This is a genomic window from Devosia faecipullorum, assembly GCF_015158295.1.
Classification (GTDB): Bacteria; Pseudomonadota; Alphaproteobacteria; order Rhizobiales; family Devosiaceae; genus Devosia; species Devosia faecipullorum.
On record NZ_JACDXV010000002.1, the window covers coordinates 531954 to 589624 of the forward strand.

Below are 57671 nucleotides of genomic sequence, written 5' to 3' on the forward strand. Positions count from 1 at the left end.
GCGAGATTGCGGGCCTCTTCGGCGCGTTTGGAGCGGTCGAGGCGGAAGCGTTCGAGGCGGCGGCCCAGATCGATGTCGTCGCCGCCCAGTCCGCGCTCGCCGATAAGCACGGCCAGTTCGGCGGCAGTGACGGCATCGCCGTCTTCGGCTCCCGCCAGCACCATATGGGCTAGGCGGGGATGCAGCGGCAGGCGCGACAGCGCCTTGCCGGCCGGCGTCAGGCTTCCCGCCGCGTCGATGGCGTCGAGCCGGGTGAGGAGGGCTTTCGCCTCGGCCCAGGCGGGGGCGGGCGGCGCATCGAGAAAAGCCAGCGCCTTGGGATCGCTGACGCCCCAGGCGGCCAGGTCAAGCATCAGCCCGGAAAGGTCGGCAGCAAGGATTTCGGGGGTCTCGAAGGGCGCAAGGGCGGCGCTCTGCCCCTCGTTCCAGAGGCGGATGCAAATGCCCGGCTGAGTGCGCCCGGCCCGGCCCCGGCGCTGATCGGCCCCCGCGCGCGACACGCGGGCGGTGGCGAGAGTGGTGAGCCCGGTGGCCGGCTCATAGACGGGAATGCGCCGGAAGCCGGAATCCACGACGATGCATATGCCCTCGATGGTGAGCGAGGTTTCGGCGATGGAGGTGGCGAGGACGATCTTGCGGCGACCCAGGGCAGCGGGCTGGATGGCGCGGTCCTGTTCGGCCGGGCTCAATTGCCCATAGAGCGGGGCGAGGTCGATATTGGCGGGCAGCTTGTCGCGCAGCCGCTCGGCGGTGCGGATGATTTCGCCCTGACCGGGCAGGAAGACCAGCGCCGAGCCCTCATGCTCGCGCATTGCCCGAAGCGTCGCAATGGCGACCTGATCTTCGAGGCGGACCAGCGGATCGGGTTCGGCATGAAAAGTTTCGACCGGGAAAGTGCGGCCGGGACTGTCGATGACCGGGGCCTGGTCGAGCAGGGCGGCGACGCTGGCCCCGTCGATAGTGGCGGACATGACCAGGATGCGCAGATCGGGGCGCAAGGCGCGGGCATCGAGCGTGAGGGCGAGGCCGAGATCAGCATCGAGGCTGCGCTCGTGAAATTCATCGAACAGCACGGCGGCGACGCCCGCAAGTTCGGGATCGTCGAGGATCATGCGGGTGAAGACGCCTTCGGTGACGACTTCGATGCGGGTCCGGGCCGAAACCTTGGTTTCCATGCGGACGCGATAGCCCACCGTTTGCCCGACCGCTTCGCCAAGCAGTTTCGCCATTTGCCTTGCGGCAGCGCGGGCGGCGAGGCGGCGGGGCTCCAGCACTATGATGCGGCCATCGCCCCGCCATGTTGCATCGAGCAGGGCCAGCGGCACGCGCGTGGTCTTGCCGGCGCCCGGCTGGGCCACCAGCACGGCGCTGGTGCCTCGGGCCAGGGCATCGGCCAGCGCCGGCAGGACGGCATCGATGGGCAAGGGCGGCATGAAAGGCATGGTGAGGCGATAGCCTGCCTTGAGGGAAAGCCGCAAGGCCAATGCGGAGGGAGACGAAATTCAGACCCTGTTCACCGCTGGCGTACTCTGCGGTTCTCAGCCGGTGTGCTAACCGCTAAGCTCTTGGCATTCATGGACCGAAAGCCCGGAGAGGCGCATGCAACTGACCCGCATCGGCAATGGCGAGATCAATGTGGATGTGGCCGCGCTCGGGGCTGAAATGCAGTCGATCCAGACACGCGACGGCCGCCATTGGATGTGGCATGGTGATGCCAGCTTCTGGACTGGGCGGTCGCCGATCCTGTTTCCCATGGTGGGGCGGGCGCCCAATGACAGCGTCACCATAAATGGCAGGCGCTACCAGATGAGCCAGCACGGCTTTGCCCGGCGCAGCAATTTCGCGCTCGTGGTGGAGGAATCGGATCGCTGCGTCTATCGGCTGGAGGCTTCGGAAGCCAGCCGGGCCATGTATCCGTTCAATTTCCGCCTCGATGTCGAGCACCGGGTCGAAGGGCGCGCGGTCACGGTGACGGCGGAAGTCACCAATATGGACGACAAGGTCATGCCCTATGGCATCGGCTTTCATCCAGCATTCGCCTGGCCGCTGCCGGGGAGCGGCACCGCGCCGCACTGGATCATTCTCGACAATGGTGCGGAGCCGGCACGGCACGCCCTGTCCGGTGGCCTGGTGCAGCCCGAGGGGCACCCGTCCCCGTTCCGGAACGGCGAACTGGTGCTCGACCAGAGCCTTTTTGCCGATGACGCCATGGTGTTTCCCACCGGGGCGGGGGAAGGATTGCGCTATGGTCCCAAGAGCGGTCCGGCGATCCGCTTTAGCTGGGACAACCTGCCCAATCTGGCGCTCTGGAGCAAGCCGGGGGCACGTTTCATTTGCATCGAGCCCTGGCGGGGCACGGCGGCGCAGGTCGGGGGTTCCGACGATCTGGCCTCGCGGCCCTATTCTGAACTGCTGGGGCCCGGCGCGACGGCGCGCTACAGCTTCACGGCGGAGTTGCAGGGATAGGCCTATTCGGCCGCGCCGCGTTCGTCGCTGAGCGCGTCGGGGCCATTGGGGTCGCCGGGGGCGGTTTCGACACCGAGATCGGGGAAGGCGACGATGCGTGCTCCGCGGAAATCGGTGCGCAGGACGATGAGGCCGCGTTCCTCGAACCAGGTGAGGAGCCGCCGGGCGCGGCTGGAGGAATGGGTGCCGTAAAGCCGGGCCAGAGTGGCGTCGGATGGGCAGGGGGCGGCGGCCAGCGCTGCCTGCGCGATGACGAGGAACACGCCCTGGACGTCATCGGTCAGGGTTTCGGAGAGGGCCAGGGCCTGCTGCCAGCCGTCGGAGGCAATGGTTTCGGCGTCAGGGGCGACGCGGGCCACGGCCAGAAGCCGCTTGAAGGCGGGCAGAGCCGGCGGTTCGCCCGGCACCCGGCGGATGCGGCAGCGCACCAGGAAATCCTGATAGAGCACGGCATGGGTGCGGAAACCGGCATCGGGATCGCTCAGCAATTCGGCCATGACAGATTGGATCTGCGCCTCGCGCTCGGCCTCGTCGATCTCGGGGAATAGCGAGGCCGGCTCCTCGGGCGCTTCAGCCCGTGCCCGGGCGCGGGCCTCGGCGACCTGGGCCAGAAGCTCATTGGTCGAGGGTGGCGGCGGCGGAGCCGAACGCCGCATGATGGGGCGGCTAAGCTCTTCTGGATCCTGGGTAAAAATCAGATCGGCGGCATCGACAGGAGCATCGGGCAGCGGTGTCAGCTTGGGACTGGTGGAGCGGGCCGAGGTTTCGACCGGCCCGATGGTGACGGGCAGGGGGCGGCGGGAAATGGCCGGGCCGAGGGCAACGAAATGGCCGCGCGCCAGGTCGCGGAATTGCTCGGCCTGACGGCGATCCATGCCCAGAAGATCGGCGGCGCGGGCCATGTCGATGTCAAGAAAAGTGCGGCCCATCAGGAAGTTAGAGGCTTCGGCGGCGACGTTCTTGGCCAGTTTGGCGAGGCGCTGGGTGGCGATGACACCAGCAAGGCCCCTTTTGCGGCCCCGGCACATGAGGTTGGTCATGGCTCCGAGGGATAATTTGCGTGCTTCATCAGAGACTTCGCCGGCGGCGGCGGGGGCGAAGAGCTGGGCTTCATCGACGACGACGAGGACGGGATACCAGTAATCGCGGTCGGCGTCGAAGAGGCCGCCCAGGAAGGCGGCGGCGGCGCGCATCTGCTGCTCGACATCGAGCCCTTCGAGATTGAGCACCACCGAGACCCGGTGCTGGCGGACGCGGGCGGCGATGCGGGTCAATTCGTTTTCGGTGCGGGCGGCGTCGACCACCAGATGGCCGTAACGGTCTGACAGCGTTACGAAATCGCCCTCGGGGTCGATGACGCATTGCTGCACCCAGGGCGCGGATTGTTCCAATAGACGGCGCAAAAGATGGGATTTGCCGGACCCGGAATTGCCCTGCACCAGAAGGCGCGTGGCCAGCAATTCCTCAAGGTCCATGTGGGCGGCGCCGGTTCCCCGGCTCTCTCCCATATCGATGGCGACCTGCATTGCTACTCCAGCGGGACGCGTTCACATCCTTAGGGCAGAAGCGAACGCACAGCGACTAAAACTCCGCCCCTGTTAGCACGAGGACCGACCGATTCGGCCAATTTGCTAACGCATTGCTCACATTTGCGTCCGGCATAATCGGAACTGGCCGATCCGGGTGGTTCATGCGCCGGTCGGCGGCGATGGATTGCCCGGACCAGCCGGGCAATGACGATAGAGGGATAAATCCCGGCAGGCGTTTCAAGGCACGCCCTACAGGTCGCGCAGCAGCCGGGCGGGGCGCGAAGAGGCGGCGCGCAGGATGGTCATGGCGCCGAGCAGGGCAGTGATGAGGATGGCGACGGCGAGGACCAGAGCGATGACATCGGGCCGGTAGGTGAACTCGACTTCGAGCAGCAGCATGGAGACGAAGCGGCCAATGCCCAACCCGATGATCAGGGCAGGGATGGCGGCGAAGAAAGCCAGCAGGCCATATTGCAGGCAGGCGGTGGCGATCAGCTCGAACCTTGTGGCGCCCAGCACCTTGGTGATGATGGCGTCGGCCTCGCGCTGGCGGCGTCCGGTAGCGAGCGAGCCGATGAGCACCAGCAGGCCATTGCCCACGGCAAGACCGCCGACCAGAACGGCGGCAAAGGAGAGCTGGCTCAGCGCGTCGGTCACCTGCTTGAGCGTATCGCCCACCGAGACGAAACGGATGTCGGGCAATTCGCTGGCAAGCAGGCGGGTGACGTTTTCCTCCTGGCCGGGTGCGGCGGTGACGGCGGCAAACAGCGTCGTCGGATAAGCGTCGAGCACGCCGGGGGAGAAGGTGGCGAGAAAGTCGATGCCGCCCTGCCAGGAATAGTCGCGGAAGCTGGCAATGGTCACGGTGACTGCTTCGCCGAAGATGGAGAAGGTGAGGCTGTCGCCCAGATCGACGCCGAGACCGTTGCGCAGGCTCTGATGGAGGCTGACGAGGCCGGGGCCGGAATAATCGGGGGGCCACCATTGGCCCGCGGTGACGCGAGAGGAGGCGGGCAGCAGGGTGCGGAAGGTCAGCGGCACGTCTCCGGAAAGGAGGAAGGTAGCTTCCGGCCCCCTTGTGCGCAGGTTTTCCGCCGCAGTACCGGCGACATTGACCAGCGACCCGCGCAGCATGGGGGTCGAGACGAAGCGGGTCATGCCATGGCCGGCAGTGGCCAGGGCGGTCAGATCCTCGACTTCATCGGGAAAGAGGTCGGAGCCCACCAGGGTCGGCGCATCGAAGGCGGAGGCGCCGAGGAATTCCTGTTGCAGATTGGCCTGCATGACCAGAACGACGATGAGCATGCTCAGCGCCATGCCCGCCGAGACCACGATGGCGGCGGCATTCTGCCCGGCAGCGGCGATATTGCGCAGGGCATGGCGGATGATGCGCGGCCCCGCTTCGGGCAGGTGCGCGAGCCCGGCCTGCACCAGGCGGATGAAAACCTGGAACAGGATGGCCGCGACGGCGCTGGCAAGGCCGAAGCCGGCGACCAAAGCCGCGTCCCCGGTCATCAGCCAGGCGAGGAGGAAGAAGGCGATGACGGCAGCCAGCAGCGGCGCGATCTGCCAGGAGAGCAGCAGCGCGCGCCAATCGACCGGCGGCGCATCGAGCCCCTTGGCGCGGAAGAGCAGGACCGGGCGGATGGTCTGGGCCTGTTGCAGGGGCAGATAGGCGAAGGTGAAGGCGGTGACCAGCCCGGTTCCGGCAGCGATCAGCAAGGGCTGGAGGTGAATGGCGGGGGCCAGCGGAATGCCGACGGCCGAGCCGATGGAGGGGATGATGAGATAGGCGACGGAGCCGCCGATGAGCAGGCCGATGCCGACGCCGACCAAAGCGAGGGCGGCCACCTGGGCAAAGAAATGGATGAAGACGCGGCCACGCCCCGCGCCCATGGAGCGCATGACGGCGATGATGCCGGAGCGTTCGGAGATATAGGCGCGCATGCCGGTCCATACGGATACGCCGCCGATCAGCAACGAGCCGAGCCCGACAATGACGAGGAAGCGCATGAACAGATCATAATAGCGCACCATCTGGCCCAGCCCGTCGCGGGCGGAGCGGATGGACCAGCCTTTGTCGCCGAAGGTCTCGGCGGCGGCGGCGAGGCCGGTTTCGAGATCGGCGCCATCGAGGCTGATCTTGTAGCGATACCAGGTGCCCAGGCCCGGCAGGGGCGAGGAGCGGTCGCTGACCACGGCAAAGCCATCGGCGGTGATGAGCACCGGCAGGCCGAGGCGGAAACCGCGCACCGGAGCGTCGGGCAATTTGCCCAGCGTGCCGCGCACCGAAAAGGTGGTGCCGCCCAGCCCGAACGTGTCGCCGACGCCAATGCCGAGCTGATCGAGCATGACGGCATCGACCAGGGCGCCGGGATTGCCATCCTCTTCGGCGAGGAAAGCGGTGATATCCGCGCCCGCCGGTAATTGCGGGCTCGAAACCTGGCCGAACAGCGGATAGAGCGGCCCGACGGCGCTGACATCGGCAAAGGCCTCGCCGTCCCAGGTCTCGGCGCGCAGATTGGTGTCGATGGTGTTGACCACGCGGCCCAGACGCTGCATGGCGGCGAATTCATCCGCATCGGCAAGACGGTCGGCGCGCGAGAGTTCGAGGTCGCCGCCCATGATTTCGGCGGCGCCGCTCTCGATGGCCCGGGTGATGCTGGCGCCTACCGAATTGACCCCGGCGATCAGGGCGGTGCCGACGGCAAGGCAGGTGACGAGCAAGAGAAAGCGGCGCAGATCGCCGCGCATGTCGAGCAGGCCGATGCGGATGGCGGGCCAGAGCTTGGGCATTAGCGGGCCACCGGCGTTTCGGTCAATTCGCCCTGCATCATGGTGAAGACCCGGTCGGCGCGGGCGGCCAGGGCCGGATCATGGGTGATCAGCACCACGGCGGTCTTGTGGCTGCGGGCGAGATCGAACATCAGATCGACGACCACGGCCCCGGTCTTCTGGTCGAGATTGCCGGTGGGCTCGTCGGCCAGCAGCAGGGGCGGATTGGCCACACTGGCGCGGGCGAGGCCGACGCGCTGCTGCTCGCCCCCCGAGAGGGCCGAGGGCCGATGATGGAGCCGCCCTTCGAGCCCCACGGCGGCGAGCGCCGCGCCGGCCTTTTCGCGGATCTCGGCCATGGAGAGGTCCGGTTCGGCGATTTCGAGCGCGAGGCCGACATTGTCGAGCGCGGTGAGGGAGGGAATGAGATGAAAGCTCTGGAAGACGATGCCCAAAGTGTGGCGGCGGAAGCGGGCCAGTTCGTCCTCGTTCATGGCGCCCAGGTCGCTGCCCTTGACCAGAACCGTGCCGCCGGTGGCCTTTTCGAGTCCCGCCAGCAACATGAGCAGCGAGGTCTTGCCGCTGCCCGAGGGGCCGACAATGGCCACGACTTCTGAAGGGGCGACGCGCAGGGAGACATTGCGCAGGATATGGAGCGGACGGCCGGCGATTTCGAGCGTGTAATCGACGTTGCGAGCGTCGATGATTGCCGCCTCGGACATGAGATGTTTCCCCTTTTCCCCCCGGCGCCATCGTTTCCGCAGAAACGAATCGGCGCGCGCTCCATGTTGCCGTATCGCACTCCCCTGAAAAGGGGTTATTTGTGCTTCGGCTTGCTGGCATAAGTCCTTTGGAGCCGAGAATATTTCGTCATATTGAAGTTTTTTATCAATCAGTGCCGCCAAATCGTAACAAAGCCGTCAACGGCGCAATATTCCCACTGGTCTAGACCGGTCCGGGCTGGCACAGATTGAACAATATCGAGCCCGAGGGGGGAGTGGAACGTGAAGATCTGGTTGCGGGCGTTTGTTGCATGTCTGGCTTTGCAGATGGCGGCAATAGCGCCGGCCGTGGCGCAGGGTGAAATCGCGCTGCTCGAATCCTATATCGGCGACTGGCGCGGCGACAGCGCCCTGGTGGGCGTGGACAAGCACGAACCCTTCCGCTGCCGGCTGGGCGTGTCCAAGGGCAATCTGGGCCGCATCAATTATACCGGGCGCTGCACCCTGGTGAACGCGACGCTCTCGATCAGCGGCACCATCGCCTTCAACGAAAGCGCCCGCCAGTTCGAGGCGGTGATGAGCACCAATGCCGGCTATACCGGGCTGGCCGTGGGCCGCACCGCGGGCGACAGGATCAGTTTCGATCTGCGCGAAAAGCAGAAGGACCGGGCCGGTGGCGATGTGCGCATCGGCGCGCGGATTCTGCTCGTGGGCAATAACAGCATCACCGTGGATTTCGAGGTGGAATTCAACGATTCGGGTGAAGTGCTGACCGCTTCGGTGCCGTTCAGCAGGTAAGGCTTCTGATAGCGGCGCTGGAATTTCCGGACCCAACCTCCCCCTGAAGAAGGGGGAGGGACAGCAGGGGCCGAAGCCTCGGCTGGCGTTGAAGCTGAGTTTTCCCGAAAGCTCGGCTGCCGATTGTTGCCGTTCCATCGTCATTGCCGGGCCCATGGGTCGCTTCGCGCCCGACGATAATCTTGTCCGGTAATCCAGGGGCGGTGGGGCCGGTGCGTGGACCACCGGGACAGGCCCGGCGGTAACGAAAAAGCGGAGAATTCTGGGGCGTCGAGGGGCGATCCCTAAAGCCGCACCAATCCTTTTACATCCACAGGCAATCCGGTGGCGAAGCTCTTGTTGGCGGCGATGCCGGTGAGGATGGAGAGCGCGCCGTCGCGGTGATCGGCGCCATAACCGGGGCGGGGCGTGGCATCGCCGAAGATTTCCTCGAGCATGATCTTGTCGCCGCCGCCATGGCCGCCTTCGCCATGCTGGACCGGCACGACGCGCGGCTCGCCATGGAGCGGGAAGTGGTAGAGCTTCACCCCCTTGGCCGCGCCCTCGGTTTCCGCGCCGGCGCCGGCATTGATGTAGGAATTTTCGTGCACGGTGAGTTCGAGCCGCCCGCCGGTGCCGTTGATGGCGACGTTGAAGCCCTCCCAGGGCGCATAGGCGTAAAGAGAATAGGTCATCACCGCCTTGTTGGCGTAGCGGACCATGACATTCATCGTATCCTCGATGGAAATGCCGTCACCGAAGACGTTCTGGTCGCGCTGATAGCCGTCTTCCTGCTCGGCGTCCCAGTAAAGGCCCTTCTGCACCGGCGTTGCGGTGAGGTCGATGGCGAAGGGATCGTCCTTGGCGGCCGCGATGCCGGTGGTGCGGGTATAGGGGGTGAAGACGCCGCGTTCCTCGGCATTGGCCCGGCCATAGAATTTGAGGTCGCCCATGGCAAAGACCGTGTCGGGCCTGGTGCCGAGCCAGAAATTGACCAGATCGAAATGGTGGGTGGATTTGTGCACCATGAGCCCGCCGGAATTGGCTTTGTCGCGGTGCCAGCGGCGGAAGTAATCGGCGCCGTGGCGGGTATCGAGCAGCCATTCGAAATGTACCGAGGTGACAGTGCCGATGGCGCCTGAGGCGATCAGTTCGCGCAGGGCGGAATTGTGCGGGGCATAGCGGTAATTGAAGGTGACGCGCACCTTGCGGCCGGTGCGTTCGACGGCGTCGAGAATGGCCTGACACTTTTCCGGATCGGTGGTCATCGGCTTTTCGGTGATGACGTCGCAGCCCGCTTCGAGAGCAGCGATGATGTAATGGTGATGGGTGCGGTCGATCGAGGTGACGATGATGGTGTCGGGCTTGTGTTCGGCCAGCATTTTCTGGAAATCGCCGGCCTTGTAGGTGGGGAGCGGCTGGCCGGACAATTCCTCCACGATCACCTTGTTGGTGAAGTCCATGCGCACCTGATTGGTGTCGCAAAGCGCGACGAGACGGGATTGGTCGCGATGCGGACCCAGGATCGCCTCATAGAACATGCGTGCGCGACCGCCGGTTCCCACGAGGGCGTAGGTCTTGGTCATTCGATCATCTCCGGTCTCGATTTCATGGCTTGCCGCATCAGGGGGCGGCGCTGATCCGGTATCTACCATACAAGATTGCGGAGTGGTATAGCTGTTTCCATGATCCCCATGCCGGTGGCGGAAATCGCCGCCGGAGCCGAGATTTCTGTGGAATCCGGCCCGGATGGGGGCGCATTGCGGCCATGGCCGCCCCATGGTCGCATAAAGGGAATCAGTCATGGCCAGCAGCGCGCCGGAAATAAACGAAGAGACCATGGCGATGCGGGTGGTCGCGGCTTTGCGCGACGAGATCGTCACCATGGCGCTCAAGCCGGGCGACGTGATTTCGGAAAGCGATATTGCCGGCCGCTATGGCGTGTCGCGCCAGCCGGTGCGCGAAGCCTTTATTCGTCTGGCGCAACAGGGATTGCTGTTGATCCGGCCCAAGCGGGCCACTGTGGTCAAGAAAATCTCGCCCGACGGGGTGCGCCAGAGCCGGTTCATCCGCGAAAGCATCGAGGTGGAAATCATCCGTCGGGTGGCCGGCGATCCGGGGCCGGAGGCGGCGGAGGTGCTGGCGGGGCTGATCGCCGACCAGGAACTCGCATCCGCCGCCCATGACAGCCGCCGCTTCCACATCCTGGACGAATTGTTCCATCGCAGCCTCGCCCGGCTGGCGGGGGTCGAATATGCGTGGCAATTGATCGACGACCACAAGATGCAACTCGACCGGGTGCGGTATCTGACGCTGGGCGTTTCCTCCAGCCAGCGGGCGATCGCCGAGCACAAGCGGATCGCCGAAGCGGTGGCCAAGGGCGATCCACTGGCGGCCGAAGCGGCCATGCGGGACCATCTGGCGCGGGCCGAAGTGTTGCTCACCCAGACCATCGAGGATTTTCCCGACTATTTCGAATAGGGCGCTCTGCCCGCTACCGACCCTTGTTCTCGAGGGGCGGGGCCAATAGGTTGCGCCCCAACAGCATCGTCCCGCCGGGAGAAGTCAGATGAAAACACGCCGTCTGGGCAAGACCGGATTTGAGGTGAGCGAGATCGGACTGGGCTGCTGGCAGCTCGGGGGCGATTTCGGGCCATTGGGCGATGAGACAGCCAAGGAAATTCTCGACGCGGCGCAGGATGCGGGCATTACCTTCTGGGACAGCGCCGATGTCTATGGAAATGGCCTCAGCGAAAGCCGCATCGGCGCCCATGCCAAGAGGGCGGGGGTCGTGGTCGCCACCAAGCTGGGCCGGTCGGGCGCGCTTTATCCCAATCATTACAGCAAGGATGGGCTGCGCCAGAGTCTGCTCGGCTCGGCGCAGAGGCTGGGCGTTGCGAGCCTCGACCTGGTGCAATTGCATTGCGTGCCGGGCGAAGTGCTGCGCGATGGCGCGATTTTCGGCTGGATGGACGAACTGGCCGCCGAGGGGCTGACGCGCCATTGGGGCGCCAGCGTCGAGACCATCGAGGAAGGACTGCTCTGTCTCGAGCAGCCCGGCTGCGCCAGTTTACAGATCATCTTCAACCTGTTCCGGCAGGACGCCGCCGAAATTTTGCTGCCTCGGGCGGCGGAGAAGGATGTCGGCATCATCGTGCGCCTGCCCCTGGCCTCGGGCCTGCTCAGCGGCAAGTTCTCCAAGGACAGCGTGTTCGAGCCTTCCGACCACCGCAATTACAATCGCGACGGGGCGGCGTTTTCGGTGGGCGAGACCTTTTCGGGCATTCCCTTCGATCGCGGCGTCGAACTGGTGCAGCAATTGCGCGGGCTCGCGCCCGAGGGCTTGAAGATGAGCCAGTTCGCCCTGCGCTGGATTCTCGACCATCCGCAGGTGTCCACGGTGATTGCCGGGGTGAGCAAGCCCGAACAGATCGCCGACAATGTCGCCGCCAGCGAGCGCAAGAGCCTGTTTCCGGCGCTGATGATGCAATTGGGCGAGTTTTATCGCACGGAAGTCAGGCCGGATATTCGCGGGGCGGTTTGAGCCTATCGCCGCTGATGGTCTTCATATCGGTCTTGAACTCGTCAGGCTGGCGCGAACGCTCCATTTAGTGCTTTGCGGCTTCGGAACCCCCACCCTAGCCCTCCCCTCAAGGGGGAGGGGACTGGATCGGGGCTCTCCCACGCGTCAATCATCTTGAATTTCGGTTCTGCCGAGGCCCTAGCGATCCTGTCTGCATGCACCTAACTTAGTGCTCTGAAAACCAAGAAGAGTAGCCTCATGTCCCACCCTGCCTTCACGCTCGTTCGTGACGAGAAAATCGCCGAGATCAATTCGGAGGCGCGGCTGTACCGGCACAACAAGACCGGGGCGGAGGTGCTGAGCCTCGTCAATGACGACGAGAACAAGGTGTTCGGCATCACCTTCAGGACGCCGCCCGAGGATTCGACCGGCATTGCTCATATCCTTGAGCATTCCGTGCTCTGCGGCAGCCAGAAATATCCGGTGAAGAAGCCCTTCGTGGAATTGCTCAAGGGCAGCATGCACACATTTCTCAATGCCATGACCTTCCCGGACAAGACGGCCTATCCGGTGGCCAGCCAGAACCTCAAGGATTTCTACAATCTGGTCGATGTCTATCTCGACGCCGTGCTGTTCCCGCTGATCACGCCGGAAACCTTCGAGCAGGAAGGCTGGCATTACGAACTGGACAATCCAGAGGCGCCGCTGGTCTACAAGGGCGTGGTGTTCAACGAGATGAAGGGCGTCTATTCCTCGCCCGATTCAGTGATGCACACACTGACCCAGAACGCGCTCTTTCCCGACACTACTTATGGCAAGTCGTCGGGCGGTGACCCCAAGGTCATTCCGGACCTGACCTATGAGCAGTTCAAAAACTTCCACCAGACCTATTATCACCCCTCCAATGCGCTGGTGGTGTTTTCCGGCGATGACGCGCCGGACAAGCGGCTCGACATTCTCGACGCCTATTTCAGCCGGTTCGAAAACAAGACGGTCGATGCCGAGGTGCATTTGCAGCCCCGCTGGAATGCGCCGCGCTCGGTTTCGGGCACTTATGCGGGCAATGTGGACGAAGAAAAGCGCCGTGACGGCATGGTCTCGGTCAATTGGATGCTCGATCCGCCCGAGGGGCGCGACGAGACGCTGAGCCATGGCATGCTGAGCTATCTGCTGGCCGGCAATGCGGCGGCCCCCTTGCGCAAGAAACTAACCGAAAGCGGGTTGGGCGAAGGCATGATCGGGGGCGGGATTTCGTCATATCTGCGCCAGCCCATGGCCGGGTTTGGGCTCAAGGGCGTCGATCCTGCCGATGCCGGCAAGATCGAGGCGCTGGTGCTGGAGACGCTGGCCGAGATCGCCGCGACGGGTTTTTCGGCCGAACAGGTGGAAGCGGCGGTCAATACGTTCGAATTCAATCTGCGCGAACAGAATACCGGCTCGCAGCCGCGCGGCATGAATTACATGTTCGGGGCGCTGGGCACGTGGCTGCATGGAGGCGATCCGCTGGCCCCGCTGCGCTTCGAGACGCCACTGGCTTCGCTAAAGAAAAAGGCGGCAGAGGGCCATTTCGAGGCCGAAATCCGCCGGCTCTTTCTCGACAATCCGCATCGGCTGACCAGCAGGCTCGAAGCCGATCCGGAGCAGGGCGAGCGCGAGGCCAGGGAAGAAGCCGACAGGCTGGCGGCGGTGCGGGACGGGTTGGATGCGACCCAGTTGCAGGCGCTTGTCGAGCGCACCGAGCGGCTGAAAGCCTTGCAGGAAAGCGTCGACAGGCCGGAAGACCTGGCCAAAATCCCGACGCTGACTCTGGCCGATCTCGACCGCGACATCCGCACGATCCCCACCGAGGAAAGCCGGATCGGAGGGGCGCGTTTGCTCTATCACCCGCTGCCGACGCTGGGGATCTTGTATCTCGATGTGGGGTTCGACCTGCATGCGCTGGACAAGGACATGCTGCCTTTTCTGCCGCTTTTCGGGCGCGCGCTATTGCAGACCGGCACGACCCGAGAGGATTTCGTGTCGCTGACCCAAAGGATCGGGCGGACCAGCGGCGGCATGGCCCAGCACCGGGCGCTGGCGACGCGGCAGGACGGGGAGGGCAGCGCCGCCTGGTTTTTCCTGTCCGGCAAGGCCGTGGCCGACAAATTCGCGCCCATGCTGGAGATTTTCAGCGATGTGCTGGGCGGTGCCCGGCTCGATAATCGCGACCGGTTCCGGCAGATGGCGCTGGAGGAAAAGGCCGGCTTCGAGGCGCGGCTGGTACCGGGGGGCAATGGCTTTGTCGATACCAGGATCAAGGCCGGGCTGACCGAGGCGGGCTGGATGGCCGAGCAGATGAGCGGCGTGTCCTATGGGCATTTCCTCAAGGAATTGGTGAAGCGGATCGACGCCGACTGGCCGGGCGTGGAAGCGATGCTCAATGCGATGCGCGAGCGCCTGTTCAAACGCGGCGGCATGGTGGTCAATCTCACCGCCGATGCGGGGCTGGCGGAAAAGGCGCGGGCCGAACTGGCCGGCTTTGTCGAGACGATGCCCGAAGGGGCCCTGCGCCCCGGCGACTGGAGCCATGATTTCGCCCCGAAGAATGAGGGCCTGGTGATCCCGGCCCAGGTCAACTACGTGGGCAAGGGCGCCAATCTCAAGGCGCTGGGCATTGCGCTCCGGGCTTCCTCGGCGGTGGCGTTGCGGCTGCTCAACACCACCTATCTCTGGGACAAGGTGCGGGTTCAGGGCGGGGCCTATGGCGGCTCGAGCCGCTTCGACCTCTCCTCGGGCAATTTCGCCTTTCTGTCCTATCGCGATCCCAACCTGCTCAAGACCATCGATGCCTATGACGGGGCGGCCAAGGCCCTGCGTGCGGAAATTGGGGAAACCGATCTGGTGCGTTCAGTCATCGGGGTGGTGGGCGATCTCGACCGACCCGAATTCGTCGATGCCAAGGGCTATTCGGCGATGTGGCGGATTCTCAACGGCACGACCGACGCGCTGCGTCAGCAGCGGCGCGACGAAATCCTGTCCACCTCGCGGGCGGATTTCCTGGCTCTCGCCGATGCGCTGGACGTGGTGGCAGCCAAGGGCCATGTCGTGGTGCTGGGCGGAGAAAGCGCCATCAATGGCGCCAATGCGCAAAGGCCGGGCCTGCTCGCAGTCAGCAAGGTGTTGTGAGGGGGAAGATGGATCACCGGGACAAGCCCGGTGATGACGATGGGAAAGAAATCCGGCGTCGCAATATCGCCTGCTCTCCCATCCGTCGTCATTGCCCGGCTTGTCCGGGCAATCCATTTCCACATCACTCGATCAGCGCCTGCGCCAGAAACGGCAGGGAAATGTCCATGCGGTAATCGACGCCGGAATGATTGTCGGCAAATTCCTCGTAGCGGTGGGTGATGCCCTGCGCTGCGAGCGCCTGATGGACGCGGCGGGTGCCGTAAAGGATGTTATATTGATCCTCGGTGCCGCAATCGAGGAAGAAGCCCTTGAGGCGGCCAATGGCGCCACCATGGGTTTTGACCATGCGGGCCGGATCCCAAGCGAGCCAATTGGTCCAGCGCTCCTCGATCAGTTCGCAGGTATCGAGCGTCACCGGCAGGCGCAGGCCGAGAAAGGCGTCCGGGTCCGGATCGGGATCGAAACTGGCGGCCTGGGCGAGGATCATCAGCACCATCGTGTCCTTGCCGTCGATCTTGGGCTTGGCCTCGAAAGCGTTAAGCCAGGCCTCGATCGAATTGGCATGCCGGGCCAGAGCCCGCAGGGTGGCGGGAAATTCGGGCAGGTAGAGATTTTCAAAGCCGGCATCGCCCGAATGGCTGGCGGCGGCGGCCCAGATGTCGGGATGGCGCATGGCATGGATCAGCGCGCCGAAGCCGCCCGAGGATTTGCCGAAGACGCCGCGCCGGCCAGTGCCGCCGCAATTGAAGCGGGCCTCGAGCTGGGGCAGCATTTCGGCGATGAGGAAGTCCTCGTAATTGCCGAGAATGGGCGAGTTCACATATTGATTGCCCCCGAGGCGGGAATAGCAATCGGGGAAAGCGACGACGACCGGGGCCATGAGGCCATCGCCGATCAGCCGGTCAAGGCGCTCGGGGACGTTTTCGGTAAAGCTCTTCCAGGCGGTATGAGCGGGCCCGCCCGCCGTATAGCCGACCAGATCGACCAGAAGCGGCAGGCCCGAGCCGTCATGGCCATGGGGGATATAGACATCGACGATGCGCGTCGTGGGATCGCCCAGAAGATTGCCGGAAAGGGCCTTGCTGTCGATGGCGAGGCGGTGGACCGTGCCGGCGGGATGATTGGTCTTGCGCATGAGGAAGTCTCCTTGAGTTGCAGAATTTTAGGTCATGGCGTGAGGATGGCAAGGGAGGAGCGCTCAGCGTTCGATTGCGCCGTTGCGGCGCGTGATGAACCGGAACCCTGGGCGAATCGTTGAAGATGCCATGACGGAGCCCATTCTCACCCGCGACCTCTACGTTCCCAGCATCGATGCCTGGATCGATCCCGGCGAGCCCCGCAAACGGGCGATCATCACCCATGGCCATGCCGATCATGCGCGCTCCGGCCATGGCGCGGTGCTGGCGACGCCGGAAACCATTGCCATCATGAAGGTGCGCTATGGCGAGGATTGCGCCGGTCGGTTCGAAGCGCTCGATTTCGGCGAGAGCCTGCGGATCGACGAGACCTTGGTCAGCCTGCATCCGGCCGGCCATATCCTGGGTTCAGCGCAGGTGCGGATCGAAGTCGGGGGGCAGCGGGCGCTGGTGACCGGCGATTACAAGCGCCTGCCGGACCGCACCGCGGAAGCCTATGAGGCGGTGCCCTGCGATCTCATGATCACCGAGGCGACGTTTGGCCTGCCGGTCTTCCAGCATCCCAGGCCCAGCGAGGAGATTGCCCGGCTGCTGAAATCGGTCGCGGCGCAGCCCGAGCGCTGCCATCTCGTGGGCTGCTATGCGCTGGGCAAGGCGCAAAGGGTGATCGCGCTCCTGCGCGATGAAGGCTGGGACGCACCAATTTATCTTCATGGGGCGATGATCCGGCTCTGCGCACTTTATGAGGAGCTGGGCGTCAAACTGGGCGAACTGCTCCCGGCGACCGGCATGGACAAGGCGGCGATGGCGGGGCAGATCGTCATCGCGCCGCCTTCGGCCATTCGCGACCGCTGGAGCCGGCGCTTTCCCGATCCGGTGGTCTGCCAGGCGTCGGGCTGGATGAGCATCAAGCAGCGGGCGCGCCAGGCCTTGGTGGAATTGCCGCTGGTGATCTCGGACCATTGCGATTGGGGGGAACTCACCCAATCGATAAGCGAAAGCGGTGCGTCCAAGGTCTGGGTGACGCATGGGCGCGAGGACGGGCTCGTCCATTGGTGCCGCCAACAGGGGCTCACCGCCGAACCGCTGGCGCTGCCGGGGCTGGACGATGATGGCGGGGAGGGCGGGGAATGAAGCGTTTCGCCGACCTGCTGGAATTGCTGGCCCTCACTCCGTCGCGGACACGCAAGATCGCCGCGCTGGCGCAATATTTCGCCGAAGTGGAGGACCCCGACCGCGGGCTGGCGCTGGCCGTGCTGACCGGCGAACTCGATATTGCCAATGTGAAGCCGGCGCTGCTCAAGCAGGTGGTGCTGGGGGAAGTGGATGAGACCCTGTTTGCCCTGTCCTATGATTATGTGGGCGATCTGGGCGAGACCATCGCGCTGATCTGGCCGCATCATGGCGGGGCCGAACTGCCCCCGCTGAGCGCGCTGGTGGACCTGCTCAACCGGACGAGCAAGACGGAGCTGCCGCGGGTGATCGCTGATCTGCTGACGCGGGCGGCGATCCATGAGCGCTGGGCGCTGGTCAAGCTGGCGACCGGGGCCCTACGCATCGGCATATCGGCGCGGCTGGCCAAGACGGCGCTGGCGCAGATGAGCGGGGTGGACTTGCAGGCCATCGAGGAGGTCTGGCACGGGCTGAAGCCGCCCTATCAGGCGCTTTTCTCCTGGCTCGAGGGGCGGGCCGGGCGGCCGGATATCGACCATGCGGCGCGGTTTCATCCGCTCATGCTGTCCAACCCGGTCGAAGAGCGAGATTTCGACAAGCTCGATCCCGCCCATTTCGCCGCCGAGTGGAAATGGGACGGCATCCGCGTGCAATTGGTATTGGGCGAGGGCGGTGTCTCGCTGTTCTCGCGCACCGGCGATGATATCGGCGCCAGCTTTCCCGACGTCACCGGGGCGGCGATGGGCCGGGCGGTGCTGGACGGGGAATTGCTGGTGGGGCACGATTTCGAGGCAAAAAGCTTCAACGACCTGCAGCAGCGGCTCAACCGCAAGCTGGCCCTGCCCAAACAGATGCAGGACTTGCCGGCCTTCGTGCGGGTCTATGACATGCTGTTTGCGGGCGACGAGGATATTCGTCCCCTGGGCTGGGAAGCGCGGCGGGCGCGGCTCGAAGACTGGTTCGCGAGCAATCCGCAGACGCGGCTGGACCTTTCCGAAGTGCTGCCCTTCGGCGCCTGGGACGAGCTGGCGGGCCTGCGGCGCGTCGGGGCAGAAAGCCATGGCCACGAAGGAGTAATGATCAAGCTGCGGACGGCCCCCTATGTGCCGGGCCGGCCCAAGGGCTATTGGTACAAGTGGAAGCGCGACCCCAATATCGTCGATGCGGTGCTGATGTATGCGCAGCGCGGCCATGGCAAGCGCAGCTCGTTCTATTCGGACTATACGTTCGGGGCCTGGAAGGGCAATGAGATCGTGCCCATCGGCAAAGCCTATTTCGGGTTTACCGACGAGGAATTGAAACAGCTCGACCGCTGGATCAGGGCCAATACGATTGCCGCTTTCGGGCCGGTGCGGGAAGTGAAGAAAGAATTGGTGTTCGAGGTGGCTTTCGACAGCGCGCAAAGAAGCGGACGGCACAAATCCGGCGTGGCGCTGCGGTTTCCGCGCATCAGCCGGATAAGATGGGACAAGCCGGCCGCAGAGGCGGCGCGGCTCGAGGAAATAGAAGCCTTGGTGGGATAATCATGTCATCGCGCAGCAATCATCAGCGGCTCATGGCGCTGGAAAGCCAAATGGAGAAGGCCGCTTCGGATTTCGACTTCGAATTGGCAGCACAGCTACGAGACGAGATTGCCCGGCTGCGGGGCGAGGATGCCGAAGCCAGCCTCGTTCTCGATGATGCGGGCGAACCCATCGAAGTGACGGTGGGGCAGGCGCCGCCCGGGCAGATCGGGCTCGGCTCCAATGCTCCCCTGCGCCAGCCGCCCAAGGGCTGGGTGAAGCCGAAAAAGCCAGATCTGATGACCAGGAATGTGAAGGGGCGGGGCGGGCGCTGACCCCCGCCAGGCAGTGTCAGGACTTCGCCTGACGTCTATCGGCCAGGTCGCGGATTTCCCGCAATTCGCGGATGGTGATGTCGAGGTCGTCGCGCTGGCGTTCGAGCAAAGCGATGCGTTCATCGACCTTTTCGGTGAGCAGATTGACCTGCTGAGTGCGGTCGGCGTCGTAGAGGCTGAGATAGTCGGAAATGTCGCGCAGGGAAAAGCCGAGACGCTTGCCGCGCAGGATCAGCAATAGCCGGGCGCGGTCGCGGCGGCGGAAGATGCGGGTGGCGCCCACTCTCTCGGGAGAGAGCAGGCCCTTGGATTCATAGAAGCGGATGGCGCGGGTGGAGATGCCGAACTCCTTGGCAAGGTCGGCAATGGCAAACAGATCCCGGCCCTCTGGTTCCATCCTGTTCACCGCTTTGCGCCTTTGTTTTGCGCATATTCCTCGCGCAATTCCTTCTTGGACAGCTTGCCGATCAGGGTCTTGGGCAGCGCGTCCTTAAAGATGATTTCCCGCGGCATCTCGATCTTGTTGAGCGTGCCGTTGAGGAAGGATTTGAGATCGGCCTCGCTGGCCGACTGGCCCGCCTTGAGCTTGATAAAGGCGATGGGGGCCTCGCCGCGATATTCGTCGGGTACGCCGATGACATTGACCTCCTCGACCGCCGCATGGGCCATCAATGCTTCCTCGATGACGCGGGGATAGACGTTGAAGCCCGAGCAGATGATCAGATCCTTGATGCGATCGACGAGGAAGACATAGCCCTCTTCGTCCATGTGCCCCACATCGCCGGTGCGCAGCCAGCCATCCATGAACACGTCCCGGCTCGCCTCCGCATTGTCGTAATAGCCCAACATGACCTGCGGGCCCTTGACCTGAAGTTCGCCATTCTGGCCGATGCCGACGACTTCGCCGCTATCGACATCGACGAAGCGGATGTCGGTGCCGGGCAGGGGCAGGCCGATGGACATGGGCTTGGAGGGCTTGCGCAGGGCGGCGCAGCAGACGACGGGCGAGGTTTCGGTCAGGCCATAGCCTTCGGCGAGGATGGCTTTGGAGGATTTTTTGGCAAAGGCGTGGCGCACTTCATCGGGCAGGGCGGCGCCGCCGGAAATGGCCACTTCCAGACTGGCGAGCTGTTCGGGGGTGACGCTGTCGGCGCGGGCCACGGCATTGAGCAGGGTGGGCACGGAGGGCAGGATATTGGCCTTGGTGCGGGCGAAGACGCCGAGCAGATCCTTGAGCTCGAAGCGCGGCAGCATGATCACCGGAATACCATTGCTCAGCGGCACGTTGAGGCAGACGGTCATGGCGAAGATGTGGAAGAAAGGCAGGACGGCAATGACCTTGGAGGGGGCATAGAACAGCCCGTCCCCCCATTTGTCGATCTGGCTGACATTGGCCGAAATATTGGCGTGGCTGAGCAGCGCTCCCTTGGGGATGCCGGTCGTGCCGCCGGTATATTGCTGGATGGCGATGTCCTTGCGCGGATCGATGGCCACGACGCCGGGCTTGTCGCCGCGCGCCAGCAGGCTTTCAAACGAGACGATCCGGTCCGAATAGACCGGCCTGGCCAGATCCTTGCGCTTGGCGATGGAGAACAGGATTTTCTTGACCGTCGGCAGCGCATTGGGGAAGTGGGCGACGATCAGCGTCTTGGCGTGGCCGGCCTTTTGCAGCGCCTCGCCCTTTTCGTAGATCTGCCGCAGATCGAGCGTCACCATGATCTCGGCGCCGGCATTGGCGACGATATGGGTGAGTTCGGGCACGGTATAGAGCGGGTTGCAATTGACTACGGTGCCCCCGGCCCGCAACACGCCATAATAGGCAATGGGGTAGAAGGGCGTATTGGGCAGCATCAGTGCCACGCGCGTGCCCTTCTTGACGCCGAACTGCGATTGCAGGGCGCCGGCAAAGGCGTTGATGCGCTGGGCCAGTTCGCCAAACGTGGTGGTGCCGCCGAGAAAATCGAGCGCCGGCGCGCCTGGGTTTTTGGCGCAGGCGGCCAGAACCTGTTCATGGACGGGGGTCTCATCGATCCTGGCGTGCCAGTCGATCCCCTCGGGATAGCTGGCAATCCAGGGACGTAGGCTGTCCTGGCCGGCACTCGTGTCCATATCGTTTCCTCCTCCAATGTCTCTCATTGCGAGAGCGGCGGGTTTTCCCCGATTGCGGCCGGCAGGCCGGCATGCGGAAACTATTCCATTTGTTAACGTTAGCGTCAATTCGGTGCCGGACAGGAATCGACAGCTATTGTCGAGAAGTAGACGCAATGGTCTTCTAGTTGACGTATAGGTCAATTCAGGTAAACTGACCCTATGTGAGAGCCCCTTGCCGCGCTATGGTGTGGCGCAAGCAAGGGAAGGCCGGACCGATTCCGATCGGCGCCGGTCCGGGACCGAATCTCCGGCGCGTTTGAGGAAAACGCCGAAGGGGTGCGGGTTTCGTATGTCGCGCTTTTGCGACCCAGGAGCGGTGATCGCTCCGGCCGAAGGCGCTCGGAAGGAATGGCGGCAACGTTCCTGTCTTGTGGATCGTTCCCGTCCGAGGAGGATGAGGGCGATGATCCTTTTGCTGGTACTGATCAGTCTTGTCGTGTTTGCGACCATGTCGATGCGGGAGAGCCCGCTCTGGCAATGGGGCGCGGCCTTCGTCATTATCGGGCTGCTGTCCGGCCTCGATTTCACCCAGGCGGGGGCAATCTATCGCCTTGGCTGGTTCGCCTTTGTGCTGATCGGCCTCGGCGCGGTGCTCCTGGTGCTGGCGGTCAGGCCGCTTCGCATGGCGCTCCTGCTGCCGCCGATCTATGGGGCGGTCAAATCCATCCTGCCCAGGGTCAGCCGCACCGAGCAGGAAGCGCTCGATGCCGGCACGGTGGGCTGGGATGCCGAATTGTTTTCCGGCCGGCCCGACTGGGACAAGCTGATGAAGATCCGGCCCCTGACGCTGAGCGCCGAGGAGCAGGCTTTTCTGGACAACGAGACTGAAATCGCCTGCCGGATGATCGACGATTGGGACATCAGGCACAATCGCGCGGACCTCTCGCCGGAGCTTTGGGATTTCCTCAAGACCAAGGGTTTCCTCGGCATGCTGGTCGGCAAGGAGCATGGTGGCCTCGGCTTTTCGGCGCAGGCGCAATCCATGATCGTCTCCAAGATCGCCAGCCGCTCGGTGGCGGCGGGGATTACCGTCATGGTGCCCAATTCGCTCGGGCCTGGCGAATTGCTGGAAAAATACGGCCTGCCCGAGCAGAAGGAAAAATATCTCCATCGTCTCGCCAGTGGCCAGGAAGTGCCGTGCTTCGCGCTGACCGGGGTGCATTCGGGCTCCGATGCCGGGGGCATGCGCGACATCGGCGTCATCACCAAGGGCATGCATGAGGGCAGGGAAGTGCTGGGCGTCCGTCTCAGCTTCGACAAGCGCTATATTACCCTCGCGCCCATCGCCACGCTGGTGGGCCTGGCCTTCCTGCTCAAGGATCCGGATAATCACCTGGGGCGCGGCGAGGATATCGGCATCACCCTGGCGCTGATCCCGCATGACCATCCCGGTCTCGATATCGGTCGCCGCCATTATCCGGCGCGGCAGGCTTTCATGAACGGGCCGGTGCGTGGCAAGGACGTGTTCATCCCCATGGATTTCCTCATCGGGGGCACTGAATATGCCGGGCAGGGCTGGCGCATGCTGATGGAATGCCTCTCGACCGGGCGCGCCATTTCGTTGCCGGCCATCGGCACGACCTCGATCAAGGCAACCTTGCGCGCCACTTCGGCCTATGCGCGGGTGCGCCGGCAATTCGGCATTCCGGTGGGGATCATGGAAGGGGTGGCCGAGCCTTTGGGCGAGATGGTCAAGCGCGCCTATATGTTCGAGGCGACGCGGCGGCTGACTGCCTCGATGGTGGATGAGGGCCAGCGCCCCGCCGTCATTGCGGGCCTGCTCAAATATACCACGACCGAAGCCATGCGCGACAGCATGGACGACGCCTTCGACATCCAGGGCGGCCGCGCCATCCAGGACGGGCCGGGCAATTACCTGTTCGGCGCCTATCAGGCGCTGCCAGTGGCGATCACGGTGGAGGGCGCCAATATCCTCACCCGCACGCTGATGACCTTCGCGCAGGGTGTGCTGCGCGCCCATCCCTATCTGCTGAGCGAAATCCAGGCGGCGCAGAACAAGGACAAAAAGGCGGGCCTTGCCGCTTTCGATCTGGCCTTTGGCGGCCATACCAAGTTCATGCTGCGCAATATCGTGGCCAGCTTCCTGCACGGGCTCACCAATGGCGCTTTCGCCTCGACGCCCAATGAAGGGCCGATGGCGCGCTGGTATCGGCGGCTGCATCGCTATGCGCAGGATTTTGCGCTGGTGGCGGACTGGACGACGGTGGTTCTGGGCGGGGCGCTCAAGCGCAAGCAGAAACTTTCGGGCCGCATGGCGGACCTGCTGGGCGAGCTTTACCTGATGTCGGCGACGCTCAAGCGCTTCGACGAGGAAGGGCGGATCGAAGAGGACCGGGAACTGGTCGATGCGATCATGACCGACCGGGTGGCCACTATCGAACGTCTTTTCGGCGAGGTCTTCGCCAATTTCCCCAATCCGGTCTTTGCCAATGCCATGCGCTTCCTCTGCTTCCCGCTGGGACGGCATGCCAGGCGCGCTTCGGACCGGGTCAATTACCGCTTCGCGCGCGCCGTTCTGCGACCCGGCGCCTTCCGCGACCGGCTGACCACCGGCGTCTATATGACCAACGATCCCGACGATGTGACCGGGGTGCTCGAGGACGCCTTCATCAAGGTGACCGAGGCCGAGGAGATCGAGGCCCGCTTCATCAAGGCGGCGCGCAAGGGCGTGTTCGAGCGCCGGCTCGACCGCGATGCCATCGACGATGCCGTGGCGGCCGGCGTGCTCAACGGCAATGAAGCGGGCATCATGCGGGCGGCGGACGAGGCCACCGAAAGGGCGGTGCATGTCGACGATTTCGAAATGGACGTGCTCAAGGAAACCCCGCCGCGCGCGGCGGCGGAATAGGGGCCATATTCCGGGCTGTCCTCGGGGTTGACCCGGGGACCATTGAAAGCCGGCGGAATGCTGCAAATGACCCTCGGGTCAAGCCCGAGGGCAGCACAATGGAGGTGGGAGCACCTCGACAAGACTATCGGTGAAAAGCCGAAAGATTGAGGAGCAAAAATGATCGCCCCACAGGCTACCGAGACGAAACATTGGAGCTTCCATACCGATCTCGAAAAGATCGGCTGGCTGATCATCCATTCGCCCGAAGGTTCAGTGAATGTGCTGAGCCGCGAGGCGATCATGGAGCTTGAGACGCTGGTGGCGCGGATCGAGGATCTGGCGTCATCGGGCGAAGTTTTGGGCGTGGCTCTGCTCTCGGGCAAGGATAGCGGCTTCATCGCCGGGGCCGATGTCAGCGAATTCGACGCGATGAGCGATTTTTCGGTGCTGCCGGATGCGCTGAGGCGCACCCATGCCCTGTTCGCCCGGATCGAGAGCCTCAAGGTGCCGGTAGTGGCCGGTATCCATGGCTTCTGCCTCGGCGGCGGGCTGGAACTGGCGCTGGCCTGCCATTACCGCATCGCCGTCAATGATGACAAAACCCGTATCGGTTTCCCCGAGGTCAATCTGGGCATTTTCCCCGGCTTCGGCGGCACCGGTCGCTCGATCCGCCAGGCGGGTCCGGTCGATGCCATGAGCATCATGCTGACCGGCAAGATGTTGCGGGCCGGGGCGGCGCGCGGGCTCAACCTCGTCGATAAACTGGTGCGCCATCGCGACATGTTGGCTTGGGAAGCCCGCAAGGCGGTGCTTTCCAGGCGCAAATCGGAGCAAGCGTCGCTCAGCAAGAGATTGATGGCGGTGGGACCGCTGCGCAGCTATGTGGCCGGCAAGATGCGGGAACAGGCGGGCAAGAAGGCGCGCAAGGAGCATTATCCCGCGCCCTATGCGCTGATCGAGCTGTTCGAAAAGCACGGCAATGACTGGCGGGCCATGATCCGCGGCGAGGTCGATGCCTTTGTGCCGCTGATGGGTTCGCCCACGGCGGCCAATCTGCGCCGGGTGTTCTTCATCTCGGAAAGCCTCAAGAAACAGGGCATCAAGGGCGCCAAATTCGCCCGTGTGCATGTGATCGGCGCCGGGGTCATGGGCGGGGACATCGCCGCCTGGTGCGCCTATCGCGGGATGAGCGTGACCTTGCAGGATCTGGACATGGCGCGCATCCAGCCGGCGCTGGACCGGGCGAAAAAGCTGTTTCAGAAGCGCTACAAGAAAAAGCGCGAAGTCGATGCGGCCATGCTGCGGCTGACCGCCGACCCGCAGGGGCTGGGCGTGCCGCGCGCCGATGTGATCATCGAGGCGGTGGTGGAAAAGCTCGAGGTCAAGCAGGCAATCTTTTCGGGGCTGGAAGACCGGCTCAAGCCCGGCGCGATCCTGGCCACCAATACCTCCTCTATTGAACTCGAACGCATTGCCGAGGTGCTCAAGGACAAGGGGCGGCTGATCGGGCTGCATTTCTTCAATCCGGTGGCGCAATTGCCGCTGGTCGAGGTGATCCGCTCGCGCTTCAATTCCGAAGAAGCCATCGGCAAGGGTGCAAGCTTCGCCCAGGCCATCGGCAAGTCGCCGGTCGTGGTCAAGTCGGCCCCCGGTTTTCTCGTCAACCGCGTGCTCATGCCCTATATGCTGGGCGCGGTGGAGCGGGTGGAAAAGGGCGAGAGCAAGGAATTGCTCGACGCGGCGGCCGTCGCCTTCGGCATGCCGATGGGGCCGATCGAGCTCATGGACACGGTGGGGCTCGATGTCGGCAAGTCGGTGGCGACCGAACTGGGCCATGACGTGCCCGAGGGTAGTCTTTTCGCGCGGCTGATCGCATCGGGCAAGCTGGGCCGCAAGAGCAATGAGGGCTTCTACAAATGGGAGAAGGGCAAGGCCATCAAGGGCCCGGTGCCGCCCCATGCCGACCTCGCCGCGCTGGGGCGCGAATTGGTCAAGCCCTTGGTGGACATGACCGAAGTGGTGGTGACGGAGGGCGTCGTCGCCTCGCCTGACCTGGCCGATATCGGGGTCATCATGGGAACCGGCTTCGCGCCCTTCCTCGGCGGCCCGATGAAGGCGCGCGCGGATGGGCGGGCGTGATGGATATGTTTCAATTGTGTGCAGGATCGCTCCCCTCCCCCTTGAGGGGAGGGGCCAGGGGTGGGGGTTGCGGCCTCACCGCGAGTTCGGAACCTGTGGACAGGCTTGCCCCCCCTCCCTTGATCCCTCCCCTCAAGGGGGAGGGAGACGCAGGAACCGACGCATCGGCGATGGAGAATTGAAAATGACCGAACTCAAGCGCGTTGCCATTGTCGGCTCGGCCCGTATTCCCTTCGCTCGTGGCGGTACTGCCTATGTGGAGGAGACCAATCTTTCCATGCTGGGCACGACCATTGCCGGGCTGGCCGATAAATATGGCCTCAAGGGCGAGAAGGTGGATGAGGTGATCGCCGGGGCGGTGATCAACCATTCGCGCGATTTCAACATTGCCCGCGAGGCGCTGCTCGATGCCGGCCTGTCGCCGCGCACGCCCGGCACCACCATGCAGATCGCCTGTGGCACCAGCTTGCAGGCGGCCCTGGTGCTGGCGGGCAAGATCGCCTCGGGACAGATCGACAGCGGCATCGCCGCCGGATCGGACAGCGTTTCGGACAGCCCCATCGTCTTCGGTCCGAAATTCCAGCACCGGCTGCTCAATGCCAATGCCGCCAAAAGCACGGGGCAGAAGCTCAAGGCCTTCACCAAGGGCTTTTCCTTCGGCGAATTGGCTCCGGTGGCGCCTTCGGTCAACGAGCCGCGCACCGGCCTCTCCATGGGCCAGCATTGCGAATTGATGGCGCGGGAATGGCAGATTGCGCGCGAGGATCAGGATGCGCTGGCAGTGGCCAGCCATCGCAATGCCGCCGCCGCCTATGACGAGGGTTTCCACGACGACCTGCTGGTGCAATGCGCCGGTCTGGTACGGGACAACAATGTGCGCGCCGACGCCAATATGGAAAAGATGGCGACGCTGAAGCCCGCCTTCGACAAGAAAAGCGGGTTGGGCACGCTGACCGCCGGCAATTCGACGCCGCTGACCGATGGCGCATCGGGCGTGCTGCTGGCGTCGGAGGACTGGGCGAAGGCAAGGGGCCTGCCAGTCCTGGCCTATCTGACCACCGGGCGGGTGGCGGGCAATGATTTCGCCCATGGGGAGGGCCTGCTCATGGCCCCCACGATCGCCGTTTCCGAAATGCTCGACAAGGCGGGGCTCGGCTTTGCCGACATCGATTATTTCGAATTGCACGAAGCCTTTGCGGCGCAGGTCCTGTGCACGCTCAAGGCGTGGAAAGACCCGGCCTATTGCCGCGACGTGCTGGGACGCGAGACGGTGCTGGGCGAGATCGATCCCGCCCGGATCAATGTCAAGGGATCGAGCCTGGCCTATGGTCATCCTTTTGCCGCTACCGGAGCCCGCATTCTCGGCCTCACCGCCAAGCTGGTGTCCGGGCAGGCGAACAAGCGGGCCTTGATCTCGGTATGCACAGCCGGTGGCATGGGCGTCGCGGCTCTGGTAGAAAGTGCGGCATGAGCGATAATGTCATCAAGTTCCGGCGCCCCGAAAAGCCCAATGAAAAGTCCAAGGACCAGCCGGCGAAGACGCCGGGTGGGGCTATGCCCTCCTGGCTGCCCTTCGCGCTGCTGTTCGCATTGGCGCTGATCATCTTTTTTGCACAGGGCAGCGGCATTCTGTCCTAAAGGCGAGCGGTTGCGGGGAGGGACGCACTTGCGCCTGCCGCTGGAACCAACGATGAAATTGGCATGAATTTCTATTAAGTGGCGTCGGCGCGCAAAGCCGTGCTCTTTTTGATGTCGCCTGCGGGTTCACAATCGGGCGGCGGATGACGTTTGGGTCAATCTTTTGCTTGTCAGTGGACGGATTTGCGGGATACCGTCCATCAATCTTGATCGGTCGGTCAAAACGACCTCAAGCGAGATAGACCTGCGCCATGAATGCGCGGGCAAAAGGCATTTCAGGAATTCCACAAGGAGATGGGACGAGAATGAAGCTCACCACAACCCTTAAGGCGGTAACGACCGCTGGCGCCCTCGCGCTGATGATGAGCACCGCCGCATCTGCGGTGACGCTGCAGCTGCACAATGGCGGCGATCCGGGCACGCTCGACCCGCACAAGGCATCCGGTGACTGGGAAAACCGCGTCATCGGCGACTATATCGAAGGCCTCCTTACCGAGAGCCCGAGCGCCGACGCCATTCCGGGCCAGGCCGAGAGCTGGGAAATTTCCGAGGACGGCACGGTCTATACGTTCCACCTGCGCGACGGCATCCAGTGGTCCGACGGTACGCCGGTGACCGCGGGCGACTTCGTCTTCGCTTTCCAGCGCCTGTTCGATCCCAAGACTGCCGCCGATTATGCCTATCTGCAGTTCCCGATCCTCAATGCAGAAGCCATCAATTCGGGCGAGCTCACCGATTTCAACGAGCTGGGCGTCAAGGCCCTCGACGACAAGACGCTCGAAATCACCCTCAATGCCTCGACCCCGTTCTTCCTCGAAGCGCTGACCCATTACACCGCCTATCCGGTTCCCCGCCATCTGGTGGAAAAGCTGGGCGATGAGTGGACCAAGGTCGAGAACATCGTCGGCAACGGCCCCTACCTGGTCAAGGAATGGCTGCCGGGCTCCTATGTCCGTTCCGAAAAGAACGACGACTATTACGATGCTGCCAATGTGCAGATCGATGAGGTCTATTATCACGTCCTGGAAGATCAGGCCGCTGCACTCAACCGCTACCGCGCGGGCGAGTTCGACATCCTGACCGATTTCCCGGCCGACCAATATCAGTGGCTCGAGGAAAACATGCCCGGTCAGGCGCATGTGACCCCGTTCCTGGGCATCTATTACTACGTGATGAACCAGGAAGAGGGCCAGGTTCTCTCCGACATCCGTATCCGCGAAGCGCTTTCGACCACTATCGTGCGCGACGTGATCGGGCCCGATATCCTGGGCACCGGCGAATTGCCGGCCTATGGCTGGGTGCCGCCGGGCGCCGCCAATTATGTCGAGCATGCCTATCATCCCGCCTGGGCCGACGTGGCTTATGACGAGCGCGTCGAAAAGGCCAAGGCGCTGATGACCGAAGCCGGTTACGGCCCGGACAAGCCGCTGACCCTGCAGCTGCGCTACAACACCAACGACAACCACCAGCGTATCGCTGTGGCGCTTGCCGCCATGTGGGAGCCGATTGGCGTCAAGATCGAGCTGTTCAACGCCGAAACCGCCGTTCACTACGACGCCCTGCGTGTCGGTGACTTCCAGGTGGGCCGCGCCGGCTGGCTGATGGACTATAACGATCCGTCCAACACGCTCGACCTGCTCAAGACCGGTGTCGACCAGGGCGGCACGATAAACTGGGGCAACAATTACGGCCGCTATTCGAACGCCGAGTTCGATGCGCTGCTGAACCAGGCCTCAACCGAACTGGATCTGACCGCACGCGGTCAGTTGCTGGCCGATGCCGAAAAGATCGCCATGGACGAATTCGCTGCCATCCCGATCTACTGGTATGTGTCCAAGGATGTCGTCTCGCCGAAGATTTCGGGCTTTGAAGAAAACCCGAAGAACATCTTCCGCACCCGCTGGCTGTCCAAGTCGGAATAAGCGGTAGACCTTTAAAACCGTGGGGGCCTCTGGTCCCCACGGTTCTTTTGTCCGTGTGGCGCGTTTCCTCCGCTTTGACGTCGCGCCCCGGCCATGGAGTTCCGAATAATGCTGGCTTATGCCCTCAGGCGTGTGCTGTCGGCCATTCCGATTGCGCTGATCGCCGTTACGGCCTGTTTCTTCATTCTGCGCCTGGCCCCCGGCGGTCCGTTCGATGGTGAACGCGCCCTGCCGCCGACCGTGCTGGCCAATCTGCGCGCGCACTACAATCTCGATCAGCCGCTGATCGTGCAATATTTCATCTATGTGTGGCGCCTGCTGCAGGGCGATCTCGGTCCCTCCATGGTGATCGATGGCTTCAATGTCAGCCAGTTGATCTCCATCGGCTTCCCGTTCACGCTGACCATGGCGCTGGTGGCCTTCGTCATCGCGACCTTTGTGGGCATGCTGGCCGGCATGGTCGCCGCCGTCTATCAGAACAAATGGCCCGATTATGTGCTGGTTCTGGGCGTGATGGTGGGCGTGCTGATCCCCAATTTCCTCATGGCGGCTCTGCTTCAGCTCTGGTTCGGCGTCTATCTCAAATGGCTGCCGGCCGGTGGTTGGGTCAATGGCAGCTGGCTGCATCTGGTCCTGCCGGTCACGGTGCTGGCCTGGCCCCATGCCGGCCGCATCTCGCGCCTCATGCGCGGCTCGATGATCGAGGTGCTGGGTTCCAATTATGTGCGCACGGCGCGGGCCAAGGGCCTGGGCGAGCGCCTAGTGGTAGCCCGGCATGCGATCAAGCCGGCGCTGCTGCCCGTAGTCTCATATCTGGGGCCTGGCCTGTCCTATCTCCTCACCGGCTCGCTGGCGGTGGAACAGGTGTTCGGCCTGCCCGGCATCGGCAAATATTTTGTGACCGCGGCGCTCAACCGCGACTATGGCGTCGTGCTGGGCACGACGATTCTGTACATGTTCATCATTCTCGCCCTCAACCTGATCGTCGATCTGGTCTATGCGTGGCTCGACCCCAAGGTGAGGTATCGCTGATGCCTGGATTGACTGGCAAGGACCAGGTTCTCACCGCCTATGCGAACAAGCTGGCCAGCCTCGACGCTCCCAAGGGGCGCTCGCTGACCCAGGATGCGCTGGGCCGGCTCGCCCGCAACAAGGCTGCCGTTATCTCCATCGCCATCCTGGTACTGATCGTCATCGTGGCGATCCTGGGCCCCTATTTCGTGCCTTGGGGCTATTCCCAGGTCGACTGGAGCAATATCCGCAAGCCGCCCAATTTCGAGGCGGGCCATTATCTGGGCACCGACCAGAATGGCCGCGACATGCTGGCCCGCGTGCTGCAGGGCACGCAGATGAGCCTGATCGTGGCGCTGGTGGCGACGGTGGTGTCGGTGACCATCGGTGTCGTCTATGGCGCGGTCGCGGGTTATTTCGGCGGCCGGGTCGATGCGATCATGATGCGCTTCGTCGATATCATGTATGCGCTGCCCTATATCCTGTTCGTCATCATTCTGGTGGTGATGTTCGGGCGCAATCCGGTGCTCTTGTTCATCGGCATCGGCGCCATCGAATGGCTGACCATGGCGCGCATCGTGCGCGGGCAGACCCTGTCGATCAAGGAAAAGGAATTCGTCGAGGCGGCGCGGGCCGGCGGGGTGAAGCCCTTCACCATCATCATGCGCCATATCGTGCCCAACCTGACCGGGCCGGTGGTGATCTATGCGACGCTGACCATTCCCGAAATCATCATCGCCGAGAGCTTCCTCTCCTATCTCGGCCTGGGGGTGCAGGAGCCGCAGACCTCGCTGGGGACGCTGATTTCCGCCGGTGCGCCGGTGGCCGAAGTGATGCCCTGGCTGCTGCTGGCGCCCGCCATTGTGCTGGTGACGCTGCTGTTCTGCCTTACCTATATCGGCGACGGGCTGCGCGATGCGCTCGATCCCAAGGACCGATAGGACTGGAAAGATGACCTTACTCGAAGTCAAAAATCTGAAGGTGGATTTCACCACTCAGGATGGGATCGTCAACGCGGTCAAGGATCTCAGCTATTCGCTCGACAAGGGCAAGACCCTCGCCATCGTGGGCGAGAGCGGCTCGGGCAAGACCCAGGGAGCCTTCGCCATTCTGGGGCTCCTGCCCAAGAACGGCAAGGCGTCCGGATCGGTCCGGTTCGACGGCAAGGAAATCCTCAATTTGCCGCGCAAGCAGATGAATGCCTATCGCGCCCAGCGCATCGGCATCATCTTCCAGGACCCGATGACCTCGCTCAATCCCTATCTGCGCATTTCGCGGCAGATGACCGAAGTGCTCGAATTGCACAAGGGCATGAGCCATTCGGCCGCGATAGCGGAAAGCGTGCGGCTGCTCGACGCGGTGCGGATCACCGATGCGGCCAATCGTATCCACATGTATCCGCATGAATTTTCCGGCGGCATGCGCCAGCGCGTGATGATCGCCATGGCGCTGCTGTGCAGCCCCGAATTGTTGATCGCGGACGAGCCGACCACCGCGCTCGACGTGACGGTGCAGGCCGGCATCATCGATCTTCTGGTCGATCTGCAGGAAGATTTCGGCACCGCCATCGTGCTGATCACCCATGATCTGGGCATCGTGGCCGGCACCTGCGAGAACACGCTGGTGATGTTCGACGGGCGCGTCATGGAATATGGCAAGACCGAAGACATTTTCGAGCGGGCCGAGCATCCCTATACGCAAGGGCTGCTCGCCGCCCTGCCGCGCCTCGACAAGAAGGTCGATCGGCTCTCCACCGTGTCCTATGATTTCATGACGGGAGCGCGCCAGGCATGAGTGAGAAAGAACCCATTCTCAAGGTCCGCGACCTGTCCGTGGAATTCAATCTTCCGGGCGGGAGCCTGTTCGGGCCCAAGCGCATCCTCAAGGCGGTCAAGTCCGTGTCCTTCGACCTCTATCAGGGGGAAACGCTGGGCATTGTGGGGGAAAGCGGCTCGGGCAAATCTACCCTGGCGCGCGCCATTACCCGGCTGGTGCAGGCCAGCGGCGGGGAATCGGTGTGGCTGGGCCAGGATGTCCAGAAGATGAGCTCCAAGCAATTGCTGGCCCTGCGCAAGGACATCCAGATGGTGTTCCAGGACCCGCTGGCCTCGCTCAATCCACGCATGACCGCCGGCGCCATCATTGCCGAGCCGCTGCGCACCCATTCACCCGAAGTGGGCAAGCCCGAGCGCATGGCGCGCGTGGCGGAAATGATGGACAAGGTCGGGCTGTCCCCGGCCATGATCAACCGCTATCCGCACGAATTTTCCGGCGGGCAGTGCCAGCGCATCGGCATTGCCCGGGCGCTGATCACCCGGCCCAGGCTGGTGGTCTGCGACGAAGCGGTTTCGGCGCTCGACGTATCGATCCGGGCGCAGGTCATCAATCTATTGATGGATCTGCAGAAGGATCTGGGCATTTCCATGCTGTTCATCTCCCATGACATCGCCGTGGTGCGCCATATCGCGCAGCGCGTTCTGGTGATGTATCTGGGCGAGGTGGTGGAATTGGGCGATGCCGAACAGGTCGTGTCCAATCCGCAGCACGAATATACCAAGAAGCTGATCGCCGCCGTGCCGGTTCCCGATCCCAAGGTGGAGATGGAGCGGCGCGAAGTGCGGCGGCGGATGCGCCGGGAGGCGGCGGCGGCCAGCGCCGCCTGATCAGTCCTGGTCCGGCGCGTCGTTGGTGGCCCGCCGGTCCTTTTCACCGATGTCGAGCTTGCGGCGGCGGCGGTCGGGGCCCTTATAGGCCTCGGCCTCGATAAAGGCGCGCGGATTGGCGCTGATGCTGTCGAGCCGGGCCCGCAAATGGTCGGCGGCGAAGGGTTTGCGCAGAAATTCGGTGACGCCGGCATCGCGCGCTGCGGTGATGCGGCTGGCATCGGGGGCAGCGGCCATCATGATGACCGGGGTGAGGCGGTTGCGGCCATCGGGGCTGGAGCGGAGGCGCCGCACCAGCTCGATGGCGTCGGGATTGCTGACCGCGTCGTCGATGATGATGACATCATAGACCCGCCGGTCCAGTTCGATCGCAGCCTGGGCGCCGTTTTCGGCCACCCTGATGTCGCGGCGGCCGATGGCGCGCAGCATGCTCGCGACCAGCGCGGACATATTGGGTTGCGGGTCGATGATCAGAACGCCGTGATTGGTGATGGTTTCGGTGGCCATGAGCAGGTCGCGCAAGAGGTCTTTGCCGCCAGTCTAGGCGATGCGCGTTAACGCGGTGCAAAAGGCAAAAACCGCAAGCGCGCGCGTTGACAGGGCGGGTCAATTCCCCTAAGACGAGGCCAGTTTTCGGGCGCTTTGGCGCCCCTTTTGTTTGACCGAGGATAAATAGATGAAAATCCGCAACTCGCTGAAGGCGTTGATGACTCGCCACCGCGCGAACAAGCTCGTCCGCCGTCGCGGCCGCGTTTACATCATCAACAAGGTGGACAAGCGCTTCAAGGCCCGCCAGGGCTAAGCGCTCAACGCTATCCGCACCAGTTCGCAAAACCCGCCAATGGCGGGTTTTGTCGTTTGTGGGTGGCAGCCCATCGAACTTCTGGATGGGCGTAGCGGCATTTTATTCTGCCGCAGGGGATCATTGCGGCGGTGAATTCTGCCGATGATGCTTGCATTTTCCGTGGTCGGCCAGGATGTCGATGACCCTGCAGGTCTCGACACGCCCGAGGCTGCACCCCTCCAACATTCGTTCGAGTTCCGCTTTCAGGGCAGTCAGGCTGGCAATTTTATCCTGTACTTCAGAAAGGCGCGCCTTGGCGATGACGTCGGCATCGGCGCAGGACTGCTCCGGTCGATCCTGTAATTGGAGCAAGGTGCGAATCTGGTCGATTTCAAAGCCAAGTTCCCGCGAGTGCCGGATGAAGCTCAACCGCTCAACATCGGCCTGTCCATAAGTGCGGCGACCGCCATCGGTACGCGGTGGCGGCAGCAAAAGTCCAATCTGTTCGTAGTAGCGAATAGTGGGCACCTTGACGCCGCTGGCTTCAGAAGCGCCGCCGATCGCCATGTCATTGTTCATTTCGTGCTTGCTCCTATAGCCACTAGAGGATGTATGCCTGCGCCCAGAATTGCAAGGAGTCGGTGAGATGGATGCGCATTTCAATACGTCGCGCTTTCGGGTGGAAGGCATGGATTGTGCTGCCTGTGCATCCAAGGTCGATATCGCGGCTCGGCGCGTGGCCGGCGTCGAGGACGTCTCGGTCTCGGTCATGAACGGAACATTGACGGTCAAGCATGCCGCCGACGCCGACCTGCAGGACATTGCCACCAGGATCGGCAATCTGGGCTATCCCACGACGCCGATTCCAGCCTCGAACGACAGACCTTCGGCTCAGGGCGCCTCCGGGCCTGTTCCCACGCAGGGTGATCGTGATCACGACGAGAGCCTGCCCTGGTGGAAAACCAAGAGGGTCTTGCTGGCCCTGGCCTGCGGCACCGCTTTGCTGCTCGCATATCTGGTGGGGTGGATCCGACCTGAAATAGGTCATTGGTCGTTCGTAGCGGCATTGCTGGTGGGCCTGGTGCCGATTGCCCGCCGTGCGCTTGCCGGAGCCCTGGCAGGTTCGCCCTTCTCCATCGAAACGCTGATGTCGATTGCCGCCATAGGCGCGGTCTTCATTGGTGCCGCCGAGGAGGCGGCAATGGTCGTGCTGCTATTCCTGGTGGGCGAGTTGCTCGAAGGCGTTGCCGCCAGCCGCGCCCGCGCCAATATCAAAGGCCTTGCCGATCTCGTGCCCAAGACGGCCATGCTCGTTGAAGGCGACATGGTGAGGGAGGTGCCGGCTGCCGCCTTGCCGCTTGCAGGCATTGTTCTGGTCCGGCCCGGTGATCGCGTTCCCGCGGATGGCGAGATTGTCGAGGGCAACAGCGCCATCGACGAGGCTCCGGTGACCGGGGAGAGCGTGCCGAAATCCAAGGGGCCGGGCGATCCGGTCTTTGCCGGCACCATCAATACCGATGCGGTGATCCGGATTAGAGTGACGGCCAAGGCGGCGGACAATACCATTGCCCGCGTGATCGCCCTGGTGGAGGAGGCCCAGGAGAGCAAGGCGCCCACTGAACGGTTTATCAACCGCTTTTCCAGGGTCTATACGCCTGCCGTGCTGGTAGCGGGCGCATTGGTGGCGGTGGTGCCGCCCTTGCTGTTCGGGCAGGTTTGGGGGGAGTGGATATACCGAGGGCTGGCGATCCTGCTCATCGGCTGCCCTTGCGCTTTGGTGATTTCGACACCGGCGGCCATAGCGGCTGCGCTGTCGGCCGGTGCGCGGCGGGGGCTGCTGCTCAAGGGTGGTGCAGTGCTTGAGCAGCTGCGCACCACGACCATGGTGGCGATGGACAAGACCGGCACATTGACCGAGGGCAAGCCCAAGGTCACCGATATTATCGGTATCGGCCGTTCCGAGACCCAGATCCTGTCGATGGCAGCAGCGCTGGAAACCGGTTCGAGCCATCCATTGGCGCTGGCAATATTGGCCAGAGCCAAGGCTGACAAAGTGCCGATCCCGCCGGCATTCGACTTGAAGGCGGTGCCCGGAAAAGGTGTCGTGGGGAGCGTCGGCGGCGAGGCGTTGTTCCTGGGCTCGTTGGCCGCCGGAATGGAAAAAACCTCCATCACCCACGACCTGCGGACACGGATCGAGGCGTTCAATGATGCGGGCAAAACCGTTTCGGTGCTGCTGATCGGAGATGTGATTGCCGGCGTTTTCGCAATTCGCGACGAGCCACGAGCGGATGCGAGAGCCGGTCTCGATGCCTTGCGAAAGTGGGGCATCGGCACGGTAATGCTGACCGGCGACAATCAGCGAACGGCTGAGGCCATCGGTGACATGCTCGGCATGAAAGTGCTTGCCGAATTGTTGCCGGAAGACAAGCAGCGCATCGTCCGCACATTGCAGGCAGAAGGCCAAGTGGTGGCAAAGGTTGGCGACGGCATCAACGATGCTCCTGCCCTGGCCGCGGCAGATACCGGCATCGCCATGGGCGGCGGTACGGATGTCGCGCTGGAGACCGCAGACGCTGCCATCCTGCACGGTCGGGTGTCAGACATCGCCGACATGATTGCGCTGTCCAAGGTTACCATGGCCAATATCGGTCAGAACATCGCGATTGCGCTGGGGCTCAAGGCAGTATTGCTGGTTACGACAATCATCGGAATGACGGGGCTGTGGCCCGCCATTCTCGCCGACACGGGGGCCACCGTCCTCGTCACCCTGAATGCCATGCGCTTGCTGGGTTGGCGAGGGACAACCTGATCGCGGACGAATGAGCGGCTATTCTCGAAATCCGGCCCAAATGAACTGAATGGGGTGGGTCGCGCAGATTGTCGGTTTTCTGAACCCAAAAGGGCAAGCTGGATCCATCGGGGCTGATGAACCCCGATGAATCCGGCTGATCGCGATGGGCTCAGCTTGAGCCGGCGCCGTCCTGGCGGACGAAGGCGATGCGCAGCATATTGGTGGCGCCGGGGGTGCCCAGCGGCACGCCGGCGGTGATGGCGATGCGGTCGCCGGGGCGGGCAAAGCCTTCCTGATAGGCGATGACGCAGGCGCGATCGACCATGTCTTCCAGGTTCACCGCGTCCTCGGTCTGCACGCAATGAATGCCCCAGACCACCGACAGGCGGCGGATGGTGCGCAAATTGGGCGAGAGAGCGATGATCGGCTTGGAGGGCCGTTCGCGGGCGGCGCGGATGCCGGTGGAGCCCGAGGCCGTATAAGTGAGGATCGCGGCCAGGTCGAGCGTTTCGGCGACCTGGCGGGTCGCTGCCGAGATGGCGTCGGCGGCGGTGGCTTCCGGCTCGGTCTGGGCGGCGCGGATGATGCCGCGATAATTGGCGTCGCTTTCAACCGCAATGGCCACCTTGTTCATGGTGGCGACGGCTTCGACCGGATATTGGCCCGAGGCGCTTTCGGCCGAGAGCATGACCGCATCGGCGCCTTCGAACACGGCGATGGAGACGTCCGACACCTCGGCGCGGGTCGGCACCGGCGCGGTAATCATGGATTCGAGCATCTGGGTGGCCACGACCACCGGCTTGCCATAGCGGCGGCACATGCGGATCATGCGCTTTTGCAGACCCGGCACGGTTTCGAGCGGCAATTCGACGCCCAGATCGCCACGGGCAACCATGATGGCGTCGGAGAGCTTGACGATCTCTTCCAGCCGTTCAATGGCCTGCGGCTTTTCGATCTTGGCCATGACGCCGGCGCGGCCCTGAACGATCTTGCGCACATCGATGATGTCTTCGGGGCGCTGCACGAAGGAGAGGGCGACCCAGTCCACTTCGGCCTTGAGCGCTTCGAGCAGGTCCGCATGGTCCTTTTCGGTCAGCGCGCCGGTGGGCAGGAGCGTATCGGGCAGGGAGACGCCCTTCTTGTCGGAGAGCTTGCCGCCATAGATCACTTCGGTTTCGATGACGCCGCCGCCGACCTTGGTGGCCTTCAATTGCAGCTTGCCGTCATCGAGCAGCAGGCGATCGCCGACCGAGACATTCTCGATGATTTCGGGATGCGGCAGATAAACGCGCTCGGCCGTGCCCTTATCATTGGCGGTGCTGTCGAGGATGAATTTCTGCCCGGCCACCAGATTGACGGCGCCCTCGGCGAATTTCCACACCCGCAGCTTGGGCCCCTGCAGGTCGGCCAGGATGCCGATGGGATGGTTGAGACGCTCCTCGACCCGGCGGATGCGCGCCACGGTCTGGTGCAGCAATTCATGGCTGGCATGGCTCATATTGATGCGGAACACGTCCGCGCCGGCCTTGGCCAGTTCCTCGATCATGTTTTCCTCGTGGCTGGCAGGCCCGAGGGTGGCAAGGATCTTGGCGCGTCTGATCCGTCTCATTGCGTGTCCATATCGTCTGGCGTTGGGATTGCGTCGGGGTCGACCAGGAAGGCCGGGTCTTCCAAATCTTCTTCCAGATCCGGTCCGACGATACTGGGCACGCCCGCGCTTTCGGTGAGCTGGAGCGTCCAGTCGGAGCGGTTCTGTGTATCGATTTCAAAGAACCCGGTGCGCTCATAACCCCGGGCGAGGCAATCCTCAACCCCGAATATGGTAAAGGTCTCGTCGCGGGTGCACATGAAAATCTCGCCGGCCCAGGAACCGCCGCCGATATCGTCCACTGCATGCAGGTAATAGAACCGGCTCTGCAACTCGCCCTGATAGAGCACGCGGCAATTGCCGGGCGGGGTCTGCCACCAGCCCTCGCTCATCCAGCCGCGCTCGGCGCGATAACCCAGCGACACCGAAATCAGATTGGCGGTCTGGTTGCAGACGCGCAATTCGGCCTGCGCCGGCAGGGTGAAGGCGAGAAAGCCGGTGAAGATGGCGACCAGCAGAGTGGGAACGAGGCGGATGCTGCGCACGAGCGGACCGTTGATCATAATTGGGAATTGCCCCCTGTTTGAGCGATGGGCCTGACGAGGTCAATGGCTAATGGCCCTCTGTGACCGAAATGCGGGCATGGGGCTGTCGCCGGCAGGGATGGCGGCGGGTCTGGATGTGGATTGGCCCATAAAAAGGTTGAACCACAATGGCGCTTGAGGTTGATGGGGCGCGAGGGTTTTTGAGATTTTTGGGCTCCGCCATCGCGGCCGGGCCCAGCGTTATGAGGTTTGCCATGGCCGTTGAGGACAGCGTCGCGCAGGATCAGCTGCGCGCTTTCATCGAGCGCATCGAGCGCATGGAAGAAGAAAAGGCGGCCATTGCCGCCGACATCAAGGAAATCTACGCCGAAGCCAAGGGCACGGGTTTCGACACCAAGGTGCTGCGCAAGATCGTCTCGATCCGCAAGCAGGACGCCAATGAGCGCATGGAGCAGGAAGCCCTGCTGGAGCTCTATATGTCGGCGCTCGGCATGGTGGAAGCGCCGCCCGAACGCTAAGGTCGGATCAGCAAGACACAGACGCCCGCGCCAGCGGGCGTTTTTGTATCCGGCGCATGGTTCGGGTGGTCAAACGAAAATGTCGAGCAGGGCCTTGGACATGTCGGCGGCGATGCCCGCCACCTTGGCAGAGGCCTTGAAGTCGTTCTTGGCCTCGATGACCTTGACCATTTCGGTGGCGATGTCGACTTCCTCGGCACCAAAACGGGCGATGCGCGAGGCGCTTGTTTCCAATTTCTGGCTGGCGCGCTGCATGCCGGTGGCGGCGATGGAAATGCTGGAAATGGCCATGTGTGTCCCCAACGAACCGACCAGGCCAGCAAGCCCCTAATAGATTGAGGAAGCGTTATCGCCGGGCAGTCTAATTGATGGTGAAGGCGCGGAAATCGGGCTCGGGGCCGACGATCATGTGGCAATTTTCCGGCACCGTGAGCCAGTCCTCGCCCGAGGCGCTGAACGGCTCGGACGCTACGGCAATGCCCGCTTCGAGGCGCCGCCAATAGAGCGAGGGCGGCTTGCCGTCACTGGCCCAGCGAAAGGCATGCAGTTTTTCACCGTCCGACAGGATGGCGGTGAAGCGCAAAGGCTCGGCAATGCCTTTTTCGGTCTGGATGCGGCAGCAGGTGCCCAGAATTCCGGCGAGCGCCCCGGCGGGGTCGGCTTCGAGATTGTGGCCGGCAGCGGCGAGGAAAATGGCTTCGCTGTCGCTATTGCCGCGCCGATAGGGATAGAGCCGGTCGGAAATCAGCGCTTCCACCGCCCGGCGGATGTCGGGATAGCCGCCGATCTGGCCATTATGCATGAACAGATGCCGCCCGGCGGCAAAGGGATGGCAATTAGCCACCGAGACCTCGCCCGAAGTGGCCGAGCGCACATGTGCCAGAAACAGGCCCGCCTCGACCTGATGACAGAGCGAGGCGAGATTGGCGTCGGACCATGCCGGCAGGGTACCGCGATAAAGGCCGGGCTCGGGCCGGGCGCCATACCAGCCGATGCCGCAACCGTCGCCATTGACGACGGTCTTGGCCTGGCGCGCCGAATGCGACTGGCTGACCAGGGAGGCTTGCGGCTCGATCAGCAAGGTATCAAGAAAGATCGGCCGGCCGGAATAGGCGAGGAAGCGGCACATCTCAGGCGGCTTGCCCCAATGTTCCCTCCAGAGCGAAACGCAGCGCCGCATCGGCATGGATGGTGGTGGAATCATAGCCCGGCAGGGCCAGGGTGGTGGGGTCGAGCAGCAGCGAAATCTCGGTGCAGCCGAGAATGACCGAGTCGGCCCCCTCGGCACGGGCGGTTTCGATGATGGAGAGATAGGCGTCGCGGGCGCCGTCGCGGATCTGTCCCTTGCAGAGTTCATCGAAGATGACGTCATGCACGACCTGCCGCTCCGCCGTTGCGGGCACGATGACATCGAGGCCGAGCGACCGCATCCGGTCGGTATAAAAACCATGTTCCATCGTATAGCGCGTGGCCAGCAATAGTGGCCGCTTGCGGCCATCCTGCTGCAGGGCCTTGGCGGTTTCGGTGATGATGTCGATCAGCGGCACGCCCGCCATTCTGGCGACCGGATCGGCGACCAGATGCATGGTATTGGTGCAGATCAGCACGCAATCGGCCCCGGCCTTGGCTAGATCGGCGGCGGCATTGCCGAGCAGCATTCCCGCCTCGTCCCAGCGGTCCGCCTTCTGCAATTCGACCACGCGGGTGAAATCGAGGGAGCGCATGACGATCTCGGCGGAATGCAGGCCGCCGCGCTGGTCGCGGACCTGCTCGTTGAGGCGCCGGTAATAGGTCACCGTAGATTCCCAGCTCATGCCGCCAATCAGGCCGATGGTCTTCATATTCCTGTTTCTCCTTGCTGGCTGCGATTGTGACGCAAGGCGCGGGCAATTGGCGCGCGGAAAGGGGTGGATTGCGGCGCGATCTTGCTTCAGAATTGCAGGTATATTTTAAAGTGCGCCTAAAAAATGCAAGGAAGCTGGAGCAGTCGATGCTGGATGAGCGTGATCGGAAATTGTTGAGCCTGTTGCAGTCGGATGCGGACAGGCCGGTGAACGAGATTGCCGATCTGGTGGCGTTGTCGGCCTCGGCCTGTTCGCGGCGGATCGCCAGATTGCGGGAGGAGGGCTATATCGCCCGGACCACGATCGAACTCGACCGCCGCAGGATCGGCCTGCCTACCACGGTTTTCGTCATCGTGCGCACCGGCAGCCATGAGGCGGGCTGGCTGGACAAGTTCCATGCGGCGGTGGCGACCATTCCTGAAATCGTCGAAGTGCACCGGCTGACCGGCAATTTCGACTATATCCTCAAAATGGTGCTGCCCAATGTGGAGCATTACGACGTGGTCTATCGCCAGCTCGTCGGGCGGATCGAGCTGTTCGACATGTCCGCCTATATCTCGATGGAGACGGTGAAGGCGGCGCGGGAATTGCCGACCCATTATGCGTGAGGGCTGGATTGCCCGGCCAAGCCGGGCAATGACGAAAAATGGATAGAATGGAGCCTCAGACCTTGGCCAGGGCCGCGTTCATGGCTGCCTGGTCATAACCCAGGGTGGCGAGCGTCGTCCGGACGATGCCGGCGCGGTCGAGCCCGGCCTGGGCATACATGTCGGCCTGGGTGGAATGCTCGACAAAGCTGTCGGGGATCATCAGCGGGCGGAAGCGCAGCTTGCCGTCGAGCAGGCCATTGGCTGCGAGGAAGGTCGCCACATGGCTGCCGAAGCCGCCAAGCCCGCCTTCCTCGGTGGTGATCATCACGTCATGGCTCTGGGCCAATCGGGCGAGCAATTCCTCGTCCAGAGGCTTGAGGAAGCGGGCATCGACGACGGTGGGATTGAGCCCGAGCGCCGCCAGCCGGTCGGCGGCGGCCAGCACTTCGCCCAGCCGCGTGCCATAGGACACGAGCGCAATGGTCGAGCCCTGCCGCAGGATGCGGCCCTTGCCGATAGGCAGGATTTCGCCGCGCGCCGGCATATCGACGCCCATGCCGTCGCCGCGCGGATAGCGGAAGGAGATGGGGCCGGCATCATAGGCGGCGGCGGTGGCCACCATATGGCGCAATTCGGCCTCGTCGGCGGCGGCCATCTGCACGATGCCGGGAATGGCGCCGAGATAGGCATTGTCGTAATTGCCGGCATGGGTGGGGCCATCGGCCCCGACATAGCCGGCGCGGTCGATGGCGAAGCGCACCGGCAGGCCCTGAATGGCCACGTCGTGCACGACCTGATCATAGCCGCGCTGCAAGAAGGTGGAATAGATGGCGCAGAACGGCTTCATGCCCTCGCTTGCCATGCCGGCGGCGAAGGTGACGGCGTGCTGTTCGGCAATGCCCACATCATAGATGCGGCTGGGGAACAATTCGGCAAATTTGTCGAGCCCGGTGCCCGAGGGCATGGCGGCGGTGATGGCGACGACGCGCGGATCGGCCTCGGCCTCCTGAATGAGCGAGGATGCGAACACCGCAGTATAGGACGGGGCGTTGGACGGCGCTTTGGTCTGCGCGCCGGTGACGACGTTGAACTTGTTGACGCCGTGATATTTGTCGGCGGAATTTTCCGCCGGGGCATAGCCCTTGCCCTTCTTGGTCACGGCATGGACGAGGATGGGGCCGGTGCCGAAATCACGGACATTTTCGAGTATGGAAATCAGGTCTTCGAGATTATGCCCGTCGATGGGACCGACATAATAAAAGCCCAGCTCTTCGAACAGGGTGCCGCCGGTGAAGAAAGAGCGGGCGAATTCCTCGGTCTTGCGCGCCGGCTCGTGCAGGAAAGGCGGCAGCTTGTGCACGATGGTCTTGGCCGCCTCGCGGGTGCCGCGATAGGCGGGGCTGGAGACCAATTGCGCCAGATAGGTGCGCAATGCGCCGGTGGGCGGGGCGATCGACATGTCATTGTCGTTGAGGATGACGATCAGCCGCGCATCCATGGCCCCGGCATTGTTCATCGCCTCATAGGCCATGCCCGCCGACATGGCGCCATCGCCGATCACGGCAATGACATTGCGCGGATTATCCAGGTGCTGGCTGGCAACGGCCATGCCCAGTCCGGCTGAAATCGAGGTCGAGGAATGACCGGCCCCGAAGGGGTCGTGCTCGCTCTCGGCCCGGCGGGTGAAGCCGGATAGCCCGTCCTTCTGGCGCAGGGTGCGGATGCGGTCGCGCCGCCCGGTCAGGATCTTGTGCGGATAGGCCTGGTGGCCGACATCCCAGATGATCCGGTCATGGGGGGTATCGAACACCGCATGCAGCGCCACGGTCAGCTCGACCACGCCCAGGCCCGCGCCCAGATGTCCACCCGTGACCGAAACGGCATCGATCATTTCGGTGCGCAATTCGTCGGCGAGCTGGCGCATTTCGGTGCGCGGCAAAGCGCGCAGATCGGCGGGGTCACGGATCGTGTCGAGCAGCGGGGTCTGGGGTCTTTCGGCCAAGTCGGCCCTCGTCATGAAAGGGTCTTTTGCCCTGTTTAGGCTTCGGGTTCCGGCTTGGCAATGGTGCGGAGCCGGAGCGGGCTTTTCAAGCGCCGCATTCCGGCTTTTGCAGGGCAAGGCGGCAAGGACGGCGGCGCCGTCCCGCCGGATCGCTGACCTAATTGACGATATTGGCCAATTGGAAGGGCGAACGCATCTGGCCGGGCCCCTGATTGCCCGTACCCTTGACCAGCACATGGCGGCCCATTTCCGGGGTCGGGTCGAAATCGGCCTCGTCGTGGTCGAAGATCACCGCGAAATGGCTTGAATTCATCGTCGCCGGGGCGATGAAGATGTCTGCCACATGGTCGAGGTCGGGCGCGATCAGGTCGGGCTTGCGCATCTCGATGCCGGCATTGCTACGGGCGACGTGCTGCGCCAGGGCATTGGCCAGCATGTCCGGTTGTGCCGTGCCGGTGGCGCCAAAAGTCTGGTCGAAGAGGCCAGCCATGGGGTCGGTGGTGCCGCCGAGCGGGGCCGAGCGCAGGCCGGTGGCGGCGGCGATCGGGGTGGGCAGGCCCGGCAGGCGCAGCGCCACATTGGTCGAACCGGTGATCAGCGCTTCGATGGCGTTCTGTCCGCCGGCTTCGGGCGCGGCGGCGGGCGCATAGGCGGTCAGCATCTCGGCGGGCGGCTCGGTCATGATGACGCGCGGCGTCGGCATGACCGGCGAGAGGGCGGCAATGGCTGTCACCGCATCGCCGGCGGGCTGGGCGGTGGCGCGGTTCTGGCGCAGATCGTCGGGCATGGCGACCGGCAGGGCCAGGCTTGCCACCTGCACCCGGCCGAGCTCCTCGGGGGTCAGCGGCGCGCTGCCTGTTGTGCCGAAGGGCAGGGCAGGTTCGGCCGGCGCCATCGGGGCGGCGCTGGCCATTGCCGGGGCAGCGCCCAGATCGGCGGGGCGCGATGTGGGCATGGCGGGGGCGACGCGCACGGCCTGTTGCGGCGCGAGCGATGCGGTCTGCACCTGCGGGGCTGGTGCGGGTGTTGCGGCGGCGGCAGGCTGGCCATTGTCATTGCCGCCGAACAGCACGTCCATCAGCGTGCGGCCGGAGCCGCCGGAACTGGCGACCTGGGTGCCCGAGGCGCTGGAGCCGTTGCAGGGAAAAGCGTGGCAGCGTTTCCATTCGGCCATGGCGATCTGATAGCCCTCCTGCGACAGCGGCTTGCCGTCGGTGGGGACATGCATAGTCTTGCCGTCGGGGAAAAGCTCGGCAAGCTGGGTGCGGGTCATGCGCGGCCAGGCGCGCACCGAGCCGGTGTCCAGATGCACGAAGGGGCTGCCGGACGTCGGATAATAGCCGACGCCGCCGACCTGCTTTTTCATGGCCACGGCGCGCAGGCGGTTCAGCGGCACGCCCGGAATGAAGAAATCCATCGCGGTGCCGCGCATATGCTGGGAATCGTCGGCCACGCCGGAGGATGTCTTGGCCAGCATGGCATTGGTCTGGGGCGAGCGATAGGCGGAGACGACATGGATCGGCTGGCTGCCGCCGACTTCCTGATAGACTTCCCAGACCAGATCGAACAGGCGCGGGTCCATATTGGCCGGCTCGTTGCGGCGCCAGTCGCGCAGGAAGACATTGAGTTCGCGCAGCCCGGACTGGACATATTGCCCATTGCGCTTGAAGACGATGCGCGCCGTTTCCTTGGTGTGGGTATAATAGACATAGAGCGCGCGCTCATTGGCGGAGGCCGCCGGCAGCGCCGCGAAAAACAGTGCGAACAAGGACAGAAGCGCCGCCGCAAGCAGACGCATCGTGTTCCGCGGAATAAAAATAGTCGAGACCGTCACGCCAAACTCTGCCCGGTTCACTGCACAATATGGTCGGACGTTAGCGTCAAATTCGATCGATTGTCTTAACGCTAACCAGATGTGAACAGGATGCCCCGCCCTCACAGTCTCGTTATTTAAGCACAAAAACAGGCGCAACCAAGGCGAAAGTGTGAAGGAGGCGTTAACGCGCCATCACGGAGAAAGCTCGACCGGCGCCGGATCGGCATCGGCGAGGATGGCGGGCGCCGCCTTTTGCGGGGCAAGGCCCATGGCCGCGATCAGCTTTTCATTGTGCCCATAGACGTCGCCGAAATTGCGGATTGTGCCATCGGCATCGACGCGCAGGGTGAAATAGGTCAGGTGCACCGGAATCTGGGTCTGTGGGTTCACCCATTTCTCGGACGGACCGAACATGGCTTCGAGCGAGGCGCGCGAAATATTGGGCTCATTGGCCATCAGCGCATCGGCAAATTCCATCGGGTTCTGCACGCGGATGCAGCCATGGCTGAAGGCCCGGAAAGAACGGGAGAACAGCGCCTTGGAGGGTGTGTCGTGCAGATAGACGTCATGCTTGTTGGGGAAAAGGAATTTCACCTGTCCCAGCGCATTGCCCGGACCGGGGCGCTGGCGCACCCGGAAGGGGAAATTGCTGGTCGAGACCTGGCTCCAGTCCACCTGCCAGGGGCTGACGGCACTGCCGTTATAGAGCAGGTCCATGTTCTGGCTGTCGATATAGCCCGGATTGCGCAGCACGGCCGGCGCAATCTCGCCGCGAATGATCGAGGAGGGGACGTTCCAATAGGGATTGACCACGATATGGCGGATATTGTCCGAGAAGATCGGGGTCTGGTTCTTGGTCGTGCCGACGACCACGCGGGTGGTATATTCCTCCTGCCCGGCCCGGTTGATGGCGAGGCGGAATTCGGGAATGTTGACGAAGACGTTGAAATTGCCCAGGTCCGAGGGCATCCAGCGCCAGCGTTCCATATTGGCGATGATGTCTTCGCGGCGGGTGGCGACGCCGCCATTGAAGGCGGCGATGGTGGCCGCCCCGATAATGCCGTCGACCTCGAGCCCTTCGCTCTGCTGGAACGCCTTGACGGCGCTGACCGTCGTCGCGTCGTAGCTGGTGGAGGCGGAAGCGCGCAGGTCGAGCCGGGCGCGGATGGCGGGCAGGCGCGCATCGCTATTGCCGGGCCGCAATACCGGGCCGTCGGCAATGGGCGTCGGCCGCTCGGCCTTGCTGGTTTCGAACGTCGCGAGGGAGGCCCGCAGCGCCAGGAATTCGGGGTGGCGCGGCTCGAGTTCTCCCAGGATCGCGGCGGGGTCATTGCTGGCGGCGAGCCGTTCGAGCAGGGCCGCCTCGTTGATCGGCTTGGCCTTGATGTCGAAATTCTCGGTGATCGATTGCGGGCGGATGCGGCCATTGTGGATATGGTTGGCATAGCGCATCACCGCCGCCGAAAAGGCGGTTTCGAGGCCCGCCATGGCCATGCCATTGTCGGGCATGGTCTGGAGGTCGATGGCGGGGGTCAGATAGTCCTCGGGCCGCAGGCCCTCGCTGGCGGCGTCGCGGAAGAGAGCGATGATCTTGTCGGCGGCAGGGGAGAAGCCGACCTTGCCCGAGCCATCCTCGGTCAGCCAGATCGGCTCGAAATAGCGCTCGCCATAGAGAAAATAGAGGCGCTGGGCGTCGTCATGCGCGGCGGTGCCGGCGCGGGCGCCGTAATAGGCGGCGGAGAGGCCGTCCTTGATGATGCGGGCGATGGCGCTTTGCGGCGGGGCGATGACGACGCGGCTGGCTTCCAGGTTCGCGACGGCCTGCTGGGCCATTGCCGGTTGCGCCAGGGCGGCGGCCAGAAGCGCGACCACGCCGACACCGACCACAAACTTGCTCATACCCGCTCCTCGCCATCGATGGACATGGCAAGGCGGACAAGCCGTTTCCGGCCCGTCTCAGGCCACGCCGCATGGATTGTCAATAAACTGCAAACCTTAACGGGAGCAATCGCTCGCAGCTTTGTGAAAAGAGAATGTGGCGCGGCTGCAACGCCGCGCCGGAGGCGTCAGAACTTGTAATTGACGCCGGCGCGGATCACGCCGAAACGCTGGCCGATATCGCGGCCGCCGCCGGGCAGCAGATTGTAGGTCTGGGTGCCCAGATCGACATAGAGATATTCGGCCTTGAGCGAGAGATTGCTGGTGGCCTGGGCCTCGAGGCCGACGCCGACCGTCCAGCCGAAATGGTTGGCCGTCTGGCTGGTGGAAACGCCGGTATCGACGATGGCCGAGCCCCGGCCATAGGCCACGCCGACCGTGCCATAGGGCATGACCTGGCCGATGGGAACGCCGGCGCGGGCGCGCAGGGTGCCGAACAGGTCGGTGCGGGTGGTGAAAGCGCCGCCGAGGCCGGGTTCGTTATGGCCGATATTGGCCCATTGCAGGTCGGCTTCGCCGCCCAGCACGAAGCCGCCCATATCCATGTTGTAGCCAGCCTGCGCGCCCAGGGTCCAGCCATTGGAATTGTTGTCGACGGCCGCGATGGCCGGCCGGACGCTGGACGTGCCCCAGCCATGGCCGCCCGAGATACCGGCGTAAAAGCCGGTCCATTGGCTGGCGCTGACGGGCGAATAAAGGTTGGACGAAGTGCCGCCGCCATTCCAGCCGAGATCGGCGGCCTGGGCGGTGGCGGTGAGGGCTATGGCGGCTAGGAGCGCAATGCCGGAGCGGTTCATGATGGCCTCGCGGTTAATGTCGAGGCACAAAATCGACCTAATCCGTTAAGGCGATGGTAAGGAACAGGGTTAACGCACACATTCCCCGGTCACATTTTCCCGTCACGCCGCGTCGCTGATCAAACCCTCGGCCAGGCCATATTCATGCAGCTTGCGGTAAAGCGTCGAGCGGCCGATGCCCAGCGCCCTTGCCACCCGCGACATGCGCCCGCCGTGATGGTCGATGGCAAAGACGATGGCGGCGCGCTCGATCTGGGCCAGAGCATGCAATTCGCCGGTTTCGCTGACGAAGCGGTCCGGGGCGGGAGGGAGAACCGGATCGAGCCGGGTGCGCGCCGGCGCGGTGTCGATATGAACCGGAGCGGCGGGCATTTCCGCCTGTGCGATGGCGCGCAGGACTTCCTCGCGGCCTTCCGCTTGCGCCACGATCTGGGGAAAGTCCTGGGTTTCCAGGAAGGCGCCGTCGGTCAGCACGATGGCGCGATAGACCGTGTTTTCGAGCTGGCGGACATTGCCGGGCCAGTCATAGGCTGCGAGCAGGTCCATGGCTGCGGGCGAGATGCCCAGGACGCGCTTGCCGGCCTCGGCGGCAAAGCGGGCGATGAAATGGGCGATGAGATTGGCCAGGTCTTCCCGTCGCTCGCGCAAGGGCGGCATATAGATGGGAAAGACATTGAGGCGGTAGTAGAGATCTTCACGGAACTCGCCGGATTTGGCGAGGTTGAGCAGCCGCCGATTGGTGGCCGAAATCACCCGCACATTGACCTTTTCCGGACGGGTCGCGCCCAGCGGCTCGATTTCCCCCTCCTGGAGCACGCGCAATAGCTTGACCTGGGTATCGAGCGGCAATTCGCCCACTTCATCAAGAAAGATGGTGCCGTTATGGGCCTCGGCGAATTTGCCGGCCTGATCGGCATGGGCGCCGGTAAAGGCGCCCTTGCGGTGGCCGAACAGCACCGATTCCACCAGATTGGGCGGGATGGCGCCGCAATTGACCACGATGAAGGGCTTGCCGGCGCGCTCGCCGGTGCCCTGGATGATGCGAGCGACCAATTCCTTGCCGGTGCCGGTTTCGCCCTCGATCAGCACCGGAATGGTGCTTTTGGCCGCCTTGGCTGACAGCGCCAGCACCCGTGCCATGGCGGGAGCCGAGGCGATCATGTCCGAGCGGGTGAAGGCGCCGGATTTGCGGGCATGCTCGGCGCGGATGGCCTGTTCAAGCGTCTCGAGCTTCATGGCGTTGCGCAGCGAGATGATCAGCCGTTCGGGCGAGACGGGCTTGACGAAATAATCGGCCGCGCCCTGGCGCATGGCCGAGATGACGGTTTCGAGCGAGGCATTGGCGGTCTGCACGATGACCGGCGTGGTCAGCCCCTCGCGGCGCATCACCTCGAGCACGCCCATGCCGTCCAGATCGGGCATGACCAGATCGAGGATCATGGCGCCCACCTTACGGTCGTCGCGCAGGATGGCGAGCGCCTGCTCGCCGCCGGTGGCGGTAATGGGCTTGAAACCGGCGCGATTGGCGATTTCGGCGGTCAGCCGCAATTGCACCGGATCGTCATCCACTACCAGAACGCGCGTCATAGATACCCCAGGTCTGTGTCGTCATGGCACGAATCGAGCTGTGCCGTTTTGGGATGACGATGCCGGGGGGGACTTAAGAGGGTGTTAATCCTGATGAATTTTGCGGCTGCGTTGTGGTGCCGATAGACAAGAAAAAAGGGCCGCGGCTTGCGCCGTGACCCTCCAGGGCATCGGATTGTGCTTGCTTGCCGCTATTGCCGGCTTTCTGCCTGGAGTTTGTAAAGTTCGTCCTTCACTTCGAGCTTTTTTCGCTTCAGCGCCGATACCATCAGATCATCGACCAGGCGATTCTGCGTTTCGCTTTGAATCTGCCGGTCCAGTTCCTGATGACGCCGTTCCAGCGCCGCGATGTAGCCTTGGGTCGTCATGAATAACTCCTTCAGCGTGTTGGACAGGAGCATGGTCACAAATCCTTCAAGCTTTGTCGATGGGCTAAGCGGGGCAATGGGAAATCAGATGCAAAACACTCCGTGATCGGTTAACCAAGGGTGAGATCGTTGCCCGATAGTGTTTAGGCCCCATGCTGACGCTGACCAAGGAACACGAAGCCCAATTGGGGCTCGAACTGGCGACGAAACGCCAGGAACACGCCGATCTCGACGCGGCCATCCATACGCTGAGCCAGTCGCATATGGCCGACCGGATGCTCATCCAGCGCCTCAAGAAGCGCAAGCTGGCGCTCAAGGACAGGATCGTCCAGCTCGAAAATATCCTTCTGCCCGACATCATCGCTTAGGCAATTCCTGCCGCGCATGGCGTTGTCCCGAAACCGGGCGCCACTTTCAGGAGCCATGCCCTGCCGCCTTGTTTTGCGGCGGGAATTGGGCTAGTTCCGCGCTTTGCGGAGCGGGACGAGGGAAATTCCATGCTCAAGCCACCTGTCGCCATCGTCATGGGCAGCCAGTCGGATTGGCCCACTATGCGGCTGGCCGCTGAAACCCTCGAAAATCTGGAAGTCGAATATGAGGCGCGCATCGTCTCGGCGCATCGCACGCCCGAGCGCATGGTCGATTTCGCCACCAATGCCCGGGCCGAGGGGGTCAAGGTAATCATCGCGGGGGCGGGCGGGGCGGCGCATCTGCCCGGCATGATCGCGGCCATGACCACGCTGCCGGTCTTTGGCGTGCCGGTGCGCTCCAAGGCGCTCAACGGCATGGACAGCCTCTATTCCATCGTGCAGATGCCCGGCGGAATTCCGGTGGGCACCTTGGCCATCGGCGAGCCGGGCGCCATCAATGCTGCGCTGCTGGCGGCTTCGGTGCTGGCCCTTTCCGACGAGGATCTGGCCGACCGGCTCGACGCCCATCGCGCCCGCCAGACGCAATCCGTTCCGCAATTTCCGTCCGACATCGAGTAAGATCTTGACCGAAAATTCCCCATCCCTTGTTCCCGGCTCCACCATCGGCATTCTGGGCGGGGGGCAGCTTGGGCGGATGCTGGCGCTGGCGGCGGCCAGGCTGGGTCTGAAAAGCCATATCTATTGTCCGGACCCGCATAGTCCGGCCTTTGACGTTACCCCGTTCAAGACCGTCGCCGCCTATGATGATGAGGCGGCGCTGCGGGCCTTTGCGGCGCAGGTGGATGTGATCACCTATGAATTCGAGAATGTCCCTGCCGCCACCGCCGAAATCCTTGCCGGGCTGAGGCCGCTGCGTCCCGGCGCCAATGCGCTGGCCATTGCGCAGGACCGGCTGGCGGAAAAGAGCTTTTTGTCTTCCAAGAACATTCCCGTGGCCCCTTATCGGGCGGTGCACAGCCTTGAGGATTTGCAACGGGCCGTGGCCGAGCTGGGCCTGCCCGCCGTGCTCAAGACCACGCGGCTGGGCTATGACGGCAAGGGCCAGCGCGTCCTGCGTGAACCCGGTGATGCCGAGGCGGCGTTCAACGCACTCAAGCCGCATCCGCTGGTGCTGGAAGGCTTCGTACCGTTCGAAAAGGAAATTTCCGTGGTGGTGGCGCGCGGGCTCGACGGCGCGGTGCGCGCTTTCGATGCCGCCGAGAATGTGCATCGCGACCATATCCTTTTCACCAGCACCGTGCCCGCCGTCGTGCCGCCGGGGGTGGAAAAGCATGCGGCGATGCTGGCCAAGGTCATTGTCGTGGCGCTCGACTATGTCGGGGTGCTGGGGGTGGAATTCTTCCTCGTACCGGGCGAGCGTCCGACCCTGATGGTCAACGAGATCGCCCCGCGCGTGCACAATTCGGGGCACTGGACCGAGGCGGTGTGCCTCACCGACCAGTTCGAGCAGCATATCCGCGCCATTGCCGGCTGGCCGCTGGGCGATCCGGCGCGTATGGCCGATGTGGTGATGCAAAACCTTGTCGGCGACGAAGTGGAGATGGTGCCGGGCGGGCTCGATGGTGACACCCAGCCCCATCTCTATGGCAAGGCCGAAGCCAGGCCGGGCCGCAAGATGGGCCATATCAACCGCATCGTGCGGGGATAGGCATTTCGTGCTGCCATTGCGGCCTGGGCCTTACCGCGCAAGCCAGGCCCGCAGCGCCGCCGCCACCGCGTCGGGGTTTTCCAGCGTCGGCACATGACCGGCTTCAGGAAAGATGACCAATTCGGCGCCAGGAATGGCTTCGGCCATTTCCTCGGAGAGCGGCAGGGGAATCAGGCGATCCTCGGCGCCGACACCCACCAGCGTGGGCACGGCGATATCCTTGAGAAAGGGTCGGGAATCGATCCGGCCCATAATCGCCTCCTGCTGGCGATAATAGGCGTCCACATCGACGCGCATGGCCATGTCGTGCACGGCTTCGGCAATCGTTGTGCCGAGGTGTTTTTCGGCCAGCAGACCCGGCAGGGCGGTGCGCGAGACCAGGGCCGATTTGCCCTGCGCCACCAGCGCCATTTCGGCGCGGCGGGTTTGCTGGCGCTCCGCGCTGTCCGGCCGGGCATTGGTGTCGAGCAAAGCCAGATGGGTGACCCGCTCGGGCGCTTGCCGCATGATGTCGAGGACGACATAGCCGCCCATGGACAGGCCCGCCAGGGCAAAGCGGGGCGGGGCGGCGGCGAGAATGCGGCTGGCCATGCCCGCTATCGTGTCATCGAGCGAAATATCGCCGATCATGGGCGCGATCTTGCCGCCGAGGCGAGCGATCACGGCTTGATAGAGATAGGCGTCGCAGCGCAGGCCGGGAACCATGACGATTGGCTGATACACGTAAAGTCTCCGTCTTCATCGGTAAAGCGGTAGCTTCTGGCACTCACAGGGGCAAGATAGCGCACTTTTCCACCGCCCAAGTGTGGACAGGCAGGGATTCTTGGTCTATAGACCCCGCCACGGTGACCGGCTCGGCTGGTCGGCGGTATGGTTTTGGTCATGCCGCTTTCATCCAAACAGATTTGCCAAGCTTTGAAAGGGCGGTTGACCTTTGCAAGTAGTCGTTCGCGATAACAATGTTGACCAGGCGCTGCGCGCACTGAAGAAGAAGCTGCAGCGCGAAGGCGTTTTCCGCGAAATGAAGCTGCGCAATTATTATGAGAAGCCCTCTGAGAAGAAGGCTCGCCAGAAGGCTGAGGCCGTGCGCCGCGCCCGCAAGCTGGCCCGCAAGCGCGCGCAGCGCGAAGGCGGCATTGCAGCAGCACCCGCCCGTTCGGCGGCTCCGGGTCGTCCCGCCGCTGCCGGCGCCGCCCGCAACTAAGCCATCGGGCTTTCGAGATTTTGGAACGCCGCTCCTTCGGGGGCGGCGTTTTTTATTGTCTGGATTTCCGTCTTCTCTCGGCCCAGGCCACGGCAAGGATGAGCAGCGCCACGAAGGGCAATTGGATGGTGAGGGCGGCCCGCGCCGTGGGGAACAGGGCGCCTGCGGCCAGCGAGCCGGCAAAGCCCCCGCCGACCTGGAAAAACCCCGTCAGCGCGCCCGCTGCGCCGGCAATGGAGCCGAAGCCGGCCATGGCGGCGGTGGTGGCGCTGGGGGTGAGAAAGGCGAGGCCGATCGTCCACAGGCCCACCGGCGCCATGATGGCGACGATAGAGGTATCGAAAAGGCGCGGCAGCAGGCCGAAGATCAACCCGCTCAGGCCGAATAGAGAGAGTGCCACAGCCATCAGCCCGGCGCTGCCCAGGCGGGTGGAGAGGCTCCCGGCCGCCAGACTTCCAAGGATGAAGGAGGCCGTCTGGGCCAGCATGATCATGGCGAATTGAAAGGGCGTAAGCCCCAGATCGTCGATGAAGATGAAGGGCAGGATGGCGGTGAAGGCGTGGAAGCCGGCAAAGGCGAGGCCGAGCAACAGCGAGGGAACGACGAAATCGGGGGCGACCAGCAGGGCGCGGTAATTGGCAAGGATGGTCCGGAGCCGCAGCTTCACCCGCTTGTCTTCCGGCAGCGTCTCGCGCGCTCCTGTGGCGAGCAAAGCCAGGATGGCGAGGCCGAACCCGGCCATGACCACGAACATGAAATGCCAGGAGCCCAGGAGCAGTATGACGCTGCCGAGCGTGGGCGCGATGGCCGGGGTGATGGTCAGGATCAGACTGACCAGAGTGAGGATGCGGATCGCCTCGCTGCCGATGAATTGGTCGCGCACCATGGCGCGCGACAGCGCAACGCCCGCCGAGACGCCGAAGCCCTGCACGAAGCGGCCGATAAACAGCATTTCGAGGCTCGGGGCGGCGGCAGCGATGAGGCTGCCCAGGACATAGATGGCGAAAAAGACCATGCCGACGGCGCGCCGCCCATAGCGGTCCGAGAGCGGGCCGCAGATGAGCTGGGCCAGGGCGAAGGCGGCGAAATAGACGGTCAGCGTCAGCTTGCCGGCCGTATCGGTGGTCCCGAAATCGGCGACGATGGTGGGCAAGGCAGGGGAATAGAGGGTGAGGCTGAGCGGACCCGTCGCCACCATCAACCCGCCGATCAGGGCGGTGCGGCGGGCCGACATGCCCGCCGAAGGGGTAGGGCTCACGGGGCGGAAACCGCCTGTTCGAAGAAGGGACGGGCCTGATCCCAGATGCCGGCGGCCCAGAGATCGGAATGGCCGGCGCCGGGCACGATCCAGAGCGCCTGCGGATTGGGAGCCAGCCCATAGAGGCGCTCGCCATTGGAGACGTCGATCGTGGTGTCGGCGGTGCCATGGGCGACGAGCACGGGTTCGGTCACATCGGCGATCCACAGATTGGACGGGAACTGGTCCTGCATGACGAAGCCGACCGGCAGGAAGGGATAGCGCTCCGCCGCGACGGTGACCGCCGAAAGGAACGGCGTTTCGAGCAGGAGGGCGGCGGCGTCGCGCTGGCTGGCCACATAGGTGGCGGGGCCCGAGCCGAGCGAGCGGCCCCAGATCAGGATAGTGTCATGGCGCGCGGCGGCCCAATCATAGGCGGCGAGGGCGTCGGCGATGATATTGTCCTGCGAAATGGCGCCGGGCGAGGTGGGAAAGCCGCGATAATCGAAGGCCAGGAAGCCATAGCCGTCGGCGACGAATTGGGCATAGCGTTCATGCTCTGCGGTGAAGCTGCCCGAATTGCCCTTGTAATAGACGATGAGCGGCATGCCGGCGGCGGGGGCCTGATACCAGGCGGAGACAAAGCCGTCGCCGGAGGGGATCTGGATCTCCTGGGCCTGGCTTAGCCCGGTCGCGGCCAGGGCCGTGACGTCGCCGTCCGGGCTATATTGCAGCGCCCGCTGGTTGAAGAACATATAGCCGATGAGGGCAGCATAGAGAATGACGGCCAAAGCCAGGATGGCAACAAGAATACGGCGCAGCAGCTTCACGTCAGACCTCGGGCGAGCAAATCCGCGCCGACCATATACGCTTGTCAGAGTTCGGAAAGGGTCTTTTCGAGCACCTGGTCAAAGACCTCGTCCGGCTGCGCCCCCGAGAGCGCATATTTCTCGCCGAAGACGAAGAAGGGCACGCCGCGAATGCCCTGCTGGGCGGCGCCGGTGGCCAATTGCTCGGTGATGGACAATTCGTTCTCGTCATTGATGGCATCGAGCGCGTCGCCGCGATCCCAGCCGAATTCAACGGCGATGTCGGTCAGCACATTGTCGTCATTGATCTGGCGATGGCCGAGGAAATAGGCTTCGGCAATGGCATTGGCCAATTCGTGTTGATTGCCATTGGGCTTGGACAGCCGGGTGATCGTATGGGCCTTGGCGGTGTTGAACATGCGCGGCTGGCGGCTGAGATCGAGTGCGATCCCGGCCTTTTTGGCTTCGCCTTCGACCCGCCCCCACATTTCGCTGGGATCGCGGCCATATTTCTGCTTCAGCACTTCGCCGACATCGACGCCTTCCGGCGGCACGTTTGGGTCGAGATAGAAAGGGTGGTTTTCCACCACGACCTCGACAGTGTCGGGCAGTCTGGCGATGGCCTGATCGAGGCGGGCCGAACCGACCAGGCACCAGGGGCAAACCACGTCGGTGAACACGTCGATCTTGAGCAGCTTGGTCATGGGGGCGTTCCAGAAAAATTCGATCCCATCCAGATGGGCCTCCGGATGGGATGCGGCAAGAGGGCACTTGCGGGTAACTATGCGCCGGGCGGGGATGTCACCGGGTTCTGCCCCTGGATCAAGGCAAAGGGCGGCGTATAGGCGGCGGTCAATACGAGCCCCATGGCGGCGCTGAAGCCGACAATGGCGAGCATCGGGGTCAGCAGCCAGCCGGCCAGGCTCGAGGCTTCGCCGGCGCGGCGCAGCGTGGCGAGGCCGACCAGGAGGACGGCGGTGCAGAACAGGCTCAATTGCAGCGAATCGAGTGGCGCCGTGAGGAAGGGCAGGGCGACATAGATAAGGGTAAGCACGGCCAGCCAGATCCGCGCCCGCCGCGCGGCAAGCGGCACAAGCACGCCATAGGCCGCGCCCAGCAGCGCCAATTGGGCAAGATGGGCGGCGGCCCCAAGCCATCCCGGCAATCCGAAAGGCGCGAAATACAGCGGCATCACGCCCAGCGCTTCGGCGCCGAGATTGACCAGGCCGAACAGTCCGGGCGCCAGGGCCGCGCCGGCAAAAGCGGGCAGCGCGGCGCGCATACCGATCCCGGCCTTGCGCTTCTGGTGCAGTGCGGTGACAAGATGTGCTGTGGCGGCCATTTTGCGGCTCCCCGTGGCAGGTGCTGCAAAGACAATGGGCGGGGGCTGCCTTAGGTTCCGCAAGCGTCAACACGCTGGCGTTAGCGACGAGGCTTGAGATGGCGCGCCTGGCGGCTTATGCGGAGCGCTTGAGCACAAGGGTTTGACCATGGCCGACAGGCATATTGAAGACCGGCTGGAGGCGCTGGAAACGCGCATCGCCCATCAGGACCACACGATCGAGGAATTGAACGCCACCATTACCGAGCAATGGAAAGTCATCGACCTGATGAGCAAGAAGCTGGTCATGCTCGAAGAACAGGTCCGCTCCGGCGCCTATATCGCCGATCCGGCGACGGAAAAGCCGCC

At 63.7% G+C, this 57671-nt stretch carries 52 protein-coding genes (2 of these 52 cut by a window edge); 26 read left to right on the forward strand and 26 right to left on the reverse strand.

From position 1 onward, the window contains the following. Positions 1-1442, reverse strand: the 5' portion of a protein-coding gene (gene hrpB, locus H0482_RS08265) for an ATP-dependent helicase HrpB (protein ID WP_193729767.1). It extends 1006 nt beyond the left edge of the window; only the first 1442 of its 2448 coding nucleotides appear in the window; it begins with the start codon at positions 1440-1442; the stop codon falls past the left edge of the window. A gap of 157 nt (positions 1443-1599) precedes the next feature. On the opposite strand from hrpB, the gene H0482_RS08270 reads away from it, so the two are divergent. Continuing rightward, on the forward strand, positions 1600-2466 hold the full coding sequence (locus H0482_RS08270) for an aldose 1-epimerase family protein (RefSeq protein ID WP_193729552.1): 867 nt from the start codon (positions 1600-1602) through the stop codon (positions 2464-2466). A 2-nt stretch (positions 2467-2468) separates the two neighbouring features. Here the strand turns inward: H0482_RS08270 and H0482_RS08275 are convergent, their stop codons facing one another. The 3 genes from H0482_RS08275 to H0482_RS08285 all read right to left on the reverse strand — a co-directional run bounded on the left by H0482_RS08275 (position 2469) and on the right by H0482_RS08285 (position 7492). Then, complete coding sequence (locus H0482_RS08275; RefSeq protein WP_193729553.1) at positions 2469-3992, reverse strand: ATP-binding protein; 1524 nt, start codon at positions 3990-3992, stop codon at positions 2469-2471. A 252-nt stretch (positions 3993-4244) separates the two neighbouring features. Then, positions 4245-6791, reverse strand: a complete 2547-nt coding sequence (locus H0482_RS08280) for an ABC transporter permease (protein ID WP_193729554.1) — start codon at positions 6789-6791, stop codon at positions 4245-4247. Then, positions 6791-7492 carry an ABC transporter ATP-binding protein gene (locus tag H0482_RS08285; RefSeq protein WP_193729555.1) on the reverse strand — a complete coding sequence of 234 codons (702 nt, stop codon included), beginning with the start codon at positions 7490-7492 and terminating at the stop codon, positions 6791-6793. The genes H0482_RS08280 and H0482_RS08285 overlap by 1 nt, the downstream gene beginning before the upstream one ends. Before the next feature lie 282 nt (positions 7493-7774). On the opposite strand from H0482_RS08285, the gene H0482_RS08290 reads away from it, so the two are divergent. Further along, positions 7775-8290, forward strand: a complete 516-nt coding sequence (locus H0482_RS08290) for a hypothetical protein (protein WP_193729556.1) — start codon at positions 7775-7777, stop codon at positions 8288-8290. A gap of 284 nt (positions 8291-8574) precedes the next feature. Here the strand turns inward: H0482_RS08290 and H0482_RS08295 are convergent, their stop codons facing one another. Further along, complete coding sequence (locus H0482_RS08295) at positions 8575-9855, reverse strand: Gfo/Idh/MocA family oxidoreductase (RefSeq protein ID WP_193729557.1); 1281 nt, start codon at positions 9853-9855, stop codon at positions 8575-8577. A gap of 217 nt (positions 9856-10072) precedes the next feature. On the opposite strand from H0482_RS08295, the gene H0482_RS08300 reads away from it, so the two are divergent. From H0482_RS08300 to H0482_RS08310, 3 genes are all read left to right on the forward strand, one after another. Continuing rightward, the gene (locus H0482_RS08300; protein WP_193729558.1) at positions 10073-10750 is read left to right on the forward strand and encodes a GntR family transcriptional regulator; all 678 of its coding nucleotides are present in this window, start codon (positions 10073-10075) and stop codon (positions 10748-10750) included. A gap of 88 nt (positions 10751-10838) precedes the next feature. After that, a complete protein-coding gene (locus H0482_RS08305) occupies positions 10839-11813 on the forward strand; it encodes an aldo/keto reductase (RefSeq protein ID WP_193729559.1) in 975 nt (324 codons plus the stop codon). A 237-nt stretch (positions 11814-12050) separates the two neighbouring features. Beyond that, positions 12051-14957, forward strand: coding sequence for an insulinase family protein (locus tag H0482_RS08310; RefSeq protein ID WP_193729560.1), 2907 nt, complete (start codon positions 12051-12053; stop codon positions 14955-14957). 124 nt (positions 14958-15081) lie between these two features. Here the strand turns inward: H0482_RS08310 and H0482_RS08315 are convergent, their stop codons facing one another. Then, entirely contained in the window at positions 15082-16095 is a 1014-nt protein-coding gene (locus H0482_RS08315; RefSeq protein ID WP_193729561.1) for an alpha/beta hydrolase, read from the reverse strand. 130 nt (positions 16096-16225) lie between these two features. On the opposite strand from H0482_RS08315, the gene H0482_RS08320 reads away from it, so the two are divergent. The 3 genes from H0482_RS08320 to H0482_RS17015 are packed head-to-tail and all read left to right on the forward strand — an operon-like array spanning position 16226 to position 19106. Continuing rightward, positions 16226-17230, forward strand: a complete 1005-nt coding sequence (locus H0482_RS08320; RefSeq protein WP_193729562.1) for a ligase-associated DNA damage response exonuclease — start codon at positions 16226-16228, stop codon at positions 17228-17230. Then, the gene (locus H0482_RS08325; protein WP_193729563.1) at positions 17227-18792 is read left to right on the forward strand and encodes a cisplatin damage response ATP-dependent DNA ligase; all 1566 of its coding nucleotides are present in this window, start codon (positions 17227-17229) and stop codon (positions 18790-18792) included. Before H0482_RS08320 ends, H0482_RS08325 begins: the two co-directional genes overlap by 4 nt. 2 nt (positions 18793-18794) lie before the next feature. After that, the gene (locus H0482_RS17015; RefSeq protein WP_407925706.1) at positions 18795-19106 is read left to right on the forward strand and encodes a UvrB/UvrC motif-containing protein; all 312 of its coding nucleotides are present in this window, start codon (positions 18795-18797) and stop codon (positions 19104-19106) included. A 16-nt stretch (positions 19107-19122) separates the two neighbouring features. Here H0482_RS17015 and H0482_RS08335 read toward each other — a convergent pair whose 3' ends face one another. Together H0482_RS08335 and H0482_RS08340 are read right to left on the reverse strand one after the other, a co-directional pair. Beyond that, positions 19123-19503, reverse strand: a complete 381-nt coding sequence (locus tag H0482_RS08335) for a MerR family transcriptional regulator (protein ID WP_193729769.1) — start codon at positions 19501-19503, stop codon at positions 19123-19125. 5 nt (positions 19504-19508) lie between these two features. Further along, positions 19509-21215, reverse strand: a complete 1707-nt coding sequence (locus H0482_RS08340; protein WP_193729564.1) for a long-chain-fatty-acid--CoA ligase — start codon at positions 21213-21215, stop codon at positions 19509-19511. Positions 21216-21660: 445 nt separating this feature from the next. Between H0482_RS08340 and H0482_RS08345 the strand changes: the two genes are divergently transcribed. From H0482_RS08345 to H0482_RS08385, 9 genes are all read left to right on the forward strand, one after another. Further along, the gene (locus H0482_RS08345; protein WP_193729565.1) at positions 21661-24126 is read left to right on the forward strand and encodes an acyl-CoA dehydrogenase; all 2466 of its coding nucleotides are present in this window, start codon (positions 21661-21663) and stop codon (positions 24124-24126) included. A gap of 159 nt (positions 24127-24285) precedes the next feature. Beyond that, positions 24286-26247 carry a 3-hydroxyacyl-CoA dehydrogenase NAD-binding domain-containing protein gene (locus H0482_RS08350; RefSeq protein ID WP_193729566.1) on the forward strand — a complete coding sequence of 654 codons (1962 nt, stop codon included), beginning with the start codon at positions 24286-24288 and terminating at the stop codon, positions 26245-26247. A gap of 184 nt (positions 26248-26431) precedes the next feature. Continuing rightward, positions 26432-27718 carry an acetyl-CoA C-acetyltransferase gene (locus H0482_RS08355; RefSeq protein ID WP_193729567.1) on the forward strand — a complete coding sequence of 429 codons (1287 nt, stop codon included), beginning with the start codon at positions 26432-26434 and terminating at the stop codon, positions 27716-27718. Continuing rightward, entirely contained in the window at positions 27715-27885 is a 171-nt protein-coding gene (locus H0482_RS08360) for a hypothetical protein (protein WP_193729568.1), read from the forward strand. Before H0482_RS08355 ends, H0482_RS08360 begins: the two co-directional genes overlap by 4 nt. A gap of 305 nt (positions 27886-28190) precedes the next feature. Further along, a complete protein-coding gene (locus tag H0482_RS08365; RefSeq protein WP_230989510.1) occupies positions 28191-29807 on the forward strand; it encodes a peptide ABC transporter substrate-binding protein in 1617 nt (538 codons plus the stop codon). A 108-nt stretch (positions 29808-29915) separates the two neighbouring features. Next, positions 29916-30839: an ABC transporter permease gene (locus H0482_RS08370; RefSeq protein WP_193729569.1), complete on the forward strand. Its 924-nt coding sequence runs from the start codon at positions 29916-29918 to the stop codon at positions 30837-30839. Beyond that, positions 30839-31759, forward strand: coding sequence for an ABC transporter permease (locus H0482_RS08375; protein ID WP_193729570.1), 921 nt, complete (start codon positions 30839-30841; stop codon positions 31757-31759). The genes H0482_RS08370 and H0482_RS08375 overlap by 1 nt, the downstream gene beginning before the upstream one ends. Before the next feature lie 10 nt (positions 31760-31769). Beyond that, positions 31770-32612 carry an ATP-binding cassette domain-containing protein gene (locus H0482_RS08380; protein WP_193729571.1) on the forward strand — a complete coding sequence of 281 codons (843 nt, stop codon included), beginning with the start codon at positions 31770-31772 and terminating at the stop codon, positions 32610-32612. Beyond that, entirely contained in the window at positions 32609-33481 is an 873-nt protein-coding gene (locus tag H0482_RS08385; RefSeq protein ID WP_193729572.1) for an ABC transporter ATP-binding protein, read from the forward strand. Before H0482_RS08380 ends, H0482_RS08385 begins: the two co-directional genes overlap by 4 nt. Here the strand turns inward: H0482_RS08385 and H0482_RS08390 are convergent, their stop codons facing one another. Then, a complete protein-coding gene (locus H0482_RS08390) occupies positions 33482-34003 on the reverse strand; it encodes a response regulator (RefSeq protein ID WP_193729573.1) in 522 nt (173 codons plus the stop codon). Between the two features lie 154 nt (positions 34004-34157). Here H0482_RS08390 and ykgO point away from each other — a divergent pair, with 154 nt between their 5' ends. After that, positions 34158-34283, forward strand: coding sequence for a type B 50S ribosomal protein L36 (ykgO, locus tag H0482_RS08395; RefSeq protein WP_046105532.1), 126 nt, complete (start codon positions 34158-34160; stop codon positions 34281-34283). A gap of 120 nt (positions 34284-34403) precedes the next feature. On the opposite strand, the gene H0482_RS08400 is transcribed toward ykgO, so the two are convergent. Then, on the reverse strand, positions 34404-34844 hold the full coding sequence (locus H0482_RS08400) for a MerR family transcriptional regulator (protein ID WP_193729574.1): 441 nt from the start codon (positions 34842-34844) through the stop codon (positions 34404-34406). A gap of 67 nt (positions 34845-34911) precedes the next feature. Here H0482_RS08400 and H0482_RS08405 point away from each other — a divergent pair, with 67 nt between their 5' ends. Beyond that, positions 34912-37077: a heavy metal translocating P-type ATPase gene (locus H0482_RS08405; protein ID WP_193729575.1), complete on the forward strand. Its 2166-nt coding sequence runs from the start codon at positions 34912-34914 to the stop codon at positions 37075-37077. 151 nt (positions 37078-37228) lie between these two features. Here the strand turns inward: H0482_RS08405 and pyk are convergent, their stop codons facing one another. Further along, positions 37229-38668 carry a pyruvate kinase gene (pyk, locus tag H0482_RS08410; protein ID WP_193729576.1) on the reverse strand — a complete coding sequence of 480 codons (1440 nt, stop codon included), beginning with the start codon at positions 38666-38668 and terminating at the stop codon, positions 37229-37231. After that, positions 38665-39210 (reverse strand): DUF1036 domain-containing protein, encoded by a 546-nt coding sequence (locus H0482_RS08415; protein ID WP_193729577.1) that lies wholly within the window; start codon positions 39208-39210, stop codon positions 38665-38667. Before H0482_RS08415 ends, pyk begins: the two co-directional genes overlap by 4 nt. A gap of 236 nt (positions 39211-39446) precedes the next feature. On the opposite strand from H0482_RS08415, the gene H0482_RS08420 reads away from it, so the two are divergent. After that, a complete protein-coding gene (locus H0482_RS08420) occupies positions 39447-39710 on the forward strand; it encodes a DUF2312 domain-containing protein (protein ID WP_046106295.1) in 264 nt (87 codons plus the stop codon). Between the two features lie 69 nt (positions 39711-39779). On the opposite strand, the gene H0482_RS08425 is transcribed toward H0482_RS08420, so the two are convergent. From H0482_RS08425 to H0482_RS08435, 3 genes are all read right to left on the reverse strand, one after another. After that, positions 39780-40001 (reverse strand): flagellar basal body rod C-terminal domain-containing protein, encoded by a 222-nt coding sequence (locus tag H0482_RS08425; protein ID WP_210319115.1) that lies wholly within the window; start codon positions 39999-40001, stop codon positions 39780-39782. 70 nt (positions 40002-40071) lie between these two features. Then, positions 40072-40839: a class II glutamine amidotransferase gene (locus H0482_RS08430; protein WP_193729578.1), complete on the reverse strand. Its 768-nt coding sequence runs from the start codon at positions 40837-40839 to the stop codon at positions 40072-40074. 1 nt (position 40840) lies between these two features. After that, positions 40841-41551: an aspartate/glutamate racemase family protein gene (locus H0482_RS08435; protein WP_193729579.1), complete on the reverse strand. Its 711-nt coding sequence runs from the start codon at positions 41549-41551 to the stop codon at positions 40841-40843. A 149-nt stretch (positions 41552-41700) separates the two neighbouring features. Between H0482_RS08435 and H0482_RS08440 the strand changes: the two genes are divergently transcribed. Further along, positions 41701-42162, forward strand: a complete 462-nt coding sequence (locus H0482_RS08440) for an Lrp/AsnC family transcriptional regulator (RefSeq protein WP_193729580.1) — start codon at positions 41701-41703, stop codon at positions 42160-42162. Between the two features lie 55 nt (positions 42163-42217). On the opposite strand, the gene dxs is transcribed toward H0482_RS08440, so the two are convergent. The 6 genes from dxs to H0482_RS08470 form a co-directional block, all read right to left on the reverse strand. Continuing rightward, a complete protein-coding gene (gene dxs / locus H0482_RS08445; RefSeq protein ID WP_230989511.1) occupies positions 42218-44146 on the reverse strand; it encodes a 1-deoxy-D-xylulose-5-phosphate synthase in 1929 nt (642 codons plus the stop codon). Positions 44147-44303: 157 nt separating this feature from the next. After that, positions 44304-45944, reverse strand: coding sequence for a DUF882 domain-containing protein (locus H0482_RS08450; protein ID WP_193729582.1), 1641 nt, complete (start codon positions 45942-45944; stop codon positions 44304-44306). 210 nt (positions 45945-46154) lie between these two features. Next, positions 46155-47861, reverse strand: coding sequence for a L,D-transpeptidase family protein (locus H0482_RS08455; RefSeq protein ID WP_193729583.1), 1707 nt, complete (start codon positions 47859-47861; stop codon positions 46155-46157). A gap of 167 nt (positions 47862-48028) precedes the next feature. Continuing rightward, on the reverse strand, positions 48029-48697 hold the full coding sequence (locus H0482_RS08460; RefSeq protein WP_193729584.1) for an outer membrane protein: 669 nt from the start codon (positions 48695-48697) through the stop codon (positions 48029-48031). 102 nt (positions 48698-48799) lie between these two features. Beyond that, positions 48800-50284 (reverse strand): sigma-54-dependent transcriptional regulator, encoded by a 1485-nt coding sequence (locus H0482_RS08465; protein ID WP_193729585.1) that lies wholly within the window; start codon positions 50282-50284, stop codon positions 48800-48802. A 191-nt stretch (positions 50285-50475) separates the two neighbouring features. Beyond that, positions 50476-50685 (reverse strand): YdcH family protein, encoded by a 210-nt coding sequence (locus H0482_RS08470; protein WP_230989512.1) that lies wholly within the window; start codon positions 50683-50685, stop codon positions 50476-50478. A 128-nt stretch (positions 50686-50813) separates the two neighbouring features. Between H0482_RS08470 and H0482_RS08475 the strand changes: the two genes are divergently transcribed. The 3 genes from H0482_RS08475 to H0482_RS08485 all read left to right on the forward strand — a co-directional run bounded on the left by H0482_RS08475 (position 50814) and on the right by H0482_RS08485 (position 52731). Continuing rightward, positions 50814-51020, forward strand: a complete 207-nt coding sequence (locus H0482_RS08475) for a YdcH family protein (protein WP_193729773.1) — start codon at positions 50814-50816, stop codon at positions 51018-51020. A 129-nt stretch (positions 51021-51149) separates the two neighbouring features. Beyond that, positions 51150-51641: a 5-(carboxyamino)imidazole ribonucleotide mutase gene (purE, locus tag H0482_RS08480; RefSeq protein ID WP_193729586.1), complete on the forward strand. Its 492-nt coding sequence runs from the start codon at positions 51150-51152 to the stop codon at positions 51639-51641. Between the two features lie 4 nt (positions 51642-51645). Further along, positions 51646-52731, forward strand: coding sequence for a 5-(carboxyamino)imidazole ribonucleotide synthase (locus H0482_RS08485; protein WP_193729790.1), 1086 nt, complete (start codon positions 51646-51648; stop codon positions 52729-52731). A gap of 30 nt (positions 52732-52761) precedes the next feature. On the opposite strand, the gene H0482_RS08490 is transcribed toward H0482_RS08485, so the two are convergent. Further along, a complete protein-coding gene (locus H0482_RS08490) occupies positions 52762-53454 on the reverse strand; it encodes an alpha/beta fold hydrolase (RefSeq protein ID WP_210319116.1) in 693 nt (230 codons plus the stop codon). A 211-nt stretch (positions 53455-53665) separates the two neighbouring features. On the opposite strand from H0482_RS08490, the gene rpsU reads away from it, so the two are divergent. Next, positions 53666-53935 (forward strand): 30S ribosomal protein S21, encoded by a 270-nt coding sequence (gene rpsU / locus H0482_RS08495; protein WP_193729587.1) that lies wholly within the window; start codon positions 53666-53668, stop codon positions 53933-53935. A 52-nt stretch (positions 53936-53987) separates the two neighbouring features. Here the strand turns inward: rpsU and H0482_RS08500 are convergent, their stop codons facing one another. The 4 genes from H0482_RS08500 to H0482_RS08515 form a co-directional block, all read right to left on the reverse strand. Beyond that, the gene (locus H0482_RS08500; protein WP_193729588.1) at positions 53988-55193 is read right to left on the reverse strand and encodes a multidrug effflux MFS transporter; all 1206 of its coding nucleotides are present in this window, start codon (positions 55191-55193) and stop codon (positions 53988-53990) included. Beyond that, positions 55190-56002, reverse strand: coding sequence for an alpha/beta hydrolase (locus H0482_RS08505; RefSeq protein ID WP_193729589.1), 813 nt, complete (start codon positions 56000-56002; stop codon positions 55190-55192). The genes H0482_RS08500 and H0482_RS08505 overlap by 4 nt, the downstream gene beginning before the upstream one ends. A 44-nt stretch (positions 56003-56046) precedes the next feature. After that, complete coding sequence (locus H0482_RS08510) at positions 56047-56685, reverse strand: DsbA family oxidoreductase (RefSeq protein WP_193729590.1); 639 nt, start codon at positions 56683-56685, stop codon at positions 56047-56049. Between the two features lie 77 nt (positions 56686-56762). Further along, the gene (locus H0482_RS08515) at positions 56763-57323 is read right to left on the reverse strand and encodes a hypothetical protein (protein ID WP_193729591.1); all 561 of its coding nucleotides are present in this window, start codon (positions 57321-57323) and stop codon (positions 56763-56765) included. Between the two features lie 148 nt (positions 57324-57471). Here H0482_RS08515 and H0482_RS08520 point away from each other — a divergent pair, with 148 nt between their 5' ends. After that, positions 57472-57671, forward strand: partial view of a SlyX family protein gene (locus H0482_RS08520; RefSeq protein WP_193729592.1) — the 5' portion only. 13 nt of this gene lie beyond the right edge of the window; 200 of the gene's 213 nt are visible here — the first part of the coding sequence; its start codon is at positions 57472-57474; the stop codon falls past the right edge of the window.

Bases quoted from the DNA above. Each gene is read 5' to 3' on its own strand.
- H0482_RS08405 (WP_193729575.1), top strand. From the start codon at position 34,912: ATGGATGCGCATTTCAATACGTCGCGCTTTCGGGTGGAAGGCATGGAT.
- H0482_RS08310 (WP_193729560.1), top strand. From the start codon at position 12,051: ATGTCCCACCCTGCCTTCACGCTCGTTCGTGACGAGAAAATCGCCGAG.
- H0482_RS08375 (WP_193729570.1), top strand. From the start codon at position 30,839: ATGCCTGGATTGACTGGCAAGGACCAGGTTCTCACCGCCTATGCGAAC.
- H0482_RS08380 (WP_193729571.1), top strand. From the start codon at position 31,770: ATGACCTTACTCGAAGTCAAAAATCTGAAGGTGGATTTCACCACTCAG.
- H0482_RS08455 (WP_193729583.1), bottom strand. From the start codon at position 47,861: ATGAGCAAGTTTGTGGTCGGTGTCGGCGTGGTCGCGCTTCTGGCCGCC.
- H0482_RS08320 (WP_193729562.1), top strand. From the start codon at position 16,226: ATGACGGAGCCCATTCTCACCCGCGACCTCTACGTTCCCAGCATCGAT.
- H0482_RS08295 (WP_193729557.1), bottom strand. From the start codon at position 9,855: ATGACCAAGACCTACGCCCTCGTGGGAACCGGCGGTCGCGCACGCATG.
- H0482_RS08345 (WP_193729565.1), top strand. From the start codon at position 21,661: ATGATCCTTTTGCTGGTACTGATCAGTCTTGTCGTGTTTGCGACCATG.
- H0482_RS08280 (WP_193729554.1), bottom strand. From the start codon at position 6,791: ATGCCCAAGCTCTGGCCCGCCATCCGCATCGGCCTGCTCGACATGCGC.
- H0482_RS08285 (WP_193729555.1), bottom strand. From the start codon at position 7,492: ATGTCCGAGGCGGCAATCATCGACGCTCGCAACGTCGATTACACGCTC.
- H0482_RS08365 (WP_230989510.1), top strand. From the start codon at position 28,191: ATGAAGCTCACCACAACCCTTAAGGCGGTAACGACCGCTGGCGCCCTC.
- H0482_RS08415 (WP_193729577.1), bottom strand. From the start codon at position 39,210: ATGATCAACGGTCCGCTCGTGCGCAGCATCCGCCTCGTTCCCACTCTG.
- H0482_RS08450 (WP_193729582.1), bottom strand. From the start codon at position 45,944: ATGCGTCTGCTTGCGGCGGCGCTTCTGTCCTTGTTCGCACTGTTTTTC.
- H0482_RS08325 (WP_193729563.1), top strand. From the start codon at position 17,227: ATGAAGCGTTTCGCCGACCTGCTGGAATTGCTGGCCCTCACTCCGTCG.
- H0482_RS08275 (WP_193729553.1), bottom strand. From the start codon at position 3,992: ATGCAGGTCGCCATCGATATGGGAGAGAGCCGGGGAACCGGCGCCGCC.
- H0482_RS08465 (WP_193729585.1), bottom strand. From the start codon at position 50,284: ATGACGCGCGTTCTGGTAGTGGATGACGATCCGGTGCAATTGCGGCTG.
- H0482_RS08305 (WP_193729559.1), top strand. From the start codon at position 10,839: ATGAAAACACGCCGTCTGGGCAAGACCGGATTTGAGGTGAGCGAGATC.
- H0482_RS08435 (WP_193729579.1), bottom strand. From the start codon at position 41,551: ATGAAGACCATCGGCCTGATTGGCGGCATGAGCTGGGAATCTACGGTG.
- H0482_RS08370 (WP_193729569.1), top strand. From the start codon at position 29,916: ATGCTGGCTTATGCCCTCAGGCGTGTGCTGTCGGCCATTCCGATTGCG.
- ykgO (WP_046105532.1), top strand. From the start codon at position 34,158: ATGAAAATCCGCAACTCGCTGAAGGCGTTGATGACTCGCCACCGCGCG.
- H0482_RS08360 (WP_193729568.1), top strand. From the start codon at position 27,715: ATGAGCGATAATGTCATCAAGTTCCGGCGCCCCGAAAAGCCCAATGAA.
- H0482_RS08270 (WP_193729552.1), top strand. From the start codon at position 1,600: ATGCAACTGACCCGCATCGGCAATGGCGAGATCAATGTGGATGTGGCC.
- H0482_RS08400 (WP_193729574.1), bottom strand. From the start codon at position 34,844: ATGAACAATGACATGGCGATCGGCGGCGCTTCTGAAGCCAGCGGCGTC.
- H0482_RS08430 (WP_193729578.1), bottom strand. From the start codon at position 40,839: ATGTGCCGCTTCCTCGCCTATTCCGGCCGGCCGATCTTTCTTGATACC.
- H0482_RS08355 (WP_193729567.1), top strand. From the start codon at position 26,432: ATGACCGAACTCAAGCGCGTTGCCATTGTCGGCTCGGCCCGTATTCCC.
- H0482_RS08350 (WP_193729566.1), top strand. From the start codon at position 24,286: ATGATCGCCCCACAGGCTACCGAGACGAAACATTGGAGCTTCCATACC.
- H0482_RS08340 (WP_193729564.1), bottom strand. From the start codon at position 21,215: ATGGACACGAGTGCCGGCCAGGACAGCCTACGTCCCTGGATTGCCAGC.
- H0482_RS08440 (WP_193729580.1), top strand. From the start codon at position 41,701: ATGCTGGATGAGCGTGATCGGAAATTGTTGAGCCTGTTGCAGTCGGAT.
- H0482_RS08470 (WP_230989512.1), bottom strand. From the start codon at position 50,685: ATGCTCCTGTCCAACACGCTGAAGGAGTTATTCATGACGACCCAAGGC.
- H0482_RS08385 (WP_193729572.1), top strand. From the start codon at position 32,609: ATGAGTGAGAAAGAACCCATTCTCAAGGTCCGCGACCTGTCCGTGGAA.
- H0482_RS08510 (WP_193729590.1), bottom strand. From the start codon at position 56,685: ATGACCAAGCTGCTCAAGATCGACGTGTTCACCGACGTGGTTTGCCCC.
- H0482_RS08335 (WP_193729769.1), bottom strand. From the start codon at position 19,503: ATGGAACCAGAGGGCCGGGATCTGTTTGCCATTGCCGACCTTGCCAAG.
- H0482_RS08460 (WP_193729584.1), bottom strand. From the start codon at position 48,697: ATGAACCGCTCCGGCATTGCGCTCCTAGCCGCCATAGCCCTCACCGCC.
- H0482_RS08425 (WP_210319115.1), bottom strand. From the start codon at position 40,001: ATGGCCATTTCCAGCATTTCCATCGCCGCCACCGGCATGCAGCGCGCC.
- H0482_RS08315 (WP_193729561.1), bottom strand. From the start codon at position 16,095: ATGCGCAAGACCAATCATCCCGCCGGCACGGTCCACCGCCTCGCCATC.
- pyk (WP_193729576.1), bottom strand. From the start codon at position 38,668: ATGAGACGGATCAGACGCGCCAAGATCCTTGCCACCCTCGGGCCTGCC.
- purE (WP_193729586.1), top strand. From the start codon at position 51,150: ATGCTCAAGCCACCTGTCGCCATCGTCATGGGCAGCCAGTCGGATTGG.
- H0482_RS08300 (WP_193729558.1), top strand. From the start codon at position 10,073: ATGGCCAGCAGCGCGCCGGAAATAAACGAAGAGACCATGGCGATGCGG.
- H0482_RS17015 (WP_407925706.1), top strand. From the start codon at position 18,795: ATGTCATCGCGCAGCAATCATCAGCGGCTCATGGCGCTGGAAAGCCAA.
- H0482_RS08515 (WP_193729591.1), bottom strand. From the start codon at position 57,323: ATGGCCGCCACAGCACATCTTGTCACCGCACTGCACCAGAAGCGCAAG.
- H0482_RS08420 (WP_046106295.1), top strand. From the start codon at position 39,447: ATGGCCGTTGAGGACAGCGTCGCGCAGGATCAGCTGCGCGCTTTCATC.